Source organism: Rahnella sp. PD12R, from assembly GCF_019200965.1.
In the GTDB taxonomy this organism is placed as follows: Bacteria; Pseudomonadota; Gammaproteobacteria; order Enterobacterales; family Enterobacteriaceae; genus Rahnella; species Rahnella laticis.
In genome coordinates this window covers 56,235-113,531 of sequence record NZ_JAHTMS010000016.1, presented here as the reverse complement: position 1 = coordinate 113,531, position 57,297 = coordinate 56,235, and the positions used below count along the sequence as shown (strand labels likewise).

Sequence of the window (57,297 nt, the reverse complement as noted above, 5' to 3'; positions counted from 1 at the left end):
GGATACAGGAATACATAAAGCACCAACTGGAAGAGGATAAAATGGGTGAGCAGCTCTCGATCCCATATCCGGGCAGCCCGTTTACGGGCAGTAAGTAATCCATAGATGCAAATGTCAGATCGCGATGCGCCTGTTAGGGCGCGGCTGGTAACAGAGCCTTATAGGCGCATATGAAAAACCTCCGGCTATGCCGGAGGATATTTATTCGCCCTGAATTCGGGCTCTGTTCTGATTTTCGCGTGAAATGACGCAGGTCAAACCCTTTTGTGCCGCTCTCCGCTACACTCCTGCATTCTGAAACTGTTTCATTCCGTCAGTTTTTGCGAAAAATCACTGTCGAAAAGGTGATGAAAAAGTAAAATCACTGTGAACACACGGAATTTGCTGGTGTTTTTTTCAGCGATCGGCGAGATTAACGCGTCGAAATTCCGGGAATTATTCCTTTTGTTCATAGTTTGGTTTATTCTCAGCTGAACCGTTTCAGTCAGGCTATTTGAGCTTAACATCGTCACCAGGTTGTTAACGTGCCGCAAACTGAAATTTTTCTACTGCACTGAACGTGCGGGCAGATGACGATGGTGATTCACCGTAAACGCACGCTGCATTACTATAGGTGTTACTGATATTAAGTAACAACCGTGTAACAGGGAGATGTATGCCAATACGTATTGCAATTAATGGCTTTGGTCGCATTGGCCGTAGCGTATTGCGCGCGTTATACGAATCCGGGCGTCGGGCGGAAATTTCCGTCATTGCCATCAATGAAATCGCCAGCCCGGAAGGCATGGCTCATCTGCTCAAATACGACTCCAGCCACGGGCGCTTTGCCTGGGATGTCCGCCAGGAAGGTGAAAACCTTTACGTCGGCGATGACTCCATCCGTTTACTCCATCAGCCTGATGCCAGCCAGTTGCCCTGGGGCGAACTGAGCATTGACGTGGTGCTCGATTGCACCGGCGTTTACGGCAGCCGGGCAGACGGTGAAACGCAACTTGCGGCGGGAGCCAAAAAGATTCTGTTCGCGCATCCGGGCGGTCATGATTTAGACGCCACAGTGGTTTACGGTGTGAACCACGAGTTGCTCGAACGCCAGCACCGCATTGTGTCCAATGCGTCCTGCACCACCAACTGTATTATCCCTGTGATTAAGCTGCTCGACGATGCGTTTGGCATTGAGTCCGGCACGGTAACGACCATCCATTCTTCAATGAATGACCAGCCGGTCATCGACGCCTATCATGCGGATTTACGCCGCACGCGCGCCGCCAGCCAGTCCATTATTCCGGTCGATACCAAACTTGCCGCAGGGATCACGCGCATCATGCCGAAGTTCTGCGATCGCTTTGAAGCGATCTCCGTGCGGGTGCCAACCATCAATGTCACAGCCATTGATCTGAGCGTGTTTGTCGAGGGTTCTGTGACGGTAGACGAGGTGAACCAGCTGCTGCAAAAGGCCGCAACAGGCGCTTTTCGTGGTATAGTTGACTATACCGAACTACCATTAGTCTCGACAGATTTTAACCATGATCCCCACAGCGCCATCGTAGATGGAACGCAGACGCGGGTAAGTGGACAGCACCTGATAAAAACACTGGTCTGGTGCGATAACGAGTGGGGTTTTGCCAACCGAATGTTGGATACAACATTGGCAATGTCCGCGAGCGGTTTCTAGTACGGCTGTTCCGGCCTTCTGGCCGAAATTGCCTTCAAGCAACTTTAAAGAGAATCAACGAGAGGATTCACCATGTCTGTTATTAAGATGAGCGATCTGGATTTAGCGGGTAAACGCGTACTGATCCGTGCCGATCTGAACGTGCCAGTTAAAGATGGCAAAGTAACTTCAGATGCACGTATCCGCGCTTCTTTGCCAACCATCGAAATTGCCCTGAAACAAGGCGCACGCGTGATGGTTACCTCGCATCTGGGTCGTCCGACTGAAGGCGAATATAACGAAGAGTTTTCTCTGCTGCCAGTTGTTAACTACCTGAAAGACAAGCTGTCTTCTCCTGTTCGTCTGGCTAAAGACTATCTGGATGGCGTTGAAGTTGCCGAAGGCGAGCTGGTTGTTCTGGAAAACGTTCGCTTCAACAAAGGCGAAAAGAAAGACGACGAAGCCCTGTCCAAAAAATATGCTGCCCTGTGTGACATCTATGTGATGGACGCATTCGGTACTGCGCACCGCGCGCAAGCTTCTACCCACGGCGTAGGCAAATTTGCTCCTATCGCGTGTGCCGGTCCGCTGCTGTCAGCTGAACTGGAAGCACTGGGTAAAGCTCTGGGTAACCCGGCGCGTCCGATGGTTGCTATCGTGGGTGGTTCTAAAGTTTCTACCAAACTGACCGTTCTGGATTCCCTGTCCAAAATCGCTGACCAGCTGATTGTTGGCGGTGGTATTGCGAACACCTTCGTTGCAGCACAAGGCAACAACGTCGGTAAATCTCTGTACGAAGCAGACCTGGTCGGTACCGCAAGCAAACTGCTGGAAACCTGCGACATTCCTGTCCCAACTGACGTTCGCGTTGCTACCGAGTTCTCTGAAACTGCGGTTGCTACCGTGAAGTCTGTTAAAGACATCAAAGATGACGAACAAATTCTCGACATGGGCGATGAGTCTGCAAACCGTCTGGCTGAGATCATTAAAAACGCTAAAACCATTCTGTGGAATGGTCCTGTAGGCGTGTTCGAGTTCCCTAACTTCCGTAAAGGGACCGAAATTGTGGCGCAGGCCATTGCTGACAGCGAAGCATTCTCTATCGCAGGCGGCGGCGACACTCTGGCAGCTATCGACCTGTTCGGTATCGCTGACAAAATTTCCTATATCTCCACTGGCGGTGGCGCATTCCTGGAATTCGTTGAAGGGAAAGCACTGCCAGCGGTTGTGATGCTGGAAGAGCGTGCTAAGAAGTAATGAACCTTGAATGAGCAGCAGTAAGGCTGCTCGTTCTTCTTTGCCGCGCGAGGGGCTGCACAGTGGAACTCGCGCGACATAGCAAACCGATTCAATCCATCTACGGCCGACGAATACAGGACAAAGAACTATGTCTAAAATTTTTGATTTCGTAAAACCAGGCGTTATCACTGGTGATGATGTACAGAAAGTTTTCGCTATCGCTAAAGAAAACAAATTTGCACTGCCAGCGGTTAACTGCGTAGGCACCGACTCAATCAACGCCGTTCTCGAAGCTGCTGCGAAAGTCCGTTCACCGGTTATCGTTCAGTTCTCTAACGGCGGCGCTGCGTTCATCGCAGGTAAAGGCCTGAAAACTGACGTGCCACAAGGCGCGGCAATCCTGGGTGCAATCTCTGGCGCACACCACGTACATCAGATGGCAGAACATTACGGCGTGCCAGTCATCCTGCACACCGACCACTGCGCGAAAAAACTGCTGCCATGGATCGACGGTCTGCTGGACGCGGGTGAAGCTCACTTCGCGAAAACCGGTAAACCACTGTTCTCTTCTCACATGATCGACCTGTCTGAAGAATCTCTGGAAGAAAACATCGAAATTTGCAGCAAGTATTTAGCTCGCATGGCAAAACTCGATATGACTCTGGAAATCGAACTGGGTTGTACTGGTGGTGAAGAAGATGGCGTGGACAACAGCCATATGGACGCATCTGCACTGTACACTCAGCCACAAGACGTTGATTACGCATACGAAAAACTGAACGCAATCAGCCCGCGTTTCACTATCGCTGCGTCATTCGGTAACGTACACGGCGTGTACAAACCAGGTAACGTTAAACTGACTCCAACGATTCTGCGCGATTCTCAGGAATACGTTTGCAAGAAACACAACCTGCCACACAACAGCCTGAACTTCGTATTCCACGGCGGTTCCGGTTCTACTGCAGCAGAAATCAAAGAATCTGTAGGCTACGGTGTTATCAAAATGAACATCGATACCGACACCCAATGGGCAAACTGGGACGGTATTCTGCAGTTCTACAAGAAAAACGAAGCTTACCTGCAAGGTCAGTTGGGTAACCCGGAAGGCGCGGATAAACCTAACAAGAAATTCTATGACCCGCGCGTATGGCTGCGTTCTGCTCAGTCTTCCATGGTGACTCGCCTGGAACTGGCATTCAAAGAACTGAACGCAATCGACGTACTGTAATTCTTACCCTTCCGGTGCTTGACCACCGGAATGTGAGGATAATCGTCAAAGGGGCTTCGGCCCCTTTTTTATTGCCCGTTTTACCTTCACAATCGTCCTGTCTCATTCTCTGCTATCTTATTGAAAACTATCTCTGCCGGAGAAAAATATGCGTCTTGTCTTGCTTACGTTACTCGCCCTGACATCTTTCGCCCAGGCCGCAGAGGTCGACTGTAAAAATGCCTCTACGCAAATGGAGCTGAACATTTGCGCCGGGCAGGATTTCCAGCGCAGCGATGCGTTACTTAATCAGGCTTACAAACAGAAGATGGCGCAACTTTCGCCGGAACAGCAAACCAAATTCAAAGCCGCGCAGCGCAGCTGGATTGCGTATCGTGACAAAGACTGTGATTTTATGTCTTCGGGCGTGGAGGGCGGTTCCGTCCAGCCGATGATCTATTCAGGTTGTCTGCAACAAAAAACCGAACAACGCACGAAAGAAATTAATGCCATCCTGCATTGTGAAGAAGGCGATCTGAGTTGCCCGTAATTGCATTGTTTTTGCATGAAGCCTGAAGGTAGAGCCATGAAGCCAAAATCTGTCACCCTCGATGACGTCGCGCGTCAGGCGGGCGTTTCTTATCAGACCGTATCGCGTGTGCTGAATCAGGCGGCGCACGTCTCGGCAAAGACGCGGGATAAAGTCGAGCAGGCCATGGCGGCGCTGAACTACGTGCCGAATCGCGTTGCCCAGCAACTGGCCGGGAAACAAAGTTATACGCTGGGGCTGGCGACCACCGAACTCGCGCTTCATGCGCCGTCACAAATTGCTTCCGCAATGAAAACCCGCGCCAATCAGTTAGGTTTTAACGTCGTTATTTCGATGATTGATAACCTGAGCCTTCCGGCCTGCCGCACGGCGGTGAATGAGCTGATGTCGCAGCGCGTTGATGGCGTGCTGATTAACGTGCCGCTGTCGAACGATGATGCGGGCGCCATTGCGCAGCTGTGTGGTGATTTACCGGTGCTGTTCCTGGATGTCGATCCGCAGGCAGAAGTCTTTAAAATTCTGTTCGATCCGCATTGCGGGGCAGAGCAGGGCGTTGAACATATTCTGGCGCTGGGGCATCAGAAAATTGCGGTGCTGACCGGCCCGCTGGAATCCATCTCCGCGCGGCTGCGCTACGAAGGCTGGCTGAGTACGCTGGCAAAACACCAGATTACGCCCTGTGCCGTACAACACGGCGACTGGAGCGCGGCGTCCGGCTATCAGCAGGCATTAATGCTGCTCAACCAGCCGGTGCGGCCTACGGCGATCCTGATTGCCAATGATCAGATGGCGCTCGGTGTGCTGCGTGCGGTGCATGAATTTGGCCTGCGCGTACCGGAACAGATTTCGGTGATCGGCTATGACGATACCGAAGACAGCGCGTTTTTCTTCCCGCCGCTGACCACCATAAAGCAGGATTTCCGCCTGCTCGGGCATGAAAGCGTCAACCGGCTGGTTGATCATCTGCATCATCATGGCGATAAGCAGCAGTCGTCGCTCTTATTGCCGACCTCTTTGGTGGAACGCCACACCACGTCGAAACCCGGCGAATCTGCTGTTTCTCAGGAAGCACTGTCGCAGGAGCTTCTCCGCATCGCACGTCAGCTCAGCCCGCGCTGATTCACTTTTTTTGCTTCTCCGGCGCGGGATCTGTGATCCGCGTCCCTTTCCCGTACTCCCTTGCTTTACTTGATGGCTCCCATTACGCATGTTTATATTATTGTGAGCGCATAACAATTTTGCATGGGGATTATTATGACATTATCAGCGGATGAAAAACTGTCGTCACTGGCTAACGTTCTGGGGCGCCGTGACTGGGAAAAACCATCATTAACGCAATATAACCGTCTTGCGGCGCACCCGCCTTTTAACAGCTGGCGGGAAAGTGAAGAAGCCAGACGAAATCAAGGTTCCCCTAATATTCGTTCCCTGAACGGGGAATGGATATTCAGCTATTTTAGCCGGCCAGAAGCCGTGCCCGAACAATGGCTGGAAGGTGACCTCGCGGATGCAGACAAGGTTCAGGTGCCATCAAACTGGCAGCTTGCGGGCTATGACGCGCCGATTTACACCAACGTTCAGTATCCGATCCCGGTTAATCCGCCGTTTGTGCCGGAAGAAAACCCTACGGGTTGTTACTCGCTCACAGTATGTGTGGATAAAGACTGGCTGGACAGCGGCCAGACGCGCATTGTGTTCAATGGCGTAAATTCCGCCTTCTATTTATGGTGCAACGGCAAATGGATCGGTTATTCCCAGGACAGCCGTTTACCGGCGGAATTCGATCTCAGCGACGTGCTGCATGTCGGTGAAAACCGGCTCGCGGTGATGGTGCTACGCTGGAGCGACGGCAGCTATCTGGAAGATCAGGACATGTGGCGTATGAGCGGGATTTTCCGCGACGTCACTTTGCTGCACAAGCCGGTGGAGCAGATCACGGATTATCAGGTTCGCACGCATCTGTTCCACGGTTTCACGCAGGCTGAACTGGAAGTGCAGGTCAGCGCCGCCGTACCGCAGGAAAGTGCCGCAGATTATCAGGTTCGCGTGCAGCTCTGGCAGGGTGACAAGCCGGTTGCAGAACACCAGCAGCCGCTGGGCAGTGAAATCATTGATGAACGCGGCAATGCGTTTGATAAAACCACGCTGCGGTTACCGGTCAGCCAGCCGGAATTGTGGAGCGCCGAACAGCCTGCGCTCTACCGCGCGGTCATTTCCCTGATTTCTCCGCAAGGCCGGGTGATTGAAGCCGAAGCCTGCGACGTCGGGTTCCGTCAGGTGGAAATCAGCAACGGGCTGCTGAAAGTTAACGGTCAGCCGGTGTTGATCCGCGGGACCAACCGTCACGAACATCACCCTGAAAACGGTCAGGTGATGGACGAAGCGACGATGCGCCGCGACATCGTGCTGATGAAACAACACAACTTCAATGCAGTGCGGTGCTCGCATTATCCGAACCATCCGCTCTGGTACACACTTTGCGATCAGTATGGTTTGTACGTGGTCGATGAAGCCAATATTGAAACCCACGGCATGCAGCCGATGAACCGGTTATCGGACGATCAGGTCTGGTTCAATGCGTTCAGCGAACGCGTCACCCGCATGGTTCAGCGAGACCGCAACCATCCGTGCATCATCATCTGGTCTCTGGGCAATGAATCCGGCCACGGTGCGAATCACGACGCGATGTACCGCTGGATCAAATCCGTCGATCCGACGCGTCCGGTGCAGTACGAAGGCGGCGGCGCCAACAGCGCGGCGACCGACATTATCTGCCCGATGTATTCCCGCGTGGAGCAGGATCAGCCATTCCCGGCGGTGCCAAAATGGTCCATCAAAAAATGGATCAGCATGCCGGACGAAACGCGTCCGCTGATCCTCTGCGAATATGCCCACGCGATGGGCAACAGCTTTGGTGGTTTCGACAAATACTGGAAAGCCTTCCGTCAGTTCCCGCGCTTGCAGGGCGGTTTTGTCTGGGACTGGGTTGACCAGAGCCTGCTGAAAACGGGCGAAAACGGCGAGCGCCATATGGCGTACGGTGGTGATTTTGGCGATACCCCGAATGACCGTCAGTTCTGCATGAACGGCCTGGTCTTTGCCGACCGCACGCCGCATCCGTCACTGTTTGAAGCGCAGCGCGCCCAGCAGTTCTTCCAGTTTTCACTGGTCAGCACATCGCCTCTCACGCTGGAAATCCAAAGCGAATACCTGTTCCGCCGCAGCGACAACGAACAGCTGGTCTGGCGCATTGAGCGCGATGGCGAAGTGATTGCGCAGGGCGAAGCGGCGCTGAATATTGCACCGAATGGCGTGCAGAAACTTGAGCTGGGGCCGGTCCCGAAAGCCGACGGCGATTTGTGGCTGAACGTTTCCGTTCATCAGCCGCAGGCGACGGCATGGTCGCAAGCCGGTCACCGCAGCGCATGGGATCAGTGGCAGTTACCGCAGGCGCTGAGCCTGCCGGAGCCGGAACAAGCTTCTGCCGCCGCGCCGGTTCTGGAAATTCAGAACGGAAATATTTCCGTGGCTCATGGCACACAACGCTGGCAGTTCTGCCAGAAGAGCGGCCTGCTGGAACAGTGGTTTGATGGCAAAACGCCGCGCCTGCTTTCGGCGCTTCGCGACCAGTTTGTCCGTGCGCCGGTTGATAACGATATCGGCGTCAGTGAAGTCACGCGCATTGATCCGAATGCGTGGGTGGAGCGCTGGAAAGCCGCCGGAATGTATCAGCTTGAATCGCAGTTAATCAGCATCAGCGCTGGGCAGATTCAGGACGGCGTAATCATCAACACCTCGCACGCGTATCTGGCTGGCGGAGAAACCCGGTTGCTGAGCCGCAAAACTTACCGTATCGACAATCAGGGCGAACTGCATATCAGCGCGGATGTTCGCGTAGCGTCAAACGTGCCGTCGCCGGGGCGCATCGGTATGACCTGCCAGCTGGCAGACACCGCTGAGAACGTCCGCTGGCTGGGGCTGGGGCCGCATGAAAACTATCCGGATCGCCGCCTGGCTGCGCAGCACGGGCGCTGGACATTGCCGCTCGGTGATTTGTATACGCCGTACGTTTTTCCGACCGAAAATGGTTTGCGCGGTGAGACGCGTGAACTGGAATACGCCGGATGGACGTTGCGGGGTAATTTCCACTTTGGCCTGAGCCGTTACAGCCTGCAACAGCTGACGGACACCAGCCACCGCCATTTATTGCGTGAAGAAGAGGGGACATGGCTGAACATCGACGGCTTCCATATGGGCGTCGGCGGGGATGACTCCTGGAGCCCGAGCGTCAGTCCGGATTTCCTGCTGACTGCCGGTCAGTATCATTATTCGTTCACCTGGAAACGTGCCTGACATCCCGCGCCGTGGCGTAACCCGCTGCGGCGCAGCGTTCAGTCGTAAGGAAACTGATTATGTATTACCTGAAAAATACTAACTTTTGGATGTTCGGGCTGTTCTTCTTTTTCTATTTTTTCATCATGGGGGCGTATTTTCCGTTCTTCCCGATCTGGCTGCACGACATCAATCAGATCAGTAAAAGCGACACCGGCATAATATTTGCCAGCATTTCGCTGTTCTCCCTGCTCTTCCAGCCGGTCTTTGGGTTGCTGGCCGATAAGCTGGGGCTGAAAAAGCATTTGCTCTGGGTGATCACCGGCATGCTGGTTCTCTTCGCGCCGTTCTTTATTTACGTGTTCGGCCCGCTGCTGAAAATTAATATTTATCTCGGTTCGGTGGTCGGCGGGATTTATCTCGGGCTGATTTACAACGCCGGTGCGCCTGCGATTGAAGCTTATATCGAAAAAGTCAGTCGCCGCAGCAGCTTTGAATTTGGCCGTGCGCGGATGTTCGGTTGTGTCGGCTGGGCGCTTTGCGCGTCGGTAGTCGGCATCATGTTCACCATCAACAACGAATTTGTTTTCTGGCTCGGTTCAGGCTGTGCGGTCATTCTGGCCATCCTTCTGCTCATTGCCAAACCGGAAGTCACGCCTACCGCGCGCGTAGTGAATGAACTGGGCGCGAACACCAAACCGTTTAGCCTGAAGATTGCCCTTGAGCTGCTCAAAGACCGCAAACTGTGGTTCCTGGCGCTTTACGTAATCGGCGTGTCCTGCACCTACGACGTCTTCGACCAGCAGTTCGCCAACTTCTTTACCTCGTTCTTTGATTCGTCGTCCGAAGGCACGCGCGTGTTCGGTTACGTCACCACCATGGGCGAGCTGCTGAACGCCTGCATCATGTTCTTCGCACCGCTTATCGTGAACCGTATTGGCGGGAAAAATGCGCTGCTGCTGGCCGGGACGATTATGTCGATCCGTATTATCGGCTCGTCGTTTGCCTCATCGCCGCTGGAAGTCGTGGTGCTCAAAACGCTGCACATGTTTGAGGTGCCGTTCCTGATTGTCGGCTGCTTCAAATACATCACTTCAGTGTTTGAGGTGCGCTTCTCCGCGACGATTTATCTGGTGACGTTCTGCTTCTTCAAACAGGTGGCGATCATGTTTATGTCCGTCTTTGCCGGGAATATGTATGACCGTATCGGTTTCCACGGTACATACCTCATTCTCGGATTAGTGGCGCTGACGTTCACGGTGATCTCAGCTTTCACGCTGAGCGGAAGAGGGCCGTTGCAGGCTTTCAAAACGCCCCAAACGCTTAAGAACAGCCGCGTAAATTCCTAATCTGATCGCCTTTCTCATCGGGCGGTTGGCGCTTCATCACATTGTTAGTTAACCTTAAAGAGCACTTGCTGCCCGTTATATCGGGCAGCTTTGGTTTCTTTCAGCCCGACAGGGTTTTATTTTGGGGTACGCTAAATGGATGATTTGAACGTTGTGGACGGCATTAACAATGCCAGCAACTGGTTGGTGAGAAACCAGGCTTTACTGCTTCATTACGCCGTGAACATTGTGGCGGCTATCTTTATTCTGATTGTGGGGATGATCATCGCCCGCGTTGTGTCAGGCGCCGTCAGCCGGGTTCTAAAAGTTCGTGGTATCGATATTACGGTTTCCGATTTCCTTTCCGCTATGGTGCGTTACGCGATTATCGCGTTTACGCTGATTGCGGTTCTGGGGCGAATCGGCGTGCAAACCACGTCGGTGATTGCTGTTATCGGTGCCGCCGGTTTAGCCGTCGGCCTGGCATTGCAGGGCTCGCTGTCCAACTTTGCCGCGGGCGTTCTGCTGGTGATCTTCCGTCCGTTCCGTGCGGGCGAGTATGTGGATCTGGGGGGCGTGGCCGGTACTGTCACGCAGGTGCAGATTTTCTCCACCACGCTGCGCACGCCGGACAACAAAATTATTGTGGTGCCCAACGGCAAGATCATCGCCGGTAATATCATCAACAACTCACGCGAACCGACGAGCCGTATCGATCTGACTATTGGTGTCGGTTACAACTCTGATATCGATCTGGTCAAAAGGCTCCTGACCGACATCGTCACCGCCGATGGACGTGTTCTGAAAGATAAAGATGTCGTGGTTCGCCTGAACGAAATGGCCGCGTCTACTTTGAATTTCATCGTGTACGCGTGGACCAGTAACGGTGATGCGCAGAACGTGAAATGGGATCTGCTGGAAGCGTTCAAACGCGCGCTGGATGAGAACAATATCAACATCGCGTATCCGCAAATGGATGTTCATTTGTACCCAGCGGCTCCGGTCGTTGTGGATAAAAACGCACAGCCTGCGGAATAACATCGCGGCTTCTCAAAGGGCGCCTGCGGGCGCCTTTTTTGTGTCTGAAAATCGGATCCCTCACAAATAAGCCAGGCTAATGACCGATTAGAAATATCCATTTCCTCTAATGACACCAAAGCCCTTACACTGCGCGCAATCTCTGTTATTAACTCTTTAAGGATATTCACGTGCTGGCTATTTTCCTGCAAGGACTGGCGATGAGCGCCGCAATGATTTTACCCCTGGGGCCGCAGAATGCGTTTGTGATGAATCAGGGCATTCGCCGCCAGTATCATCTGATGATTGCGTCTTTATGCGCGCTGAGCGATATCGTGCTGATTTGCGGCGGGATATTTGGCGGCAGCGCGCTGCTGAGTAAATCGCCGTTGTTGCTGGCGCTGGTGAGCTGGGGCGGCGTGGCATTTTTGCTGTGGTATGGCTGGGGCGCATTCCGTACGGCGTTCAGCAAAAATCCTGAACTGGCGCAGGCCGAAGTGGCGAAGCAAAGCCGCTGGAAGATTGTCGTCAGCATGCTGGCGGTGACCTGGCTCAATCCGCACGTTTATCTCGATACATTTGTCGTATTGGGCAGCCTGGGCGGAAGCCTGAGCCACGATGAACGTTCGTGGTTTGCGCTCGGCGCGGTCAGCGCTTCTGTGCTGTGGTTCTTCGGGCTGGCCATTCTCGCGGCATTACTCGCGCCCTGGTTAAACACCGGGAAAGTGCAGCGCGTCATCAATTTTATCGTCGGCACCATCATGTGGGCGATCGCGATTCAACTCGCGCGTCAGACCGGCGTATTTTGAGTTTTTGCCCGGAAACAGGTTTTTGTCACTAATCTTAGTTTCAGTTGTAACGGTTTATGCTACGGTTTTGCGGATTGATTGAATTAACTATTGCCAGATCTTTGATGATTAATGGAGGCACTGTGAAACTGAAAGCATTGGCTGTAGCAGCGATGTTGGGATTAGGGACTTTACCTTTGGCGTTGCACGCGGCAGAAGTTCCTGCCGGGCCGCACGTGGTGACATCAGGTACGGCAAGCGTTGACGCCACACCGGATATCGCGACGCTGGCCATTGAAGTGAGCGTATCGGCAAAAGATTCCGCGAGCGCCAAGAAACAAGCCGACGATCGTGTGGCGGAATATTTTGGTTTCCTGCAGAAAAACGGAATTGAAAAGAAAGACATCAATGCCGCGAATCTCAGCACGCAGCCGGAATATAACTACCTGAAAGACGGCAGTTCAGAGCTGAAAGGCTACCGTGCGGTGCGTCAGGTTCAGGTGACATTGCGTCAGCTGGATAAACTGAACGATTTGCTGGATGGCGCGTTAAAATCCGGCCTGAATGAAATCCGTTCTATCGAACTGGGTGTGGCAAATCCTGATCGTTTCCGTGACGAAGCGCGTCAGAAAGCCATTGATAACGCCACACAGCAGGCAAAATCTTTGGCAGAAGGTTTCCACACCAAGCTGGGGCCGGTTTACAGCATTCGTTATCACGTCGCTAACTACCAGCCAATGCCGGTTGCGCGGATGTTTAAAGCCACCGCGGCACCAACGCAAAATGATGCCGCTGAAACTTACGAACAGCAAAGCATTCACTTTGATGATCAGGTGGATGTGGTGTTCGAACTCCAGCGTTAATATCTTTCATATTTCAGATATTCAGAGACAGACGTCCATGTAAAAACCCGCCTCGGCGGGTTTTTTGTTTTCTGCGGGGGTAAATCAGTCCTGACGCAATACCTGATGGCCGTGTGCCAGCAGGGCGTCGGTGACTTTACGCATCATGCGGCTTTCCGGCGCAAAGCGGTGCCAGTAGAGCATCCGGCGCTGGAACAGGCCGGGCGTCAGGTCGATAAGTTCGCCGCTTTCCAGTTCTTTCTCGATTTGCAGATGCGGGATCATACAACAGGTCGTGCCCTGACGGGCCAGCTGCACGAAGGCTTCCGACGAGTTAACGATATGACATGGCACGCTGCCCGGTGACAAATCGAAGTTTTGTTGCAGGAACGCCTGGTGCATATCGTCGAGATGGTCAAACGCAACCGCCGGCGCTTTCAGCAGCGCGGAACGGGTGACGCCGTTCGGGAAATACCGATCGGCAAAGGGTTTAGAAGCGACAAACAGGTAATCCAGTGCGCCAAGTTGATCGACCAGACAGCTCGGAAGCGGCTGCGGCTGAATACTCACCGCACCGACCACTTCACCGCGGCGCAGACGTTCCTGCGTCCGGGTTTCATCTTCAACCTGTAAATTCAGGCGGATAGGTGAGTCGACCAGCACAGATTTCAGCGCCGGTAACAGCCAGGTTGCCAGGCTGTCGGCGTTGACCGCCAGCGAAAGCAGCAGCGGCGTATCATTACTGTCGCTGTTGCTGTCACTGCCGAGCCACTCTTCTTCCAGCAATTCCACCTGATGTAACAGGGCCAGTAATTTCTGCCCCTGTTCCGTCGGACGAGGCGGCACGGTACGCACCAGCAGAGGCTGGCCGAACAAATTTTCCAGTTGTTTAATGCGCTGAGAGACCGCCGATTGGGTGATGCAAAGCTTTTGTGCGGCGCGCTCAAAACCGCGCTCACGGATCACCGCGTCCAGTGCCTGTAGCGTTCTATAGTCCGGGCGTTTCATCGGAGTTCTGTCCCTTGGATTTAATTTTATCCGAACACTATGCCACAGATTGTCAGGTTTTGTGGTGAGGAAAATCGGGGCGTTTACAACCCAATTGCACTTAATAAGTGTGATCTGGTCACGCTCTTGTCTGCCCAATCTGCCGGCACATGCTTTATAATCACCGACACTTTTCCGTATTCACGCCACTTACGTTATCAGACAGAGAAGCCATTATGACGCAGGAAGAATTGAAAAAAGCAGTCGGCTGGGCCGCACTGGATTACGTGACCCCGGGCACCATCGTCGGTGTAGGAACCGGATCCACCGCCGCCCATTTCATCGATGCACTGGGTTCCATCAAAGGTCAGATTGAAGGTGCCGTTTCCAGTTCTGACGCTTCAACGGCAAAACTGAAAAGCTTAGGCATTCACGTTTTCGACAGCAACGAAGTGGACTCGCTGGACGTTTACGTTGACGGCGCGGATGAAATCAACGGTTTCATGCAGATGATCAAAGGCGGCGGCGCTGCGCTGACCCGCGAAAAAATCATTGCCGCGATCGCCAAAAAATTCGTCTGTATTGTGGACGCGTCCAAGCAAGTCGATGTGCTGGGTAAATTCCCGCTGCCGGTAGAAGTCATCCCGATGGCGCGTTCTTACGTTGCGCGTGAACTGGTGAAACTTGGTGGCCTGCCGGAATACCGCCAGAACGTTCTGACTGACAACGGCAATATCATTCTCGACGTCCATAATCTGAGCATTCTGGATGCCGTCGCGATGGAAAATAAGATCAACGGAATTGCGGGCGTGGTGACGGTAGGGCTGTTCGCCAACCGTGGCGCCGACGTTGCGCTGGTAGGCACTTCTGAAGGCGTAAAAACTGTCACGCTGAAGTAACCCATCAATAAGCAGAAGATCTGGCTGCTTTTGCTGAAAGCAGCCAGTCATCCCCCTGTCATAACACAATGTTATGAAGATGATAATTTTCTGACTGAATCATCTTTTCTTCAAAAGCCTTAATTTGGTGACTTATGTCACATTTCTCACTAACGCCTCCTGAACGTCTTGCTCTGCAAAATCTAACCAGCAGGAAATGCTGAAAACCAACAGGCGCGGTGAGCCTTCTGCTGTCTGGCAGGCAATCGTTTGTATTGATGATGGCGTATTTTTTGTTATGTTGACTGTGAGCAGTCACCTAGCAGTTCGAATTCAGCCAGAAAAAATATAGGGTCGGGAAATGGCAAAAGTATCACTTGAGAAAGACAAGATTAAATTTTTGTTAGTGGAAGGCGTCCACCAAAGTGCGGTTGATACACTCCGTGCCGCGGGTTACACCAATATTGAATTTCACAAAGGTGCTTTAGATACGGAATCGCTGAAAGAATCGATCCGTGATGCGCACTTTGTTGGACTCCGATCGCGTACTCAGCTGACCGAAGAAGTGTTCCAGGCAGCAGAAAAACTGGTGGCTGTAGGGTGTTTCTGTATCGGTACCAATCAGGTTGACTTGAAAGCGGCAACCCGTCGCGGTATTCCGGTCTTTAACGCACCGTTCTCCAATACCCGTTCCGTCGCCGAAATGGTGTTGGGCGAAATGTTGCTGATGATGCGCGGTATTCCTGAGGCCAACGCCAAAGCGCACCGCGGGATCTGGAACAAACTGGCCGTCGGCTCTTTTGAAGCGCGCGGAAAACGTCTGGGTATTGTCGGCTACGGCCACATCGGTACACAGCTGGGTATTCTGGCGGAAAGCCTGGGGATGCGCGTCTTCTATTACGACATCGAAAGCAAATTGCCGCTGGGTAATGCGCAGCCGATTGCGACTCTGGAAGAACTGCTCAGCACCAGCGACGTCGTAACCCTGCACGTTCCTGAAACGCCAGGCACCAAAAACATGATTTCCGAAGTGCAGCTGGCACAAATCAAGCCGGGCGCATTGCTGATCAACGCCTCACGCGGCACGGTGATCGACATTCCTGCCCTGTGCAATGCGCTGCGCAGTAAACATCTGTCCGGTGCGGCTATCGACGTCTTCCCGGAAGAACCGGCGACCAACAGCGATCCGTTCAATTCTCCGCTGTGTGAATTCGACAACGTTCTGCTGACGCCACACATCGGCGGTTCTACCATGGAAGCGCAGGAAGGCATTGGCCTGGAAGTGGCAGGTAAACTGGCGAAATACTCTGACAACGGTTCAACGTTGTCTGCGGTTAACTTCCCGGAAGCCTCTTTGCCAGCGCATACCGAGAAAGCCAGCCGTTTGCTGCATATCCACGAAAACCGTCCGGGCGTGCTGACCAGCATCAACCAGATTTTCGCGGAGCAGGGCATCAACATTGCGGCGCAGTATCTGCAAACCAGCCCGGAAGTCGGTTATGTGGTTATCGATGCTGAAACGGATGTCACCACGCTGAACACCGCGCTGCAACTGATGAAAGCAATACCGGGCACGATCCGTGCTCGCTTGCTTTACTGACGATCTGCGCAGTAACAGAACATAAACCGCCGAAAGGCGGTTTTTTTATGCCATTTCCCGCAGACGGGAAGATCATACCGATGAGTCGTTTGCCAGATTGCTCAAGGTGTTGAGCCGATGACGGGCGCCATCTCAGGGCATTTCACGAAAATGTCAGAAGTAAAAGAACAGGCTGACAAGACCACAGAGGATCAGTGAAGACAGGGTGATTTCGAACTGGAAGCGGCGCAGCATCATCCACAGTACCTCAGGATAAAAACTGGAGAAAAAAACACCCGGCGAACCGGGTGTAAATTTAGCAGTCCTGGTTATTGCGAGTTAACACCTCACAAAGACTTCTTGGTGACTTCTTATGCTGCTGGTGTTGCTTTTGCAGCTGGTGCAGCTTTCTTAGCATGTTTCACGTGTTTCTTAGCAGCCTGCGCTTTCTGAGCTACCGGAGCAGCTTTCTTAGCATGTTTCACGTGTTTCTTAGCAGCCTGCGCTTTCTGAGCTACCGGAGCCGCTTTCTTAGCGTGTTTTACGTGTTTCTTAGCAGCCTGCGCTTTCTGGGCTACCGGAGCCGCTTTCTTAGTGGCTTTTTTGTGTTTTTTAGCAGCCTGAGCTTTCTGAGCGACTTTCTTATGAGTCTTGTGTTTGGTTACGTGCTTGGCAGCAGGTGCAGCGGTTGTTGCTGCAGCAGCAGGTGCTGGCGTTGCGGTTGTTTCAGCAGCGAAAGCGACAGAAGACAGACCCATTGCAGCGGCTACAACCAGAGCTAATACTTTTTTCATGTTTAATTCCTCAGAGATATCGGTTTATGTGTCTGCCCCACTGCGGGGCCGTTGAGAAGATAATAGACATGACGGATTTTATTGTCCGTGAGGGATTGGTTTCGGCGTGTAACGGTATGTATAAGGGGAATTTTCTGAGGGGGAGTATTATCGGAGAGAAGCATTAACAGTCAGCCGGTCTTTACCATGTCCATACTTTGCCCGGCGTGATCACTTGCGGCAAAGGCACATCCCAGTGTTCCACGGGCAAGGCATCCACTTGCTGGCAATCATGCGCTAAGCCTATCGGATACGGCCCGCCATCCTGCCAGTGCTCCAGCGCGCGGTCGTAGAATCCGCCGCCCATACCCAGACGTTGTCCGTGGCTGTCAAACGCGACCAGCGGCGTCAGGATGATATCCAGCTGAGATAAAGGCAGAACCTTTGTGACATCGAGTTGTGGTTCGAGGATTTTAAGACGATTGCGCACCAGCGGTGTTTCAGGCGTATAGCGCAGGAACAACAGATGGTGAGGAGAAAACGGATGCAGCACAGGCAGACAAAGCTCTTTTCCTTCCTGCCACAGGCGCTGAATCAACGGTGTGGTATCAAGCTCTCCGTCGAAGGACAGAAAAACTGAAATCGTGCTGGCAGACTGAATTTTAGGGTGTGCGGCAACGCGATCAGCGGCCTGAAGGGCAAACTGTGTTTGCTGACCGGCAGTCAGATTTTTTCTACGCTGGCGAATTTCAGTACGGATATTTTGTCGGGCAGAAGCAAAAAGAGGAGTGTGCGACATAGATACAAACACCAGAAAGGGATGTACCGAAAAGAAAGGGGAATCTCCGAGATGCCGTCGCAGGCTGTAACCCTTGAACCCATGGTTCAAGGTGAACGTGCTGTCGCAATCTTTAGGCTTCTCGGACGGACCGAGCATGCGCACCGATTACGGATCATCACATTCTGTTGGTACTAATTATCGGCTCAGGGGACGGGCCCGCTGGCGAACATCTCAGAGAAATTTTTTACCGCTTCTGACTGGCCTGTGACGAGCCACATCAGCAACGTGTGTTATTCGAAAGGCGCCCCTTCACGTTCAGAGATCCGGCCTTGTTCGAGCAATGCCTGCTCGATGGTTTGCTGCAGCATCCGGATACGTTGTTCCATATTGGATGCGTAATCGCGCGTTTTCAACCTTTCCTGAGCAAGTTCGTGACATACGTTCAATGCCGCGATGAAAACCAGTTGCTCTGTATTGGTGACTCTAGTGCGAACTTTAAGATCTTGCAACCGCTGATTAAGATCTTCAGCTGCCAGATTCAGTGCTTCCTGTTGTTCTGGCGGACAATTCACCCGTAACGAGCGACCAAAAATTTGAATATCTACCGGTTGTGCAGACATGCCACCTTCCTGCTGATTTATTCGTCCGCCCCAACGTGACCACTACGACCTGGCGCAGGATGTTGGAAGCGGGCGCCACTATAACTATCTCAATACCAGGTTACAACCCCATGACCGGCTGACTGCTGCCCGATTGTTCAGGGCGTGCCATTCAGGCCAAAGTGAGCCTGATTGCGGGCTGCTAATCTGGTACTACGACAGACCTTGGTGGTAGCATAACACGAACTTAACCTGCCAACGATGGCGAATGCGCATGTCTATTGAGAATACTTACCCTACTTACGATTCGTTGGATCAAAACCTGAAACAACAATCGGTTGCTTTGACCGCAGCAGAAATGCACGGTCTGATCAGTGGCTTACTGTGTGGCGGCAACCGCGACGGCAGCTGGCTGACGATGGTGCATGATCTGACCAATGAAGGCATGGCCTTCCCGCATACGCTGGCGGATTTGCTGCAACAGCTACGTAAAGTCACCTCCGATACGCTCGAAGATGACAGCTTCGAATTTAAAATGATGATGCCCGATGACGACAAAAGCGTCTTCGAACGTGCCGACGCGCTCGCCGGTTGGGTCAATCATTTCCTGCTCGGCCTTGGCATGATGCAGCCTAAACTCGCGAAAGTGAAAGGCGAAGTCGGCGAAGCCATCGATGATTTGCGTAGCATCGCGCAACTTGGTTACGACGAAGATGAAGATCAGGAACAACTGGCGCAATCTTTAGAGGAAGTGGTGGAGTACGTCCGCGTGGCGGCCATTTTGTGCTTTGGCGAATTTGGCCACAGCCTGCCGTCTGCACCGGAAAATACCCGCACGTTGCACTGATTATTTGAGAACACATTTAATAACAACGAACTAAAACGATTTCAGGAGAAAGTGATGACTCAGCAAGAGATCGAGAACCGTCGCCAGGCGCTGTTAGCGAAAATGGTACCGGGAAGCGCTGCGATAATTTTTGCGGCACCCGAAGCCCCGCGCAGCGCCGACAGTGAATACCCGTATCGTCAGAACAGTGACTTCTGGTATTTCACCGGTTTCAACGAACCGGAAGCCGTGCTGATTCTGGTCAAAAGTGATGAAAATCATAACCACAGCGTGCTGTTTAACCGCGTGCGTGATCTCACCGCTGAAATCTGGTTCGGGCGTCGTCTGGGGCAGGAAGCTGCACCGGCTAAGCTGGGCGTGACCAAAGCCTTGCCTTTCGGCGACATCAACGACCAGCTTCATTTACTGCTCAACGGCCTTGACGTGGTCTATCACGCGCAGGGCGAATATGCCTATGCCGATGAAATCGTTAACCGTGCGATGGAAAAACTGCGTAAAGGTTTTCGTCAGAACTTCGCCGCGCCCGCGACCGTCACTGACTGGCGCCCGTGGGTTCACGATATGCGTCTGTTCAAATCCGCCGAAGAAATCGCGGTTATGCGCCGTGCCGGGCAAATCACCGCGCTGGCACACACCCGCGCCATGGAAAAATGCCGTCCGGGGATGTTCGAATATCAGCTCGAAGGCGAAATTCATCACGAATTCAACCGCCACGGCGCACGTTATCCTTCCTACAACACCATTGTCGGCAGCGGTGAAAATGGCTGCATTCTGCATTACACCGAAAACGAATGTGAAATGCGTGACGGCGACTTAGTGCTGATCGACGCCGGTTGCGAATATAAAGGCTATGCGGGTGACATCACCCGCACCTTCCCGGTGAACGGTAAATTCAGCAAAGCACAGCGCGAAATCTACGACATCGTGCTGGCGTCAGAATACAAAGCGCTGGAGATTTTAAAGCCGGGCAGCAGCATTCAGGCGGCGACCGAAGCGGCCGTGCGCGTGATGATTGAAGGTCTGGTGAAACTGGGCGTGATGAAAGGCGATGTCGACACGCTGTATGCCGAACAGGCGCACCGTCAGTTCTTCATGCACGGCCTGTCTCACTGGCTGGGCCTGGACGTTCATGACGTCGGCCATTATGGCTCGGCAGATCGCAGCCGTACGCTGGAACCGGGCATGGTGCTGACCGTTGAACCGGGTCTGTACATCGCGCCGGACGCCGACGTTCCGGAAGCGTATCGCGGCATCGGTATTCGCATCGAAGACGACATTCTGATCACCGCGACCGGCATCGAAATTCTGACCGGCGACGTGGTGAAAGAAGCCGATGATATCGAAGCCTTAATGGCGGCGGCACGTAAATAATATGAGCATTGTTTCTCTATGAGCATAGTGATTGTTGGCGGCGGAATGACCGGTGCCACGCTGGCGCTGGCGATTTCCTCGCTGACGCAGGGGCGTCTGCCGGTGCATCTGGTGGAAGCGACCGCGCCGCAAGAACACGGGCATCCGGGTTTTGATGCCCGTTCGATTGCGCTCGCGCAGGGAACCTGCCAGCAACTGGCGCGCGTCGGGATCTGGCCGGCACTGGCAAAAATCGCGACGCCTATCCGTGACATTCACGTCAGCGATCGCGGTCATGCGGCTTTTGTGAATCTCACTGCGGCGCATTACGGTGTCGAAGCGCTCGGTCACGTTGTTGAGCTGCATGAAGTTGGCAACCGTTTGTTTGCCATGCTCAGCAAGGCGCCCGGCGTGACGGTGCATTGCCCGGCAAAAGTGGTTGATGTTCAAAGACAAACCGACAACGCGAGTGTCACGCTCGACAGTGGCGAAACGCTCACCGCGCAGTTGCTGGTCGCTGCTGACGGTTCTCATTCGTCGCTGGCGAAAGCCTGCAATATCAGCTGGCAACGCGAGGATTACGGGCAGATTGCCGTCATCGCCAACATCGCCACCAGCGAACCGCATAACGGCCGTGCGTTCGAACGCTTCACCCAAAACGGACCGCTGGCTTTATTGCCGATGTCCGACGGGCGCAGTTCGCTGGTCTGGTGCCACCCGCGCGAAGCCCGTGAAGAAATTGATCACTGGAGCGAGGTGAAGTTCCTCAGCGAACTGCAAAAGGCCTTTGGCTGGCGTCTGGGTACCCTGAAACAGGCCGGTAAACGCTTCAGTTATCCGCTGCAATTACAAAAAGCCAACAGCCATATCAGCCATCGTCTGGCGCTGGTGGGTAACGCGGCGCAAACGCTGCATCCGATTGCCGGTCAGGGTTTTAACCTCGGCCTGCGCGATGTGATGACGCTGGCGGAAACGCTGGCAGGCGCCGCAAAGCAGGGCAACGACGTCGGCAGTTATCGCGTACTTTGCGATTATCAGAACCGCCGTCAGCCCGATCAGCAGGCGACCGTCGGCGTTACCGACGGCCTGATCCACCTCTTTGCCAACCGTTATCTGCCATTAATGGTCGGCCGCAATCTGGGTTTACTGGCGATGGAAGGCATCACGCCGTTGCGCGATGCGTTTACAAGGCGGACGCTCGGCTGGGTTGACCGTTAATTCCGTTCCGGGCCTTACAGGAAAAATTATGCAATCTTTTGATGTGGTTATCGCCGGTGGCGGAATGGTCGGTCTGGCGCTGGCATGCGGATTACAGGGCAGCGGTCTGCGCGTTGCCGTGCTGGAAAACCAGCTGCCGGATCTCGATTCACCTTTGCCGGAACAGCCGGGCATGCGCGTTTCTGCCATCAACGCCGCCAGCGAGCGCCTGCTCAAATATATCGGCGTCTGGGACAACATCATCGCTCAGCGCGCGAATGCGTATCAGGGAATGGAAGTCTGGGATCGTGACAGCTTCGGTAAAATTGCATTTCGTGGCGAAGAATACGGTTTCAGCCACCTTGGTCATATCATCGAAAATCAGGTCATTCACCGCGCCCTGTGGCAGCGGGCAGAAAATTCTTCTGACATCACGCTGCTCGCACCTGCGACGCTGAAAAATGTCGCGTGGGGCGAAAACGATGCGTTCGTGACTCTCAGCGATGACCGCCAGCTCAGCGCGCGTTTAGTGGTCGGCGCTGACGGCGCGCAGTCGTGGCTGCGTCAGCATGCCGATATCCCGCTGACGTTCTGGGACTACCGCCATCATGCACTGGTTGCGACCATTCGCACCGAAGAGCCGCACCAGTCTGTCGCACGGCAGGTTTTCCACGGTGACGGTATTCTGGCGTTCCTGCCGCTGGCGGATGCTCATTTGTCTTCTATCGTCTGGTCGGTTTCGCCGGATGAAGCGCAGCGTCTGAGCGCCCTGGCACCGGAAGAGTTTAATAAAATTCTCGCCAGCACCTTTGACCTGCGTCTGGGCGTTTGTGCTGTCGAAAGCGAGCGTCTGACCTTCCCGCTGACCGGCCGTTATGCCCGCAGTTTTGCAGCGCCACGTCTGGCGCTGGTCGGCGATGCGGCGCACACCGTGCATCCGCTGGCCGGGCAGGGCGTTAACTTAGGCTTTATGGACGCCGCCGAGCTGGCTTCTGAAATCAAACGTCTGCAAAAAGAAGGCAAAGATTTCGGTCAGCACATGTATTTACGCCGTTACGAGCGCCGCCGTAAACACAGCGCGGCGCTGATGCTGGCGGGAATGCAGGGCTTCCGCGAACTGTTTGCCGGGGATAATCCTGCGAAGAAATTATTGCGTGATATCGGCCTGACGCTGGCGGATTCCTTACCGGGTGTGAAACCGCAACTGGTCCGTCAGGCGATGGGGCTCAACGATCTTCCTGAATGGTTACAGGACGATTCACTTCGATTGAAATAATCTAATTTCAGCTCGGTTTTACCATTACTTTTTCTAATTCGAGGCCGGATTCCCCATTCTGAAAAGGGTGAGAAATCCGGCCTCGCCGTTATATAACATCGATACTTTTGGTGTTTATTTGTAGATTTTGCGCCACAAACCCCAGTTTACCAGTCAAAAACTCTGCACAATGCCCCTGAGAAATTACTGACATTCGTTCTGCTCTACATATTTTATCTTATGGTTAGCAGGGGAATTCAGTGGTAAGTTCAAATAAAGGGTATCGTTTGCGCTCCCTGTCATTTTTACATTTTCAGGCAGCCTTTTCGTCATGAGGAATAAGATGGTTAAGCAGACTCAGCTTTATGAACAACACGTGGCGTGCGGTGCGCGTATGGTCGATTTCCACGGCTGGATGATGCCTTTGCATTACGGCTCGCAGCTGGATGAGCACCACATTGTGCGTCAGGACGCCGGTATGTTTGACGTCTCGCACATGACCATCGTTGACCTTCACGGCGCACGGACCCGCGAATTCCTCCGTTACCTTCTGGCGAATGACGTCGCCAAACTCACCGTCCCGGGCAAAGCCCTTTACACCGGCATGCTCAATGCGTCCGGCGGCGTGATCGACGACCTGATTGTTTACTTCCTCACTGAAGATTATTTCCGCCTGGTGGTGAATTCCGCCACCCGTGAAAAGGATCTGGCATGGATTTCGCAGCATGCAGAACCGTACGGCATCGAACTGACCGTGCGTGATGACTTAGCGCTGGTTGCCGTTCAGGGGCCGCAGGCGAAAGAAAAAGCCGAAACGCTGTTCACCGCTGAACAAAAACAAGCCGTCGCTGGCATGAAACCGTTCTTCGGCGTGCAGGCGGGCGACCTCTTTATTGCCACGACCGGCTACACCGGTGAAGCCGGTTATGAAATCGCACTGCCGCAGGAGCAGGTGGCTGATTTCTGGCAAAAATTACTGGCCGCAGGCGTTAAACCTGCCGGGCTCGGCGCGCGTGACACGCTGCGTCTGGAAGCTGGCATGAACCTCTACGGTCAGGAAATGGATGAAGGCGTTTCACCGCTGGCGGCCAATATGGGCTGGACCATCGCGTGGGCACCGGAAGACCGCAACTTTATTGGCCGTGACGCACTGGAAAGACAGCGCGAGCAGGGCACCGAACAGCTTGTTGGCTTAGTGATGACAGAGAAAGGCGTGCTGCGTAACGAACTGCCGGTGCGATTTACCGACGGCGCGGGCAATACGCAGGAAGGCGTGATCACCAGCGGCTCATTCTCCCCGACTCTCGGCTACAGTATTGCTCTGGCACGCGTTCCGGCGGGCATTGGCGAAAACGCTATTGTTCAAATCCGTAACCGCGAAATGCCGGTAAAAGTCACCAAACCAGGCTTTGTCCGTAACGGCAAACCGCTGGCGCAGTAACCCATTCGATTAGCTGATTTATAAAAATTTAAAACGTTTTCAGGAGATTAAAGATGAGCAATGTGCCAGCAGATTTGAAATACGCGTCTTCCCACGAGTGGGTGCGTTCAGAAGGCAACGGCGTTTACACCGTAGGGATCACCGAACACGCACAGGAATTACTGGGCGACATGGTCTTTGTAGACCTGCCAGAAGTGGGCCGTGAAGTTGCCGCAGGCGAAGACTGCGCGGTCGCGGAATCCGTTAAAGCGGCGTCCGATATTTACTCCCCAATCAGCGGCGAAATCGTGGCTGTGAACGGCGAGCTGGAAGGTTCTCCGGAGCTGGTCAACAGCGAGCCGTACGGCGCAGGTTTCCTGTTCCAGATTAAAGCCTCAGACGAAGCCGAACTGGCTAATCTTCTGGATGCAGAAGCCTACTCAGCTTCAATCGAAGAGTAATCAAGACTGCAATGCCCGCCCCGCAACCCGTTTGCGGGGCGAATTCAAGACCCGTAGCTTTTGTCAGTATCCCAAGACACCTCCAGCAGATTTCAGGAATGCGTAGCAAATGACTCAGACTCTCAGCCAACTCGAAAACAGCGAAGCCTTTATCGGCCGTCACATTGGTCCGTCTTCTCAGCAGCAGCAACAGATGCTGGACACGGTCGGTGCAGACTCGTTAAACGCGCTGATCCAGCAGATCGTTCCGGTCGATATTCAGCTGCCGGGGCCACCGGCCGTCGGCGATGCCGTGACAGAACATCAGGCGCTGGCTGAGCTGAAAGCCATTGCCAGCCAGAATCAGCGTTATAAATCCTACATTGGTATGGGTTACAGCGCAGTGCTGACGCCGCCGGTGATCCTGCGCAACATGCTGGAAAATCCGGGCTGGTACACCGCGTACACGCCATATCAGCCGGAAGTGTCTCAGGGCCGCCTCGAAGCGCTGCTCAACTTCCAGCAACTGACGCTGGATCTGACCGGTCTGGATCTGGCTTCTGCGTCGTTGCTCGATGAAGCAACCGCTGCCGCCGAAGCTATGGCGCTGGCGAAACGCGCCAGCAAACTGAAAGATGCTAACCGTTTCTTCGTGGCGGATGACGTACATCCGCAAACGCTGGACGTTGTCCGCACCCGTGCGGAAACTTTCGGCTTTGACGTTATCGTTGATAAAGCAGAAAAAGTGCTCGATCTGGAAGGCGTCTTCGGCGTGCTTTTACAACAGGTCGGCACCACCGGTGAAGTTCACGATTACACCGCGCTGCTGGGCGAACTGAAATCCCGCAAAATTGTGACCAGCGTTGCCGCTGATATTATGGCGCTGGTTCTGCTGGCCGCGCCGGGCAAACAGGGCGCTGACGTGGTCTTCGGTTCCGCGCAACGCTTTGGCGTGCCGATGGGTTACGGCGGCCCGCACGCCGCGTTCTTCGCCTGCCGCGACGAGTTCAAACGCTCCATGCCGGGCCGCATTATTGGTGTTTCCCGTGACGCCGCCGGGAAAACCGCGCTGCGTATGGCGATGCAAACCCGCGAACAGCATATCCGCCGCGAAAAAGCCAACTCCAACATCTGTACCTCGCAGGTTTTACTGGCGAATATTGCCAGCCTGTATGCGGTATTCCACGGCCCTGAAGGCCTGAAACGCATTGCATCACGCATTCACCGTCTGACCGACATTCTGGCTTCTGGCCTGAAACAGGGCGGCCTGACCCTGCGTCACAACACCTGGTTTGACACGCTGACCGTTGAAGTCAAAGACAAAGCTGCCGTGCTGGAACGCGCGCTGAGCTTTGGTCTGAACCTGCGCACCGACATTCACGGTGCCGTAGGCGTGACGCTCGACGAAGCGACGTCCCGTGAAGATGTGCAGATCCTGTTCGCCGCCCTGCTGGGTGACGACAACGGTCTGGACATCGACAAACTGGATAAAGCCGCATCGACCGACAGCAACTCGATTCCTGCCGCGATGCTGCGTGTGGACCCGATTCTGACGCACCCGGTTTTCAATCAGTACCACAGCGAAACCGAGATGATGCGTTACATGCACCGTCTGGAAAAAAAGGATCTGGCGCTGAATCAGGCGATGATCCCGCTGGGTTCCTGCACCATGAAACTGAATGCTGCGGCCGAAATGATCCCGATCACCTGGCCGGAATTTGCTGAATTGCACCCGTTCTGCCCGACAGAACAGGCCGCCGGCTATCAGCAAATGATTGGTCAGTTGTCACAGTGGCTGGTGCAGCTGACCGGTTACGATGCGGTGTGTATGCAGCCAAACTCCGGTGCGCAGGGTGAATATGCGGGCCTGCTGGCGATCCGTCGTTACCACGAAAGCCGTAACGAAAGCAGCCGTCACATCTGCCTGATCCCAAGTTCAGCGCACGGCACTAACCCGGCTTCCGCCCAGATGGCGAGCATGACGGTGGTGGTGGTGGCCTGCGACAAACAGGGCAACATTGATTTGAGCGATTTGCGTGAGAAAGCGGCGAAAGCGGGCGATGAGCTGTCGTGCATTATGGTCACTTATCCTTCCACGCACGGCGTTTACGAAGAAACGATCCGCGAAGTTTGCCAGATTGTGCATCAGTACGGCGGTCAGGTTTACCTCGACGGCGCGAACATGAATGCCCAGGTCGGCATCACCACGCCGGGTTACATCGGCGCGGACGTTTCGCACCTTAACCTGCATAAAACCTTCTGCATCCCGCACGGCGGTGGCGGTCCGGGTATGGGACCGATCGGCGTGAAAGCGCATCTGGCACCGTTTGTTCCGGGCCACAGCGTCGTGCAGATTGACGGTGTCCTGACGCAAAACGGCGCAGTTTCTGCGGCACCGTTTGGCAGCGCGTCTATCCTGCCAATCAGCTGGATGTACATCCGCATGATGGGCGCGGAAGGTCTGAAACAAGCCAGTCAGGTTGCGATCCTGAATGCGAACTACATCGCTACCCGTCTGAAAGACGCGTATCCGGTGCTCTACACCGGCCGTGATGGTCGCGTGGCGCACGAATGTATTCTGGATATCCGTCCGCTGAAAGAGACCGTTGGTATCAGCGAAATGGACATCGCCAAGCGTCTGATCGACTACGGTTTCCACGCGCCAACCATGTCATTCCCGGTTGCGGGTACGCTGATGGTTGAACCGACCGAATCCGAAAGCAAAGTGGAGCTGGATCGCTTTATCGATGCGCTGCTGTCCATCCGCAAAGAAATTGATCGTGTAGCGAAAGGCGAATGGCCGCTGGCCGATAACCCGCTGGTGAACGCACCGCACGTACAAAATGAGCTGGTGAACGAGTGGAACCACCCGTACACCCGCGAAGTGGCCGTGTTCCCGGCAGGTGATGAGAATAAATACTGGCCGACGGTGAAACGTCTCGATGACGTTTACGGAGACAGGAACTTGTTCTGTTCATGCGTGCCGATGAGTGATTACAAGTAAGGCCTGAACCGGCCTCGAACGGCTCCCTCCCCTGCGAAGGGGAGGGTTGGGGTGGGGTATTACAGCAAAATGCCTATATTGAAGTTTCCCCAAATTATTGTTTTTGGTGCTAAACCCCCTCCCAACCTCCCCCTTCGCAGGGGGAGGAGCAAACCAACGTCGTATCCTTCCCTAATTTCCGGCATTTTCCCAAAGGAGCCCAGCAATGAATATTGCCCTCGTCACCGGCGGTAGCCGCGGTATCGGCCGTGCAACCGCGATCCTCCTCGCGCAGCAGGGTTACGCCGTCGGCGTCAACTATCTGAATAACGAAACCGCTGCACAATCCGTCGTCGATGAAATTCAACAGGCTGGTGGCAAAGCCATCGCGCTTCAGGCTGATATTGCCGACGAAACGCAGGTGGTCGCGATGTTTAAACGCCTGGGCGAAGAACTCGGGACAATCACCGCGCTGGTGAATAATGCCGGAATTCTGTTCCAGCAGACGACGATTGAAAACCTCTCGGCGGAGCGGATTAATAAAGTGCTGTCCACCAACGTGACGGGCTATTTCCTGTGCAGCCGCGAGGCGGTGAAAATCATGTCGCACCGGCACGGCGGAAAGGGCGGGACGATTGTGAATGTCTCCTCGGCGGCTGCCCGTCTGGGTGCGCCGGGCGAATATGTTGATTATGCCGCGTCGAAAGGGGCGGTGGATACCCTGACCACCGGTCTGGCACTGGAAGTGGCGGCGTACGGTATTCGCGTAAACTGCGTGCGGCCCGGTCTGATTTATACCGAAATGCACGCCAGCGGCGGTGAGCCGGGGCGCGTCGATCGCGTGAAGGCCAATCTGCCGATGCAGCGCGGTGGCCAGCCGGAAGAAGTGGCGCAGGCGATTTACTGGCTGCTCTCCGATTCCTCCTCCTACGTCACCGGCAGCTTTCTCGATCTGGCGGGTGGGAGATAATACTTTCTTCGGATGCAGAAGCGCCTTAAGGCGCTTTTTTTATGTCCAAACGGTCAACTCCACACAAACGGTCATAACAGGTCATGGGAAACCACGAGGAATTGTGACCGTTTGCAAAACTGTTGCTGTCTTGTTGCAACGCAAATGACGATTTAATGCCGTTCCCGCCACAGATCCAAACTTTAACATTTCATCTTTTCTCATCTTTTCGTGACAACTATCACATGACGGCGGTGGCAAAAAATGCACACAGCCGCGTTTGAGGCACTGCGCATTCCACAACCACCGGGCTGCGTATCCTGTTTGACATCGGGAAAGAGGAATCACCACATGCTGCCAGTAGAGCGACATCGTTTTATTACCGAAATTCTCACCCAGCGCGGACGCATTCTGGTACAGGAAGTGGCGCAGTTATGCCGTATCTCGCTGGAAACGGCGCGGCGGGATCTGGCGCTGCTGGAAAAGCGCGGCGTGCTGTTACGTAGCCACGGCGGCGCGGTCTTTACGGAACATTCGGCGGGCGAAAAAACCTATGTGCCGTCGCAGATTGAACAAGGCGAATCGTTTCGCGACCGCAGTAATCAGTCGCCTGACAGCAAAACGCGCATCGCCAAACGCGCATTGCAGCTGATTAATCCGGGTGATTGCCTGCTGCTCGACAGCAGTTCGACCAGCTGGTATCTGGCGCGCCAGTTGCCCGATATTCAGCTGGTGGTGCTGACCAACTCAGTGCAGATCATCCAGACGCTGTCGGTGAAAGCCAATGTGCGCACCATCGGTTTAGGCGGTGAATATTCGGCGAAATATGAAGATTTCGTCGGCGTGCTGGCCGAGCAAATGCTGAAAGAGTTCGTCATCAACAAACTGTTTTTCTCCTGTCACGGCATCAGCCATGAAGGCGGTATCCGTGAAAGCAACGAGCATCACGCGCGGCTGAAACAGCAAATGCTGCTTTCCTCCGAGCACAAAATTTTGCTGGCTGACTCCAGCAAATTCGGCCGCCGCTCTTTTGCGCGGATCTGCCACTACCGGGAAATCGACACACTGATAACAGACCATCTGGAGGATGAGGAATTCCGCCAGGAACTGGCCTGGAGCAACGTTAACGTGATTGAAGTTTCTCCGTCACCCCTACAGAAAAAAACTAAAAACAACCGCAACGGCCCGTTTGCTGCGGTAAATAACTGACCTCCCAGGAGAGTAAACATGATCAAGAAATCCGTTCTTGCCTGCCTGTTCGCCACAGCCATGTTGTCCCTGTCAGCACACGCCGCTGACAAAATTCGCATGGGCGTGGTGGTGAAAGTCGGCGGTAACGCCTGGTTCAACGCGATGGAAGCCGGGATCAAAAGCGAAGCGGCGAAACGCGGGATCGACGCATGGCAGGTCGGCCCGACCAGCGCCGATCCGGCGTTGCAGGTGCGTGCGATTGAAGATCTGATCGCCCAGAAAGTGGATGTGATCGGCGTGGTGCCCAACGATGCCCGCGTGCTGGAGCCGGTGCTGAAACGCGCACACGACGCCGGGATCAAAGTCATCGTGCATGAATCGCCGGATCAGAAATACGCCGACTGGGATTTCGAAATGGTCGACGCCACCCAGCACGGCATTAACCACATGATCGCCCTCGCACAATGTATGAAAGAAAAAGGCGATTACGCGGTGTACGTCGGCAGCCTGACCGTGCCTCTGCATCAGAAATGGGCCGACGCGGCCATCAATTATCAGAAAGAACATTATCCGAACATGCACCTGGTCGGTGACAAATTCGGTGTCGGCGAATCGCTTGATGACAGCATCCGAACCACCAACGACCTGATGTCTAAAGACGCCAACCTGAAAGGCATTCTGGCGATCGGTTCACAAGGCCCGATCGGCGCAGGCCGCGCGGTGCTTAACCGCGGCAAAACCGATGATGTCTGCGTCTTCGGGCCATTCAGTCCGGGTCAGGGCGCAAGCCTGGTGAAAGCCGGTGCCATCAAAGGCGGCTTTATCTGGAACCCGATGGTGGCCGGTGAAGTCTTCGTGCGCATCGCCGAGAAGCTGGAAAAAGGCGAAAAAATCACTGACGGCATGACCATCGAAGGCATGGGCAAAGTGAAAGTCGATGAAGCCACGCGCACCATTCTGGGCAACGAAACCGAAAGTCTGGATAAAGCGAACCTGCCGAAACTGGTCAAAATGGGGCTGTAATCATGGCAATCTCCGAGATCATTCAAACAGACAACACGCCGCTGATTGATGTACAGAATCTGTCGGTGACCTTTGGCGGACAGCGCGCGCTTAACGACATTTCCCTGCGGCTGATGCCGGGGGAAGTTCACTGCCTGGCGGGCACCAACGGCTGTGGTAAAAGTACGTTGATCAAAGTGATCTCGGGGGTTTATCAGCCGGATAACGGTTGCCGGATCACGCTGGGTTCTGCCACGCAGGGGCTTCAGACGTTCAGCAAACTCAGCCCGGATCAGGCGCGGCAGTTTGGCGTTCAGGTGATCTATCAGGATCTGTCGCTGTTTCCGAACCTGAGCGTGTTTGAAAACATCGCGTTCGACCACAACCTGCAAGGGCTGATGGGCTGGTATCGCCCGTCACGCCTGCGCAACACCGCGCAGCGCATTCTTACTGAACTCAATTACACCTTAGATCTCGACAGCAAAGTGTCGGCGCTGCCGATTGCCCAGCGCCAGCAGGTGGCAATTTGCCGCGCGCTGGTCGCCGATGCGCGGTTAGTCATTATGGATGAACCGACCGCCTCGCTGACCCGCACCGAAGTGAATCAGCTGCTGCGCACCGTGCATTACCTGAAAAACAAAGGCATCAGCGTGGTCTTCGTCAGCCATCGTCTCGACGAAGTGCTGGAGATTTCCGACAGCGTCACGGTCATTCGTGACGGCAAAAAAGTCGGCACTGTCCCGGCCTCTGAGGTCAGCAGCGAGCGCCTGACCGAGCTGATGACCGGCCTCAGACTCGATTACCGCCTGAAAGCCGCCAACATGAATGACGAACGCATCATGCTGGAAGCCGACAAACTCACCCGCGAAGGCCAGTACCACGACGTCAGTTTCAAACTGCACGCCGGCGAAGTGCTCGGCCTGTGCGGCCTGCTCGGTTCCGGACGCACCGAACTGGCGCTAAGCCTGTTTGGTATGACCAAACCGGACAGCGGCAAAATCTACCTCGACAGCAAACCGGTGCGTTTTCGCAGCCATGAAGACGCGATCAAATCCGGCATCGGCTATGTCTCTGAAGACAGGCTGACGCTGGGACTGATCCAGCAGCAATCGGTCGGTGACAACACCGTGCTGGCGATCATGGATCAGCTGCGCAGCCGTTTTCATCTTATCGACGAATACCGCAAAAACAAGATCATCCAGCAGTGGATCGAAAAACTCGGCGTCAAAGTCGCGAACCCGGATCAGGCGATTTCCACGCTGTCCGGCGGCAATCAGCAAAAAATCGTGCTGGCGAAATGGGTGCTGACGCAGCCGAAGATCCTGATCCTCGATTCACCGACCGTCGGCGTGGACGTCGGCGCGAAAGCCAGTATTTACCAGCTGGTGCACCAGCTGGCGGAAGAGGGCATTTCGATCCTGCTGATTTCCGACGAAGTGCCGGAAGTGTATTTCAACTGCGACCGCGTGCTGCATTTCTCCGAAGGCACAGTGAAGGGTGAATATCTTCCGGGCGCGATTACTCAGCAACAGCTTGCGGAGGCGGTCAATGCTTAAGCTCAGCCGGTTACGCCCGTCCAGCAACGAAGGTTATTTAGCCTGGGTTTTGCTGGTGGTTATCGTCACGTTTTCCCTGCTCACCAATCAGTTTCTGACGCTTCAGAACCTGCTCGATCTGACCGAAAGTTATGCCGTCAGCGGCATTTTTGCCCTCGGCTTATTTGTGGTGCTGGTCACCGGCGGCATTGATATTTCCTTCGCGGCGGTCGCTTCCGTCGTGCAGTACCTCATCGCCACGCTGGCCATTCATTATGGCCTGAGCAGCCCGACAGGCAGCATTTTACTGGCGATCGCGATCGGCACCGTCCTCGGGATGATCAACGCCATCCTGATCTACTGCCTGCGCATTGTCTCGATCATCGTCACCATCAGCATGCAGTCACTGCTGTTCGGCATGCTGATGTGGCTGACCAACGGCACCAGCCTCTACGACCTGCCGGACTGGCTGACCACGCCGATCCGCGTCCTGCCGTTCAGCGTCGGCGAGCAGCATTACCAGATTGGCCTGCCGGTTGTCGTGATGCTGGCGGTGGCAGCGCTGAGCTGGATTTTACTCAACAAAACGCATCTGGGCCGTCAGCTGTTTGCGGTCGGTGGTGATCAGGAATCCGCGCGCCGCATTGGCATCCGCGTCGGTCTGCTGCACCTGTTTGCGTACGGCTATCTCGGCGCGATGGCGGCGATTGGCGGGCTGGTTCAGGTCTACCGCGTCGGCGAAGTCGTGCCGAATGCGCTGGTCGGCGGCGAGCTGGATGTTCTGGCTGCCGCGGTGCTCGGCGGCGCCAGCCTTAACGGCGGCAAAGGCAGCGTGGTCGGCACACTGATGGGCGTGTTCCTGATTGGCGTGCTGAAAAACGGCCTCAACCTGGTTGGCGTCTCCAGCTACTTCATGAATATCGTCATCGGCGTGGTGATTGTCGCGGCCATCACCGTCACCCATTACAAGAAACGCAAAGAAACCGAAGTCGGCTTCGCCTGAGGAAAACCGCTATGTTCGCGAAAAGCAGAAATGTGAATCTTAAAGACCGGCCACGGCTGAAAATGGCTTCCCTGAAAATAGCTTCCCTGAAAATAGACAACACCACACTGGGATTATCGCTGTTGCTGCTGGTGGTCATTATCGGTTTCAGCCTGGCGATGCCGGGGCGATTCTTCAGTGACGCCACCTTTATGAGCGTCGCGTTTCAGCTGCCTGAACTCGGTTTGCTGACGCTGGCGATGTTTATCCCGATCCTCAGCGGCGGCCTGAACCTGTGCATTATTGCCACCGCTAACCTGACCAGCCTGCTGATGGCGTGGGTGTTTCTGACCTGGCTGCCGCCCGATGCCAGCATGGCGATGCAGGCGGTCTGGCTGACCGTGGCGCTGGTTGGCGCAATGATTCTGGCGTTGGTCATCGGCATGCTGACCGGTGCGCTGGTGGCCTACGTCGGGGCGCATCCGATTCTGGTCACGCTCGCCACCATGACGATGGTGAACGGCGTCGGCATCTATCTCTCACGCGGAGCGGCCATCAGCGGCATGCCGGACATCGTGCGCTTTATCGGCGCGGAAACGCTGCTCGGCGTACCGGTTCCGCTGATTATCTTCCTGCTGACGGCGGTGCTCATCGCAGTATTCCTCGAACGCACGCGCCTGGGCAAATACATCTACATGAGCGGCAGCAACATCAACGCCACCCATTTCAGCGGCGTCAACACGCACCGTGTCCTCATCGCCATTTACGTGATTTCCAGCATGTTATGCGTGATTGCCGGGCTGGTGATGATGGCGCGCTTCAACTCTGCGCGTATGGGCTACGGCGATTCTTACCTGCTGCTGACCGTGCTGGCGATCATTTTAGGCGGCACCGATCCGAACGGCGGATTCGGCAAAGTAGCGGGCGTGGTGCTCTCGCTGATTGTCCTCCAGGTAATTTCTACCGGCCTGAATCTGTTGAACGTCAGCCCGCATTTCAGCCTGGCGATGTGGGGCGCGGTACTGATTGTGGTGCTGGCGCTGAAATTCTTCCGTGCCCGTTTCCTGCAAAAACGCGCAGGACGCATGAGCGCCGCCAAAGCGCGGGCTGCACAACCTTAACCCTTATTTTTAAAGCTTATTTTAATAGCCTCTGACCTTAGGAAAACATCATGGAATACAAAATTTCTCCGTCGCTGATGTGCATGAGCCTGATAGACATCAGACAGCAACTTGAGGTGCTTAACCGCCGCGCTGACATGCTGCACATCGACATCATGGACGGCCATTACGTCAAAAACATCACGCTGTCGCCGTTCTTCATCGAACAGATCCGCCCGCATACGTCGCTGGTTCTGGACGTGCATATGATGGTGGAAAATCCGTCCGACTTTATCGAACCGATAGCCAGAGCCGGTGCTGATTTTATTTGCCCGCACGCCGAAACCATCAACCGCGACGCGTTCCGCATCATCAACCAGATCCGTTCTCTGGGTAAAAAGGTCGGCGTGGTACTTAACCCTGCGACGCCGGTGGAATACATCCAGCACTACATTCATCTGCTGGATAAAATTACCGTCATGACTGTCGATCCGGGCTACGCCGGGCAGCCGTTCATCCCGGAAATGCTGGGCAAAATTGCCCAGCTGCGCGATCTCAAACAGCAAAAAGGCTACCGCTATCTGATCGAAATCGACGGATCCTGCAACCTGCGGACGTATCAGGATCTGATGTCTGCGGGCGCGGAAGTGTTGATCGTCGGCAGTTCCGGCCTGTTCACGCTCGACAGCGATCTGGATATTGCCTGGGACAAAATGCTCGATCAGATGCGTCAGGCGCGTCACGCAGCCTGAGGGCAGGAGAGCCGTATGCCGCATTTTCTTGGAGTGGACGTCGGGGGCACCAATACCCGTTTAATGCTGATGGACAGCCAGCAAAATTTTCGCGGCTACCACAAAACCCCGACACAAAGTTGGGCAGGGCAAAGTGACCCGCTGAGCGGGCTGGAAGCACTGATCCGCGGGTATCTGGATGCGCAGGATCCGCATCATCAGGTGGCACAGGTGATGCTCGGTTTGCCGGGGATCTTATCCCGCGACCGGCAAACCGTGTTATCGCTGCCGTTTATTTCCGCGCTGGATAATCAGCCGGTCGCGGAGCAGCTTGCGCAGCGGCTGCATCTGCCGGTGACGATGGATAAAGACGTTAACCATCTGATGTGGTGGGATTTACTTCAGCACGACGCGCTGCCGGACGTCGCCGTCGGCCTGTATCTGGGCACCGGTCTGGGCAACAGTTTGTGGATTAACGGCGATTTTTATCATGGTGCACATGGCGGTGCGGGCGAGCTAGGGCACATTCCGCTGGCAGGCAATCCGCTGTTGTGTCCTTGCGGCAAAACCGGGTGCGTAGAAACGCTGACGTCCGGCAACTGGCTGACCGGCTGGGCGCGGCAGCACGCACCGCAAACGCCGTTCGCCGAACTGTTTGTGCGTCACGCAGAACATGTGGATTTAACCGAATTTGTAGCGCGTCTGGCGCGGACGGTCGCCAGTGAAATGAACATTCTGGACCCGGAATATCTGGTGCTCGGCGGCGGTGTGCTGGCGATGGAGAATTTCCCGCTGGCGCAGCTTGAACAGCAGTTGCGCAGCCATCTGCGCAGCCCGTATCCGGCGAACGGACTGAAGATCCACTTCAGCGCCGTCACCGATGAGACCGGCTGCCGCGGCGCCTGTCTGGCCGCACAACGCGTTTTTCAGTCGCAGTCACGACCGTTTTCTTTCAGGAGAGAGGCATGAAAAAAGGCAAGGTATGCGTATTTGGTTCTTTCAACCTCGACATCGTCGCTGGCATGGCGCGTTTCCCCAAACCGGGAGAATCCCTGATTGCACGCAACAGCATGATGGGCGCGGGTGGAAAGGGCGCGAATCAGGCGGTTGCCGCACTGCGCGCCGGTGCGCGGGTGCATTACATCGGAAAAGTCGGGCGTGATGATTTCGGTATGTTCGCCCGCCGCCACCTCGACAACGCCGGTTTCGACGCCGTCACGCTGTTTTCCACCAGCGAATGCCCGACCGGTAATGCGCTGATTTACGTCGCCGGTGCGGACGCGGAAAACATGATAGCGGTCGATCCGGGCGCGAACCTGACGGTCACCGACGAAGAAGTCGAACAATGCCGCCCGGCGGTAGCCGCCGCCGATATCCTGCTGACGCAGCTGGAAAATAATCTTCCGGCTATCGAAAAGCTGATCAACATCGCCAGGGAAAACGGGACGTACATTATCCTCAACCCCGCGCCGTTCCAGCCGGTTTCCGACCACCTGCTGGCGCAGGTCGATTTGCTCACGCCCAACGCCACTGAATGCACATTGCTGACCGGCATTGAGGTTCACGATATTCCATCCGCTAAGCGCGCCGCCCACGCGCTGCACGCCAAAGGCATTCAGGCACTGATCGTCACGCTCGGCACGCAGGGCGCGCTGCTCTCCGTGAATGGCGAAACGCAGATCATCGCCGCCTGCCCGGCCACACCGGTCGATACCACCGGCGCAGGCGATGCCTTCAACGGCGCATTAGCCTCGCAACTCGCCGCCGGTTCCACGCTCTCCGAAGCCGCACAATTTGCCTCCGCGTACGCATCTGTTTGTGTGGAAAGAGCAGGGGCTGCGGCATCGATGCCGACCTATGAAGAAGCACGGGAAAGGATGGGTGTTGGTGTGGTTTGATATTTCACTGAATGATCAGCCCGCACAAAGCTCAATTTTCGAATTCGCCATTAATACCCCACCCCAGCCCTCCCCTTCGCAGGGGAGGGAACAGGAGTCATTCCTGCGAGACGCCTTCCAAATACCAAAGTAACTTCCTGTAAATCCATACAGTCTGTTTCATTGGCAAAATCATCGGAATATAGTCACCTCGCTGCGGCAAAATCCGTAGCCGGACTTGGAACTCCGATTATCTGGAACTGAAAAAACTTGTTTTTTTTCAGCGGCTACGTGCACACTTCAATTCGTGGCTCAGGCAGGGCAATCTTTATGATTGGCCGGTCGCTAGATCCGGAGTTCCAAACCTGTCTGAGTCACTCCTTTAGTTTGGAACCTGAAGGCGTGATGAAACTTAAATCTAGTAATGGAATGATCATCATGACAACAACCGAAACCCAATACCCTGAAAACTCCATCACCGCTTTTCGCACTTTGATTTCCGATATGGATCTCAGCAACTTCACCGAACCCCAGCTTTATGATCTTGGCGCGGTCGCCTCTGAATCTGCCGAAGGCCTTTGCCATGGTTTGCTCTGTCTGAGCGAGGGCCTGGAAAGCGGAGAGCTTTTGCCGCCGGAAGGTGTGGCGCAGGTGAGCGCGTACATCAAAGCCACGGCGCATGTTTTGCCTGCTTTGTTTGAGTTGTCGGAAAAAGCCGGGAACGCGCTGGCGAGGTCGTGAGTTCAGGGTTAATGATTTTAAGGCCGGCAATACGCCGGTCTTTTCCTCCTATTTGCTCAGTAACATTCGCTCATTTTTCATTCAAATAACCATCACATAACCGCCATGTAACTGACACACATTCCCGACAGGATAGGCACCTTATTTGGCTGACCGGTATCCTGTAATGCGCCGTTTGTTGTTCCCTTATCTTGTTTTGCTGCCGACGCTGATTTTTCTGTTTCTGTTCACCTATTACCCTTTATTCCAGTCAGCGATGGACAGCCTCTTTGACAGCCGTCTGTCGTCGGACGCGCCGCCGTTTGCGGGTCTGCAAAACTATCTGCGTCTGGTTCAGGACTCCGTTTTCTGGCGTGCGCTGCTCAATAATCTGGCTTACATCCTGATGACCGTGATCCCCGGCATCGTGCTGGCGCTGCTGCTGGCCGTTGCGCTGTGGGAAAATACCTCGCTGAACCGCTGGCTGCGTACCGCGTTTTTCTTCCCGATGATCATTCCTCTCGTCAGCGCCGCCACCCTATGGCTGTTCATTTTTATGCCCGGCATGGGGCTGCTTGATTACTACCTGGCGAAAATGTTCGGGCCGATGAACAACAACTATCTCGGCATGAGCAACAGCGCGCTGATTGCCCTGAGCGTTATAGGTGTATGGAAATTTGCCGGGTATTACATGCTGTTTTTCCTCGCCGGATTGCAGTCGATTCCCGCTTCTGCCCGTGAAGCGGCGCTGATGGAAGGGGCGTCGCGCCCGCAGGTTTTCTTCTATGTCACGTTGCCCCTGCTGCGCCCGACCATCAGTTTTGTGGTCACGATTGCGCTGATTTACTCGATTACCCAGATTGATCACGTCGCCGTGATGACGCAGGGCGGGCCGAATAACGCTACTACGGTGTTGCTGTATTACATCCAGAGCCTCGCCAACGACACGCACGATTTAGGCAAAGCGTCAGCGGCGACTTTCCTGACGCTGGTGCTGTTGTTTGGTTTTTCGATGCTGAATCTGCGCGTACTGGAAAGAGGGGCTCACTATGAGCGTTGAAACATTGATGACTCAAAAATCGCGCGCCGTGCCGCGATCTTCCGGGCTGCTGCTGCGCGGTGCCCGCCGTTCGACATTGCCGGTTCTGCTGCTCTGCGCCGCGTTTTTATGGATGGCACCTTTCCTGTGGATGCTGTCGTCGGCGTTCAGCGAAAGCAGCTTCGGGCCGGATATGGCCTCGCTGTTGCCCCGTTTCCCGCTGACGCTGCAAAACTTCCGTGATGCCTGGGACAGCGCAGACTGGCTGCGGCTTTACGCCAACACCATTTTCTTCTCGTTCGGCACGTTTCTGGTTCAGCTGGTGACGATTACCACCGCCGGTTACGTCTTCGCGTATCACGAATTTCGCGGCAAACAGACGCTGTTCTACCTGCTGCTCATCCAACTGATGATCATGCCGGTCATCATGATGGTGCCGAACATGATGATCCTCAAACAGTTCGGGCTGCTCAACACATTGACCGGCGTGATGATGCCGTACTTCGCGTCGGCGTTTGGCGTGTTCCTGATGCGTCAGGCGTTTCTCAGTATCCCGCGTGAAATTGAAGAAGCCGCGCTGATGGAAGGCTGCCGCTGGTGGCAGGTGGTATTCCGCGTGCTGATCCCGATGTCATGGCCCGCCATTCTCGCTTTCGCGACCGTCAGTATTACTTATCACTGGAACGAATATCTCTGGCCGCTGATGGTGCTGAACGACCCGGACAAACAGGTGCTCACCGTCGGGCTGGTGTCCTTCGCGATGGGGGCAGAATCGGGCGGTCAGTGGGGATTAATTACTGCGGGGACGCTGATGGTGTGCCTTCCGCTGATGCTGGCGTTCATTATTTTTCAGAAACAGTTCCTGAAGAGCTTCGGTTTTTCGGGGATTAAATAAAGGAGTCTTCCATGTTTTTAGCTCAGATCTCTGATATGCACTTTCGCAGCCACGGCCGCAAACTGTATGACTTTATCGACGTGAACGGCTGTAACGCCGAAGTGGTCAGCCAGCTGAATGCGCTGGAAGAACAACCGGATGCGGTGGTGATCACCGGCGATATCGTTAACTGCGGTCTGCCGCAGGAATACGAGGTGGCGCGCCGCACGCTGGGCAATCTGCGTTATCCGCTGTTTATTATTCCGGGCAATCACGATGACAAAGCGCAGTTTCTGGAAGCGCTGCATCCGCTGTGCCCGCAGCTCGGAAACGACCCGCAAAACATGCGTTATGCCATCGACGATTTCCCGATGCGTTTGCTGTTTGTGGATTCCAGCCTTGCCGGTGAATCGAAAGGTTTTCTGACGCTGGAAACGCTGGCGTGGCTGGAAGGCCAGCTGGAGCAGGGCGGTGATAAACCGACGGCGGTGTTTATGCACCATCCGCCGGTCAAAGTCGGTTCCGCGCAGATGGACGCGATTTCCTGTGAAAATGGCGACCAGTTGCTGGCGCTGATTGACCGTTTCCCGTCGCTGGTTCGCGTGTTCTGCGGCCACACGCACCGCCTGATTTTCACCCAGTACAAACAGGCGATCATCACCACCATTCCCGGCACCGTGCATCAGGTTCCGTACTATTACCACAATCCGGCGCCGTTCTATAACCTCGAACCGGCGGCCTGCGTGATGCACCGTCTGGTGGATAAAACCGGGCTGGTCAGTTATCTGCATCCGCTGTCGCAATATCCGGGACCGTATCTTTACGACGCGCAAATCAGTTGCCCGGTGGATGATCAATGATGTCTGGCATTCGTCTGGAAAATATTACCAAGCAGTTTGAAGGCAGTACGGCGGTGAATCAGCTTTCGCTGGAGATTGCCGACGGCGAATTTCTGGTGCTGGTCGGGCCGTCGGGATGTGGCAAAAGCACCTTGCTGCGTCTGCTGGCGGGTCTGGAAGACGTCAGCGAAGGACGTATTTTGCTCGACGGAACTGACATCACCGCGCAGGCACCGCGTGAACGAAATTTCTCGATGATCTTCCAGAACTACGCGCTGTTCCCGCACATGACCGTTGAACAAAACATCACGTTCGGCATGCGGATGCGCAATGAGCCAAAAGATCAGCATCAGGCGCGGGTCGATCGCGTGGCCGGATTATTGCAACTGGAACCGTTGCTTAAACGCAAGCCGGGCAAATTGTCCGGCGGTCAGCGTCAGCGCGTGGCGATGGCACGCGCGATAGTGCGCGATCCGAAGTTATTTCTGATGGATGAACCGCTGTCGAACCTCGATGCGCGCCTGCGTACCGAAGTGCGCGATGGGATTATGCAGCTGCATCAGCAACTGAAAACCAGCACCGTTTACGTTACGCACGATCAGATGGAAGCCATGACCATGGCCGACCGGATAGCGGTGCTCGATAAAGGCCATCTGCAACAAATCGGCGCGCCGGAAATGCTTTACGCGCACCCGGCCAACCTGTTTGTCGCCGGTTTTATCGGCACGCCGTCGATGAATCTGTTTTTACTGCCGTGTGCCGGTGGCGTGCTGAGCGTCGAAAATCAGCCGGTGCATTTGCCGCAAACTGACCACGCGCAGGCGCTTACTGACGTGTATCTGGGTATCAGACCCGAACACATCAGCGACCGCCCGGTCGACGGCGAAAGCCTGCAATTGCAGGCCACGCTGACCTATCGCGAACTGCTCGGCGCGGAGTATCTCTGCCACGCCGACACCGCGCTCGGCAAGATCCGTTATGTCCGTAAAAACCAGCTGCGGGAAAATACCGGGGATATTCCACAACCCGGCGACCGCATCACTTTGCATTTCTCTTTGCACGACCTTCATCTTTTTTCAGGCCAAAACCAGCAAAACCTGCACCGGGAGAATTTTTTATGAGTAAACGCATGAATGCAACAATGCGTAAAATAAGTGCGCTGACGCTCGCCATCGGCTTCATTGCCGCAGGCACGGCGTCTGCTAAAGAAAACATCGATTTCATGTTCCCTGCGCCGGTTGACGGCAAGCTGACCATGGAAATGACCCGCGTTATCAAAGAGTTCAACCAGTCACAGAATGATGTCGAAGTGCGCGGGATTTTCACCGGCAACTACGACACCACTAAAGTGAAAGCCGAAGCCGCCGCGAAATCCGGGCAGCCCCCGGCGCTGGTGATCATGTCGGCCAACTTTACGGCGGATCTGGCAATCAAAAATGAAATCCTGCCGATGGACGAACTGTTCAAATTCGGCGACCAGAAAGCGACGCCATTTTTGACGCAAAATTTCTGGCCCGCCATGCGTCAGAACGCCCAGCTGAACGGCGTGACTTACGCCATTCCGTTCCATAACTCGACGCCCATTCTCTATTACAACAAAGACATGTTCGCCAAGGCCGGGATCACCGCGCCGCCGAAAGACTGGGACGAACTGCTGGAAGATTCGAAAAAGCTGACCGATTTGGCAAAAGGCCAGTGGGGCATCATGTTGCCATCGACTAACGATGATTACGGCGGCTGGATTTTATCCGCGCTGGTGCGCGCCAACGGCGGCCAGTATTACAATGCGGATTATCCGGGCGAAGTGTATTACGACAAACCGTCCACGCTGGGCGCACTGCACTTCTGGCAGAACCTGGTTTATCGCGACAAAGTGATGCCTTCCGGCGTGCTGAATTCCAAACAAATCAGCGCAGCGTTCTTCTCCGGAAAACTGGGGATGGCGATGCTGAGCACCGGCGCGCTGGGCTTTATGCGTGAAAACACCAAAGATTTCGAGCTGGGTGTGGCGATGATGCCTGCCAAAGTCCGCAACGGCGTGACCATCGGCGGCGCGAGTCTGGTGAGCTTTAAAGGGATTTCCGACGACCAGAAAAAAGCGGCGTACCAGTTCCTGCAATATCTGGTCAGCCCGAAAGTGAACGGTGCCTGGAGCCGCTTTACCGGTTATTTTTCACCGCGTATGGCGTCTTATGACACACCGGAAATGAAAGATTATCTGGCAAAAGATCCGCGAGCTGCGATTGCGCTGGAACAGCTGAAATATGCGTATCCGTGGTATTCCACCTACGAAACCGTTGCGGTTCGACAGGCAATGGAAAACCAGCTGGCAGCGTTGGTGAACGACGAAAAAGTCACCCCGGAAACCGCCGCCGCACAGGCGCAGAAAGATGCCGACACCATCATGAAACCGTACGTTGATTCGACGGCGCTGAAAGTGCCTTAAACTCCCTCCCCTGCGAAGGGGAGGGTTGGGGTGGGGTATTAAGGTCAAATTAAAACGTTAAAGTTTGCTTTGACAAGGAGTTAGCCTGCAATACCCCCTCCCAACCTCCCCCTTCGCAGGGGGAGGAGCAAGTCCATAGCAATAAATAATCTCCCTGATGTAATTTCCCTTTAAACAATAAATTTCATGATTATTCTCATGACGCGGGGACTTTTGTTCAATTATAAATACACGGCATTAGGATTTTTCTTAGTGGCGTTGTTTTTATTTTTATACATAAGGATCTGTTTTAATGAATACTAAAAAAATACTCGTTTCAGTTTCTCTGTTGGGCGCTCTGTTACTGAGCGGCTGCGCCAGTGTTCCTCTGGCAACGCAACAGGAATCTGCCCAGGCAAAAAGTTTTCCTGTACCTGAACAAAATATGTCTGGCTTATATATTTATCGTGACAGTTTTGTTGGCAAGGCACTTAAAAAAGATATCTATGTTGACGGGAAATGTATTGGCGAAACTGCCGACAAAGTATTTTTCTACACCCAGGTCTCTGGCGGCCAGAATCATAAAATTTCCACTGAGTCAGAATTCTCACCCAATGATTTAACGATTTTCACTGAACCAGGCCGGAATTACTTCGTCAGACAATATGTAAAAATGGGCGTATTCGTTGGCGGCGCGGGTTTGAGTGAATCTGCCGAGAGCGAAGGTAAGAGGGTGGTTTCAAAACCCTCAGTGCGTCTGGCAAAAACCGGGCACTGCGATAATTAATTTGCTAATAATTCAGGGTTTATTACCAGATTTACAAAAAGCATAACTCCTCCCCCTTCGCAGGGGGAGGAGCCAGGAAAATTACTTCAACCACCCCTGCTGGTGGGCGTTATCAAGATGGCTGCGGATATGCAGCCAAAGTTCCGGGTGGATTTCGGCGATAAAGGAATTACGCGCCAGAACCTGTTCCAGACGAATGTTATTTTCTACCCAGCTCTGACCCTGATTATTCAGGTTCATGACCATCGGCATGACGCGGTCAATCACCAGCGCAAAGCGCGCTTCCGGCGTTTCTCCGGCTTCGTATTCGTTCCACAAATCCAGAAATTGTGTGCTCAGCGGCGCAGGCAGCAGGCCGAACAGGCGTTTGGCGGCGATCACTTCCTGATCGTGAACGGCAGCGCGGGCGGCGAGGTCATAAACGATGACGTCACCGGCGTCGATTTCCACGATGTCGTGGATTAGCGCGATGCGGATGACTTTATTGATATCCACGCCTTCCGGTGCAAAAGGTGCCAGAGACATGGCTGCAACGGCGAAATGCCAGCTGTGTTCCGCAGAGTTTTCCTGACGTTCGGTGCCCAGCACTTTTGTGCGACGTTGCACGCTTTTCAGCTTGTCGATTTCCATCAGAAACTGAAAAACTTCGGTCATTGCGCCAAAATTCAGCGGGGAAGTTGCTACGGACATAGTCAAACCTTAGTCAAATTGACGGCATTATGAAGAGCATTATCAGAGATTTCCGGTACACCTTAATCGGTTGATGTAAAAAAATCATGTTTTTGGGTGCGGTAAATGGCGCTGTCTTCAGAATGTCATACGGGTAAATTATAAACAAAGTGAATGAATTGAAGGGATTCCAGTCATTCGTGTAATGAAATGATGATCCGGCTAAGGGACTGTTACATCAGGAAATACTCAATTTAAGCGTACAGGTGTACACTGGAATCGTTCTCAGTTAATCTGCCTGTCGGCGTAATTTATAAACAGCGCCGGATTAACGTTATTTTATTGTTTTGCCTCGAGGGTTCTCATCGTATGGGTAAGTCATCACCACAGGGATATCCGTGGGCTGAAGAAATTGCCAACAGCCTGAGTCACGGCGTCGGGCTGGTGTTTGGGATTGTCGGCCTGGTCTTGTTACTGGTGCAGGCGGTCAGCGTAAACGCCAGCGCAATGGCGATCACCAGTTATAGTTTGTATGGCGGCAGCATGATTTTGCTGTATCTGGCCTCCACGTTGTATCACGCCATTCCGCATCAGAAAGCCAAATACTGGCTGAAAAAACTCGATCACTGCGCGATTTATCTGCTGATTGCCGGAACCTACACGCCGTTCCTGTTGATCGGGCTGAATTCTCCCCTGGCGAAAGGGCTGATGGCGGTCATCTGGGGTCTGGCGTTGTTTGGCGTGATTTTCAAACTGGCGTTTGCACACCGTTTTGAAGTGCTTTCGCTGATCACCTACCTGACCATGGGCTGGCTGTCGCTGATTGTGATTTATCAGCTGGCGACCAAATTGTCTTTGGGCGGTGTGACGTTGCTGGCGGTGGGCGGCGTGGTGTACACGCTGGGCGTTATTTTCTATGCATCGAAACGCTTCCGTTTTGGTCACGCCATCTGGCACGGTTTTGTGCTGGGCGGCAGCGCCTGCCACTTTCTGGCGATCTACTTCTACGTGTAAATAAAACGATGAGTTGAAAATGAAAGCGGAGCCATGTGCTCCGCTTTTTTATGCCTGCTATTCGCCGGACCACCATTGCACCAGCGACGGCACCGGGCGTAAATCATAATGCGGTTCGCCCAGCAGATGGTTCAGGATCCTAGCCGAACGCCACGCGGTCAGCGTCAGCTGGCCTTCGGCGCTGCCGTGGCTGTGGATACCGGCATTCACCGCGTAAATCCGGTTCTGCTCCGGGCCGTCCCAGCGCAGGTTGAAGTTGGGCAGCAACGGTAAATGCTGTTCGCGATCGTACGGAATTCTGTCGAGCATTGGCGCGAGATAATCCGGCAAACCGGGGCGATAACCGGTGGCGAGAATGACGATATCGCCGCTGAAATGTTCCTCGCATTTCTCCAGCCCGTGTTTCGCCTGCAAACTGAAATCCCCGGAAGCGTTGCGAACGATATGATCCAGCGCGCGGTGCGGCAGTAAACGCACGTTGCGCGGCTGATGCAACACGTCAAACCGGTGATACAGCTGCTTATAAATATCTTCCAGCGTGTGATAACTGATACCGTCGGAAGGCAGTTTCTGCGTTCTGATCTCCTGCTCGCGCACGTCTTCGGGCAGGGTGTAAAAGTAATTCACATACTCTGGCGTGAAATATTCATTAGTGAAAATCGACTCATCCAGCGGCTGAAAATTCGGGCGTCGCGACAACCAGCTCAGTTCCGCGAATTCTCCCCAGTGGCCGCCCAGCGCATTGAGAATAATGTCTGCGCCGCTCTGGCCACCGCCGACCACAATGACGCGCTTGCCGGTGAAATCCGGTTCACGCAATTCAATTTCAGCTGCGTGGAAACAGTTTTCGCCCAGCGCCGCGCGTGCCGGTTTGGGGATCCACGGCGCATGGCCGGTTCCGAGGCAAATATTGCGCGCGCGGTGCTCGCCTTTATCGCCCTGCACCACAAATTCCTGCTTTTTATCATCGAAATCAATACGCTCAATCGGCTCGGAAAAATGCAGACCGGGAATGCGGTCACACGCCCAGTGCAGATAATCTGAGAATTCATCGCGGCTGATGATCAGCTGTTCCGTCGCCAGAAAACGGTAAATTTTCTTCTGTTCAACCAGATAGTTGATAAAGGAGAATTCGCTGCGCGGAGCGACCGTCGTCACCAGATCCTGCAAAACGTAGGTCTGCATGGTGGCTGTCGGCAATAACATGCCGGGATGCCAGCTGAATTCCGGGTTGGCATCAAAAAAAGCCGTGTTAAGTTTCGCGGTATCCTTCGCCATGGCGGCCAGACTCAGATTAAACGGGCCGATGCCAATACCAATCAAATCCTTCGCGGGCATCTTTCTGTTCCTTATGTGTTTTAGAAAAGACAGTGAAGTGCTTTAAGCATAGGTCAGCCGCCGCAAGCTGACATTTTTCTCGAAAACAGAAAGAAAACTTCATAGACTCAGACACTTCGCCCGTTTCCAAAAGATGAACAAAAGGATCCGTTATGACCCGCCTGCGCCGTTTTAAACAAGTTGATGTGTTTACCGCTGAGCCGCTGAAAGGCAATGCACTGGCCGTAATCCTGGATGCCGAGGGGCTGACCGACGCCGAAATGTTCGCCATGGCGCGCTGGACCAATCTTGCGGAAACCGCTTTTGTGCTTAAACCGGCTTCGCCGAAAGCCGATTACCGCGTACGTATTTTTACCACCGACAAAGAGCTGCCGTTTGCCGGACATCCGACGCTGGGCACGGCGTATGCGCTGTTGCAAAGCGGGCTGAAGCCTAAAAATCCGGGCCATCTGATACAGGAATGCGGCGTCGGGCTGGTTCAGGTTAATCAGCTGGCCGAAGGCGGGCAGGCGTTTTCTGCACCTCCGGCGGTGATGAAACCGCTGGCGGCTGAGCACAATGCATTGCTGGCGACCGCGCTGCGCGGTGGCAAAATTCAGGCAGACGTCACGCCGGTGGCGGCGGACATGGGCATTATCTGGCTGGTGGTGCGTATGGAAAGTGCGCAGGATTGCCTGAATATTACGGCTGACGCAGCGGCTATCAGCGAGCTGCAAACGCGCCTCGGCGTGAACGGCATTGCGGTTTACGGTTTGCACGATAAAAACGGCCCGGCGGATTATGAAGTGCGGGCACTGATCGACGAAGACGGCGTGCTGAAAGAAGATCCGGTCACGGGCAGCGCGAATGCCTGCCTGGCGCGGGTGCTGAAAGCGGCGGGATTCCCGGACGGCGCTCATATGGCCGAAAGTTACCGCGTCCGTCAGGGCACAAAACTTCAGCGCGATGGCCGTGTGACGGTCACTTTCGTGGATGGCGAGCCGTGGATCGGCGGCGATACCTGTACGCTGATCGACGGCACGTTAGATCTCTGATCAGCGCGGCGTCAGCCCTTGTTGCGCCGTCTGTAGCAGATGAATAAACGCCTGCATATACGGCGTGGCATTCGGGTTATGGCGGTGCAGCAGCCAGGTGCGGTTCTTCACCGTCGTGCCATCGACGCTGACGGGCCGCCGGTAAAAATGCTCCGGCAGCGGTAAATATGTGGCGACAATCGCGTAGCCCAGCCCGTGCTCCACCATCGCCATACACACTTCGAGTTTATCGACTTCCATCGTGATGTTTGGCGCGTGCGAGAAATTGGCATTCCACCAGCGTTCAATCAGCTGCGTGACGTGCGCGCCGTGATGGATTTTTATCTGCGGCATGTGGGGCAGCAGCGCAAAATCAAAATCCTGACTGTTCACCAGCACATAATCATCTTCTTCAATCAGATGCTTACCTTCCTTCCAGTTAAAATCATCTTTCACCAGCGCCATATCAATCTCGCCGCGTAGCAGTTTTTGAATAATATCCTCGCTGAATCCGCTCATCAGGCTGACGCGGATCCCCGGATGCGTCTGGCGAAACTGGCTCAGCAAAGGCGGCAGGCGATACGCCGCATAATTGCTGGAAACGCCCAGAGAGATTTCCCCTTGTTGCGCCTGATCCAGACTGTGCAGATTGAGTTTCAGTTGCTGTAAATCGCTGAGCACGGTCACCGCGTGCTGCGCGAGGTATTCCCCCTGCGCGCTGAAAACCAGCCCCTTTTGTCCTTCTTCAAATAAACGGATAGCCAGTTTGCGTTCGATCTGACGCAGGCGATAACTCAGGGCGGGCTGCGAGGTGTAAAGCTGCTCCGCCGCGCGGGTAATATTTTTATGCTGATATACGGCGCGCAAAATCAGCCAGTCTTTTTCGTTCATGGATTTCCCCGGATTATTGCCCGCAAAGCCGAACACCATAAAATAATTTTTGCGTAAAAAGGGCAACAGATAAAAAGGCTCAATTTGACCAGAATCCTTAAAAGCCATATTTCTGGAAGGCATAGAGGCAAAACAACGCAACGGCCAATTCACGCTGTCAGAAAATAATTTTTGGCTTTGCACCATCGCAGGGAATAAAACATGTCGGTTTGCACTACAGAAGAACAAAAGGCGCAGATTATCGCTGCCGTCGATTTACTGGCGGCTCAGGCGACGGAACTGGCGCTGAACATTCATGCCAATCCGGAGCTCAGTTTTGAAGAAGTGAATTCTGCGGCGGCGCTGATTGCGCCCCTGCGTGCGGCAGGTTTTGAGATTGAAGAAGAACTCGGCGGCTTGCCGACGGCATTCCGTGCCACTTATAACAGCGGTAAACCGGGGCCGGTGATTGCGTTACTGGCCGAATATGACGCGCTGGTCAATCTGGGCCATGCCTGCGGACATAACCTGATCGGCACGGCTTCCGTGACGGCAGCGCTGGCGCTGAAACAGGTTTCGCAGTTTCTGACGGGCAGGCTGGAAGTGATCGGCACACCGGCGGAAGAGGAAGGCGGCGGCAAAATTATCCTCAGCGACAAAGGCATTTTTGACGATGCCGATGCGGTGATGATGTTCCATCCGCGCGATAAAACTATGGTGGTGCGCGGCGGGCTGGCGTGTGTTGATGCCGTCTTTAAATTTTATGGCAAAGCAGCGCATGCGGCGTCCGCGCCGCAAAACGGCATCAGCGCGCTGGATGCCGTCATCCACACTTTCAATGGGATCAACGCGTTACGTCAGCTTTTCACCGATGATGTGCGCGTTCACGGCATCATCACCGACGGCGGCAGCGCCACCAATATCGTTCCGGCCTACAGCGAAGCAAAATTCCTGATGCGCGCCGACACCGTGAAAGGGCTGGCCGCCGTGAAGCAAAAAGTCTTCGATGCGGCACGCGGCGCAGCGCTGATGACCGGCGCACGGCTGGAAATCGAAGAGGGGCAGATCTACGCCGAACGCAACAACAACCTCACGCTGGCCGGATTCTTCCAGCAAAACCTGGAAGCCATCGGCGTTGAAGTCGTTCCGCCTCCGCTGAAAGGCGGCATCGGTTCCTCCGATATCGGCAACGTCAGCCAGATTACGGCGGCAATCCACCCGTATATCCGTATCGGCGATGTCCTTCCTCACACGCCGGAATTCGCCGTTGCCGCCGGTTCAGAAGCCGGGTTGCAGGGCATGTTACAGGCCGCCAAAGCGCTGGCGATGACGGCTCTCGATTTATGTCAGGACGACACAAAGCTCCGCGCAGTCAGAGAAGAATTTTCAAACTGGCAGTCAAAACAATAACTTTGGGAAGAGAGGACAGAATAATGATGAAAAAAACACTGGCGGCTGCCGTTCTGGCACTGACCTTTGGCAGCGCGATGGCTCACGCAGACGGTGAAACCCTGCGCGTCGCCGCCGACATGGGCTATCCGCCATTCCAGTACCGTGATGCCAGCGGGACGCCGACCGGTTTTGAAATTGATATCACCAACGCCATCTGCGATGTGATGAAAGTGAAATGCGAGTTCGTGGTCAGCAGTTTTGACGCCGAAATTCCTTCCCTGCTCGCCAAGAAAGTCGATTTTATTTCGCCACAGGGCGCGACGGAAAAACGCCGTAAAGTGATTGATTTCAGTGATTTCGTCTTCCATATCCCGACCAAGCTGGTGGTGCAAAAAGGCAGCCCGCTGTTGCCGACGCCGGAGTCTTTGCAGGGTAAACGCATTGCGGTTCAGCAGGGATCGATTCAGGAAATGTACGCCAATACCTTCTGGCAGCCGAAAGGCGTCGATGTGGTGGCTTACGCCGATCAGGATACGATTTATCAGGATCTGGTCGCCGGGCGTTTAGACGGCGCGCTGAGCCCGGCGGTGGCCGTGACCTTCGGATTCCTCAATAAGCCGGAAGGGAAAAACTTTGAGCTGACCGGCCCGGAAGTGCGTGACGACAAAATATTCAGCATCGGCTCTTCCTACGGCGTGCGCAAAGACGACGCCAGAATCAAAGCGTTGCTCAACGACGGGCTGGCAAAAATTAAGGCCGACGGCACCTGGGAGAAGATCAAAGTGAAATATTTCGGCCCGCTGGACATGTCCGTTCATCAGCAGGAGAAAGCCCAATAATGCCACTGCGTCCGCCGGTTCGTGAACATTTACTGCCGCTGATGGACGGACTGTTGCACGAGTTTTCCTCGCTGCACCGGCTTTCCGGTTGTGATGATGCTGAACTGGCGGCGCAGCGCATGGTGTCTTTATTGCAGGAACAGGGGCTGGATGCGCGCCTGATGCATTGCCCGTTGTATCTCAGCGATCCGCTGTGCGGCAGCCTGGAATTGCCCGGCAAACCCGGCTGGCGCTGTGAAGCGAAAACCCGTTCATTTTCCGCGCATTGCCCGCAGGGCGTGGAAGGGCGGGCTTTTTATGACGCAGAGGCCTGCGCGCCACGTACCGATCTGCAGTGGAAAGCGTGGGCGCAGAACGTAAAAGGCAAAATCGTGATCGCCGGTCAGGGCTTTGAAGATTACGTGCAACGGCTGTGTGCCGCCGGTGCGCTCGGGCTGATCCATATCTGGGGTTCTGCGGAATCCGCACTGCATGAAGAAACGGTCGGGCCGGTCTGGGGCACGCCGGAACCGGATGATTTTTTACGTTATCCGCGCCTGCCGGTGATTTCGGTCAACCGGCAGGACGGCCAGCGGTTGTTAGCGGAGCTTCAGATCACCCCGCTGATGGCGTTGAAAATGGCCACACAGCTGAATTATCACGTCGCCGAATGCAGCATGCCGGTGGTGGATATTCCCGGCAGCAGCCCGGAGTTTGTGCTGTTGTCCTCCCACTACGATTCCTGGCATGAGGGCGTGACCGATAATGCGACCGGCAATGCGCTGTGCCTGGCGATGGCGATCCATTTTTATCAGCAGCGAGAGACGCTGTTGCGCGGGCTGCGGATTATCTGGTGGCCGGGGCATTCCAATGCCCGTTATGGCGGCTCTACGTGGTACGCCGACCGTTACCGCCAGCAGCTGAAACAACATTGTGTGGCGCATATCAACGTGGATTCGCCGGGGTGTCTCGACGCCGTCAATGTGGTGCTGAATGTCAGCGGTTCTGAATCCCACGCGTTCTTAAACACCGCCGTTGAAGCCGTGACCGGTGAACCGGCGCTGCGCATTACCGCGCTGGGAAAAGGCGGCGACCAGTCATTCTGGGGCTGCGGTTTACCGCTGCATTTTGCCTTCCGCGAAGTGCCTCAGGAAAAAACGACGCAGTCACCGGGCAGCGGTGGCGGCTGGTGGTGGCACACGGAAGCGGACACTTACGATAAGGTGGATCTGAATATTCTCTGGCGCGATACGCAAATCCACGCGCACTGGCTGGAAAGTTTACTGACGCAGCCCGTGCTGCCGCTGGATCCGCTGGCGTATCTTGAAAGTTTGCAGCACTCCCTCACACAGCTTATCGCGGCTATTTCACCGGAATTCGACCTCGCGCCGGTGGCTGAAAAACTCAGACAATTGCAGCCTGAACTGGAGAAACTGACGACACGCTGGATGGCGGATCCACTCGTCTGGCAGCCGCAATTAAAGCGGGTTATCGCAGATTTACATCGCCTGCGTTACAGCTCGGTTGATGATTTTCACTATGACCTGAGTTATCGCGGCGGCGCGTTTCCCGGCTTTCAGGAGCTGGCGTCAGCCCGCGAAAATACGTCGCCCGAGATGTGGCTGATGATGACCACACGCTTCTGGCGCCAGCGGGATCGCGCACTGGCGCTGCTCGAAAACGCAGACGCTATTTGTCGCTCATAACGAGCAAATAGCGACAAGGCTGCGAACCCGGATTACTGAATGTGACAGGCAAATCGACGCCAAACGTCAGCGCGTCACCGGCGGCCAGCGCGTAGTTTTCATCGCCATAACGGATCTCCAGCGATCCTTCTACCATCCACAGACGCTGCTTGTAAGCCTGCTGACGCCAGCCGGGATAGCTGACGCGCGCTCCGGCGGGAAGGGTAATTTCCACCAGTTCGGGCGCACCATTCTCTTCATGCGCGGTCACCTGGCGGCGCATATAACCAATATCCGGATCCTGCCAGACTTCCTGATTTGCCCGCGGACGCAGCGGGGCGGGCTGCGGGTTTTCTTCTGACAGCAGCTGTGCCAGCGACACGCCGAGGCTGGCCGCCAGACGCCCCAGAAGACTGGCGCTCGGGCTGCTGTCCTGCCGTTCAATTTTCGAAATCATCGCTTTACTGACCCCGGAATTGCTGGCCAGCTGTTCGAGGCTCAGCCCCTGAGTTTTTCGTAATGATTGCAGGCGTGTGGCGATCAACTGGTCGATTGACATATTAGGTGTTCCGTTGTTTACTTTTGTGGAATTAAATCCACTATAGTGGAAATTAAACTATAACGGAAGCGAAGGGGGAAATCTGATGAAACTGATTGCCTGTAATGAACATCAGCACGCGGTGCCGATTTTGGATATTTTTAATGATGCCATTATAACTTCAACGGCCTTGTATGATTATAAACCGCGCCATATCGACAGTATGACCTCATGGTTTGCCACTAAACTGATCAATAATTTCCCGGTTATCGGCCTCGAGGATGAAGAAGGGACGCTGCTGGGATTCGCCAGTTATGGCACGTTTCGCGCGTGGCCAGCGTATAAATATTCTGTCGAGCACTCTATTTATATTCATAAAGATCATCGTGGAAAAGGGCTGGGAAAAGTGTTGCTCAATGCACTCATTGACGCGGCACGCGAGCGCGATGTCCATACACTGATTGGTGCGATCGACGCGGCAAACGGCGGCAGCATTGCGTTGCATGAGAAGAACGGATTTACCCACACCGGAACGATTAAACAGGCCGCCTGGAAATTTGACCGCTGGCTGGATCTGGCCTTTTATCAGTTGATCCTTGATACGCCTTCAGCGCCTTTTGGAGGCTGAAAACGGGAGGGGAATGAGAAAGCAAGCGCCGGAGGGCGAAAGGTGATTTCACGGCATAAGCTGTGAGTCATCCAGTCGGGAAATGTGAGGCAGACCATGTCAGGTAAAGCGCAAGTTCGTCACGAAGCGGTATCGGGAAGTGCGGAAAGTCATCAGGCGCAGGATCCGCGCTGGCAGGCGGTTATCAGTTGCGATGAGAAGGCTGACGGCCAGTTTGTATATGCGGTAAAAACCACCGGTATTTACTGCGCGCCTTCGTGTCCGTCACGCCAGCCAAACCCGCAGAATATTGAATTCTACGACAATGCCGAAGCCGCCGAACAGGCCGGTTTTCGCCCGTGCAAACGCTGCCGTCAGGGGCTTATTTCACTGGCGCAGTTTCACGCTCAGCGCGTGGCGCTGGCCTGCCGGCTGCTTGAACAGTCAACCGAAATGCTCACGCTGAACCAGTTGTCGGCAGAAGTCGGCATCAGCGCTTATCATTTTCATCGTATATTCAAAGCCCAAACCGGTGTGACGCCAAAAGAATATCAGCAGGCGCAGCGCACGCGCCGCGTTCGTGAAAAGCTGGCCGATGCGGCGACAGTGACCGAAGCGGTTCACTCCGCCGGGTATTCATCCGATGGCCGGTTTTATGAAACGTCGGGTAAGGTGCTGGGCATGACGCCGCAGTCATTCCGCGCCGGTGGCCGTGATGTTCGCGTATGGTTTGCCATCGGGCACTCTGCGCTCGGCGAGATTTTAGTCGCTGAAAGTCAGCGCGGAATTTGCGCCATTTTGCTGGGCGATGAACCGGAAAAGCTGATCGCTGAATTACAAAACAGTTTCCCGCAAGCTGAACTGGTCGGCGGCGATCCTGATTTTGAGCAGCGTATTGCCGTGATCGTCGGCTTTGTCGAACAGCCGCAAATCGGGCTGGATTTGCCACTGGATATTCGCGGTACGGCTTTTCAGCAGCGCGTCTGGCAGGCATTGCGCGATATTCCAGCCGGAACGACCGCCAGCTATGCCGATATTGCCCGCAAAATCGGCTCGCCAAAATCCGTTCGCGCCGTGGCCGGTGCCTGTGCGGCGAACCTGCTGGCCGTTGCCATTCCCTGCCATCGCGTCGTGAAAACAGACGGGAATATTTCCGGCTACCGCTGGGGCGTGGAAAGAAAGCGTTCATTGTTAGCGCGGGAAGAAAAAGCCTGACTATACTCAGCTGACTTTTCTGCCACCGGATTTTTTGATGACGAGGGACGCCGTGCCTGCTTTTTCTTTGCGCGAAGCTGCGCCAGAAGATATTGATGAACTCGCCGGATTGCACGTCGCTATCTGGCGTGAAACCTACCGCGAGCTCGCCCCGGCGGAAGCCTTCGCTGCGCTGGATGTGCCACGCCGTAAAGTTTTCTGGCAGGATAAATTTGATCATCCCGCAGCCGGGCAGGGTATTTTTCTGGCTGAAGTTAACGGAAGACTGGCCGGATTTTGCCTGACCTCGGCATCATCTAACCCTGATTTTGGCGAGATGGCCGAAATTAAATTCCTGTATGTTTCCGGTGATTTTAAGCGTCAGGGCATCGGGAAACGGTTAATCAGTAAAGCGGCTCAGCATCTTATTGCTGCGGGATATCGCAGCGCCGGACTTGGCGTAGTGGAAGGCAACGAACCGGCAATCCGGTTTTACAGTGCGCTGGGTGGCCGCGAAGCAGGGCGATATACTGACGCCGGGCCGCTCTGGCGTTCGCGAAATATCATTTATGCGTGGCCGGATATTACGTTGCTGTCTGCCGTTTAAATCTGCCGTGTAAATTCGCTGTTTACATCTGCTATGCAAAGAAAGTGCCCGCGTCAGTGAATTCCGCGGGCTATTTTTTTATTTACGCAGTTCTTCCAGACGCTGCTTCTGCTGACCTTCCGCAGAGAAGTTATCGGCGCTCAGCCAGCGGTCAAATGCCGTTTTCGATTCCGGCCATTCGCTGTCGATGACGGAATACCAGCAGGTATCACGGTTATGGCTGCGCAGGACGATAGCCTGACGGAATGTGCCTTCGTATTGAAAACCGAAGCGTAAAGCGGCCTGTTTAGACGGTTCATTCAGGCTGTGGCATTTCCATTCGCAGCGGCGGTATTTCAGCGTATCGAACAGATAACGTTGCAGCAGATAAATCGCTTCGGTGCCGAAACGCGTGCGCTTCATCAGTGGTGACCAGTTTACCCAACCAATTTCCGCAACGCCGTTCACCGGGTCGATACGCATCAGCGATACGCTGCCGACGGCGCGGCCTGTGGCGTTATCCACCACGGCGAAAAACAACGGATCTTCACTTTTGACCTGCTGCGAAATAAACAGATCGCATTCAGCCTGCGTCGCCGGACGGTCAACGGAAAGGTAGGTCCAGTCACTGCCGCTATCAATGCTGTGCCAGGCGTTAAACAGATCCTGACTGTGGCGTTCGCAACTCAGTGGCTCCAGGCGACACCAGATGCCATTAAGCTGAACGCGTGACGGACGTTCGCGAGGCTGCCAGTCGGGAAGGGCGTCGCCCACGGGCTGACCAAAGTGGTTGAGGGTTGTCATCATCTTTTCCATTTCACTATCAGAGAGCTTTCCATAAAATCAGAATGGCGATTGGGCTGCAACCGGTGAGATGCCAAAGAGCTGAAAAGCGGAGAAAAAACCTCCGCTTTTAATCCATGAAGGCGGTAAATCTCATGCTGGTTATAAACGACCAGCACTGCCACAGACTTTTATCTTTTCCTCCACTACTTTTTGCATAGCCAGCTTTCCGGGAACGATGTATTTGCGCGGATCGTTCGCGTCAGGATGCGCTGTAAAATAGTCTTTTACTGCATCGGCAAAGGCAATTTTCAACTCAGTTGCCACATTGACTTTGCAGATCCCAAGCGCAATCGCCTCATGGATCATGTCATCCGGGATACCGGACGCGCCGTGCAGCACCAGAGGAATATCGACCAGTTGACGAATTTGCTCCAGACGGCGGAAATCCAGTTTGGGCGTGCCCAGATATAAGCCATGCGCTGAACCAATGGCGACTGCCAGCGAATCGATACGGGTGGATTCCACAAAGTGCCTGGCGACAACCGGATCAGTAAAGAAGCTGTCGCCTTCCTCAACGACCAGATCGTCCTCCTGCCCGCCAAGCCGCCCGAGTTCGGCCTCTACGCTCGCGTCAAAGGCATGGCACAAACGCACCGCATCGCGCACCTTTTCAATGTTTTCTGCCAGCGGGAA

General features: G+C 54.6%; 53 protein-coding genes, 1 other RNA gene and 1 pseudogene (1 of these 55 cut by a window edge). 44 read left to right on the top strand and 11 right to left on the bottom strand.

What is annotated here, in order from left to right; genetic code table 11:
• From KWG64_RS23515 to KWG64_RS23465, 11 genes and pseudogenes are all read left to right on the top strand, one after another.
• Positions 1 to 98 (top strand): annotated as a pseudogene (locus KWG64_RS23515) (IS200/IS605 family transposase); the annotation flags it as partial.
• A gap of 557 nt (positions 99 to 655) precedes the next feature.
• A complete protein-coding gene (epd, locus tag KWG64_RS23510; RefSeq protein ID WP_195823741.1) occupies positions 656 to 1,672 on the top strand; it encodes an erythrose-4-phosphate dehydrogenase in 1,017 nt (338 codons plus the stop codon).
• A 72-nt stretch (positions 1,673 to 1,744) separates the two neighbouring features.
• Positions 1,745 to 2,908 carry a phosphoglycerate kinase gene (pgk, locus tag KWG64_RS23505; RefSeq protein ID WP_101075336.1) on the top strand — a complete coding sequence of 388 codons (1,164 nt, stop codon included), beginning with the start codon at positions 1,745 to 1,747 and terminating at the stop codon, positions 2,906 to 2,908.
• A gap of 130 nt (positions 2,909 to 3,038) precedes the next feature.
• A complete protein-coding gene (gene fbaA / locus KWG64_RS23500) occupies positions 3,039 to 4,118 on the top strand; it encodes a class II fructose-bisphosphate aldolase (protein WP_056773197.1) in 1,080 nt (359 codons plus the stop codon).
• Positions 4,119 to 4,266: 148 nt separating this feature from the next.
• The gene (locus tag KWG64_RS23495) at positions 4,267 to 4,647 is read left to right on the top strand and encodes a lysozyme inhibitor LprI family protein (protein WP_218523291.1); all 381 of its coding nucleotides are present in this window, start codon (positions 4,267 to 4,269) and stop codon (positions 4,645 to 4,647) included.
• A gap of 36 nt (positions 4,648 to 4,683) precedes the next feature.
• Positions 4,684 to 5,766, top strand: a complete 1,083-nt coding sequence (locus KWG64_RS23490) for a LacI family DNA-binding transcriptional regulator (RefSeq protein ID WP_218523290.1) — start codon at positions 4,684 to 4,686, stop codon at positions 5,764 to 5,766.
• A 135-nt stretch (positions 5,767 to 5,901) separates the two neighbouring features.
• A complete protein-coding gene (locus tag KWG64_RS23485; RefSeq protein WP_218523289.1) occupies positions 5,902 to 9,000 on the top strand; it encodes a beta-galactosidase in 3,099 nt (1,032 codons plus the stop codon).
• Positions 9,001 to 9,059: 59 nt separating this feature from the next.
• Complete coding sequence (locus tag KWG64_RS23480; protein WP_218523288.1) at positions 9,060 to 10,328, top strand: MFS transporter; 1,269 nt, start codon at positions 9,060 to 9,062, stop codon at positions 10,326 to 10,328.
• A 135-nt stretch (positions 10,329 to 10,463) separates the two neighbouring features.
• Positions 10,464 to 11,345, top strand: coding sequence for a small-conductance mechanosensitive channel MscS (mscS, locus tag KWG64_RS23475; RefSeq protein ID WP_195823737.1), 882 nt, complete (start codon positions 10,464 to 10,466; stop codon positions 11,343 to 11,345).
• Positions 11,346 to 11,515: 170 nt separating this feature from the next.
• On the top strand, positions 11,516 to 12,133 hold the full coding sequence (gene argO, locus KWG64_RS23470) for an arginine exporter ArgO (protein WP_218523287.1): 618 nt from the start codon (positions 11,516 to 11,518) through the stop codon (positions 12,131 to 12,133).
• 122 nt (positions 12,134 to 12,255) lie between these two features.
• Complete coding sequence (locus KWG64_RS23465; RefSeq protein WP_218523286.1) at positions 12,256 to 12,975, top strand: oxidative stress defense protein; 720 nt, start codon at positions 12,256 to 12,258, stop codon at positions 12,973 to 12,975.
• Positions 12,976 to 13,059: 84 nt separating this feature from the next.
• Here the strand turns inward: KWG64_RS23465 and KWG64_RS23460 are convergent, their stop codons facing one another.
• Positions 13,060 to 13,962, bottom strand: a complete 903-nt coding sequence (locus KWG64_RS23460; protein ID WP_101075345.1) for a LysR family transcriptional regulator ArgP — start codon at positions 13,960 to 13,962, stop codon at positions 13,060 to 13,062.
• Between the two features lie 215 nt (positions 13,963 to 14,177).
• On the opposite strand from KWG64_RS23460, the gene rpiA reads away from it, so the two are divergent.
• Positions 14,178 to 14,840 (top strand): ribose-5-phosphate isomerase RpiA, encoded by a 663-nt coding sequence (gene rpiA / locus KWG64_RS23455; protein WP_152327761.1) that lies wholly within the window; start codon positions 14,178 to 14,180, stop codon positions 14,838 to 14,840.
• Between the two features lie 340 nt (positions 14,841 to 15,180).
• Positions 15,181 to 16,419 carry a phosphoglycerate dehydrogenase gene (gene serA / locus KWG64_RS23450; RefSeq protein WP_195813877.1) on the top strand — a complete coding sequence of 413 codons (1,239 nt, stop codon included), beginning with the start codon at positions 15,181 to 15,183 and terminating at the stop codon, positions 16,417 to 16,419.
• A gap of 350 nt (positions 16,420 to 16,769) precedes the next feature.
• Here serA and asr read toward each other — a convergent pair whose 3' ends face one another.
• From asr to zapA, 4 genes are all read right to left on the bottom strand, one after another.
• Positions 16,770 to 17,192: an acid resistance repetitive basic protein Asr gene (gene asr / locus KWG64_RS23445; RefSeq protein ID WP_218523285.1), complete on the bottom strand. Its 423-nt coding sequence runs from the start codon at positions 17,190 to 17,192 to the stop codon at positions 16,770 to 16,772.
• Between the two features lie 181 nt (positions 17,193 to 17,373).
• The gene (locus KWG64_RS23440) at positions 17,374 to 17,970 is read right to left on the bottom strand and encodes a 5-formyltetrahydrofolate cyclo-ligase (RefSeq protein ID WP_218523284.1); all 597 of its coding nucleotides are present in this window, start codon (positions 17,968 to 17,970) and stop codon (positions 17,374 to 17,376) included.
• A 39-nt stretch (positions 17,971 to 18,009) separates the two neighbouring features.
• A non-coding RNA gene (gene ssrS, locus KWG64_RS23435) (6S RNA) lies at positions 18,010 to 18,193 on the bottom strand.
• Between the two features lie 49 nt (positions 18,194 to 18,242).
• Positions 18,243 to 18,572: a cell division protein ZapA gene (gene zapA / locus KWG64_RS23430; RefSeq protein WP_013576788.1), complete on the bottom strand. Its 330-nt coding sequence runs from the start codon at positions 18,570 to 18,572 to the stop codon at positions 18,243 to 18,245.
• A gap of 253 nt (positions 18,573 to 18,825) precedes the next feature.
• On the opposite strand from zapA, the gene KWG64_RS23425 reads away from it, so the two are divergent.
• From KWG64_RS23425 to KWG64_RS23315, 23 genes are all read left to right on the top strand, one after another.
• Positions 18,826 to 19,398 (top strand): YecA family protein, encoded by a 573-nt coding sequence (locus KWG64_RS23425; RefSeq protein ID WP_195823733.1) that lies wholly within the window; start codon positions 18,826 to 18,828, stop codon positions 19,396 to 19,398.
• Positions 19,399 to 19,452: 54 nt separating this feature from the next.
• On the top strand, positions 19,453 to 20,769 hold the full coding sequence (gene pepP, locus KWG64_RS23420) for a Xaa-Pro aminopeptidase (RefSeq protein ID WP_101075351.1): 1,317 nt from the start codon (positions 19,453 to 19,455) through the stop codon (positions 20,767 to 20,769).
• 18 nt (positions 20,770 to 20,787) lie between these two features.
• Positions 20,788 to 21,966 carry a 2-octaprenyl-6-methoxyphenyl hydroxylase gene (gene ubiH / locus KWG64_RS23415; RefSeq protein ID WP_218523283.1) on the top strand — a complete coding sequence of 393 codons (1,179 nt, stop codon included), beginning with the start codon at positions 20,788 to 20,790 and terminating at the stop codon, positions 21,964 to 21,966.
• A 28-nt stretch (positions 21,967 to 21,994) separates the two neighbouring features.
• A complete protein-coding gene (gene ubiI, locus KWG64_RS23410) occupies positions 21,995 to 23,221 on the top strand; it encodes an FAD-dependent 2-octaprenylphenol hydroxylase (RefSeq protein ID WP_218523282.1) in 1,227 nt (408 codons plus the stop codon).
• Between the two features lie 322 nt (positions 23,222 to 23,543).
• Complete coding sequence (gene gcvT, locus KWG64_RS23405) at positions 23,544 to 24,641, top strand: glycine cleavage system aminomethyltransferase GcvT (protein WP_218523281.1); 1,098 nt, start codon at positions 23,544 to 23,546, stop codon at positions 24,639 to 24,641.
• A 53-nt stretch (positions 24,642 to 24,694) separates the two neighbouring features.
• Positions 24,695 to 25,081: a glycine cleavage system protein GcvH gene (gene gcvH, locus KWG64_RS23400; RefSeq protein WP_195823729.1), complete on the top strand. Its 387-nt coding sequence runs from the start codon at positions 24,695 to 24,697 to the stop codon at positions 25,079 to 25,081.
• Positions 25,082 to 25,190: 109 nt separating this feature from the next.
• Complete coding sequence (gene gcvP / locus KWG64_RS23395; protein ID WP_218523280.1) at positions 25,191 to 28,064, top strand: aminomethyl-transferring glycine dehydrogenase; 2,874 nt, start codon at positions 25,191 to 25,193, stop codon at positions 28,062 to 28,064.
• Positions 28,065 to 28,269: 205 nt separating this feature from the next.
• A complete protein-coding gene (locus KWG64_RS23390) occupies positions 28,270 to 29,013 on the top strand; it encodes an SDR family oxidoreductase (RefSeq protein WP_218523279.1) in 744 nt (247 codons plus the stop codon).
• 330 nt (positions 29,014 to 29,343) lie between these two features.
• The gene (locus KWG64_RS23385) at positions 29,344 to 30,201 is read left to right on the top strand and encodes a DeoR/GlpR family DNA-binding transcription regulator (protein ID WP_101075362.1); all 858 of its coding nucleotides are present in this window, start codon (positions 29,344 to 29,346) and stop codon (positions 30,199 to 30,201) included.
• A gap of 18 nt (positions 30,202 to 30,219) precedes the next feature.
• Positions 30,220 to 31,206, top strand: coding sequence for a substrate-binding domain-containing protein (locus KWG64_RS23380; protein WP_206738862.1), 987 nt, complete (start codon positions 30,220 to 30,222; stop codon positions 31,204 to 31,206).
• 2 nt (positions 31,207 to 31,208) lie between these two features.
• Positions 31,209 to 32,741 carry a sugar ABC transporter ATP-binding protein gene (locus KWG64_RS23375; RefSeq protein ID WP_218523278.1) on the top strand — a complete coding sequence of 511 codons (1,533 nt, stop codon included), beginning with the start codon at positions 31,209 to 31,211 and terminating at the stop codon, positions 32,739 to 32,741.
• Positions 32,734 to 33,723, top strand: a complete 990-nt coding sequence (locus KWG64_RS23370) for an ABC transporter permease (RefSeq protein WP_195823725.1) — start codon at positions 32,734 to 32,736, stop codon at positions 33,721 to 33,723. The genes KWG64_RS23375 and KWG64_RS23370 overlap by 8 nt, the downstream gene beginning before the upstream one ends.
• A 62-nt stretch (positions 33,724 to 33,785) precedes the next feature.
• The gene (locus tag KWG64_RS23365) at positions 33,786 to 34,823 is read left to right on the top strand and encodes an ABC transporter permease (protein WP_218523298.1); all 1,038 of its coding nucleotides are present in this window, start codon (positions 33,786 to 33,788) and stop codon (positions 34,821 to 34,823) included.
• A 50-nt stretch (positions 34,824 to 34,873) separates the two neighbouring features.
• A complete protein-coding gene (gene alsE / locus KWG64_RS23360) occupies positions 34,874 to 35,554 on the top strand; it encodes a D-allulose 6-phosphate 3-epimerase (protein WP_218523277.1) in 681 nt (226 codons plus the stop codon).
• Between the two features lie 15 nt (positions 35,555 to 35,569).
• Positions 35,570 to 36,502, top strand: coding sequence for an allose kinase (gene alsK, locus KWG64_RS23355; RefSeq protein WP_195823723.1), 933 nt, complete (start codon positions 35,570 to 35,572; stop codon positions 36,500 to 36,502).
• Positions 36,499 to 37,431, top strand: a complete 933-nt coding sequence (gene rbsK / locus KWG64_RS23350) for a ribokinase (protein ID WP_101075368.1) — start codon at positions 36,499 to 36,501, stop codon at positions 37,429 to 37,431. Before alsK ends, rbsK begins: the two co-directional genes overlap by 4 nt.
• Before the next feature lie 417 nt (positions 37,432 to 37,848).
• On the top strand, positions 37,849 to 38,151 hold the full coding sequence (locus KWG64_RS23345) for a hypothetical protein (protein WP_217154009.1): 303 nt from the start codon (positions 37,849 to 37,851) through the stop codon (positions 38,149 to 38,151).
• 166 nt (positions 38,152 to 38,317) lie between these two features.
• Positions 38,318 to 39,190: a carbohydrate ABC transporter permease gene (locus KWG64_RS23340; protein WP_195823722.1), complete on the top strand. Its 873-nt coding sequence runs from the start codon at positions 38,318 to 38,320 to the stop codon at positions 39,188 to 39,190.
• The gene (locus KWG64_RS23335) at positions 39,180 to 40,064 is read left to right on the top strand and encodes a carbohydrate ABC transporter permease (RefSeq protein ID WP_101075372.1); all 885 of its coding nucleotides are present in this window, start codon (positions 39,180 to 39,182) and stop codon (positions 40,062 to 40,064) included. Before KWG64_RS23340 ends, KWG64_RS23335 begins: the two co-directional genes overlap by 11 nt.
• 11 nt (positions 40,065 to 40,075) lie before the next feature.
• On the top strand, positions 40,076 to 40,903 hold the full coding sequence (locus KWG64_RS23330) for a phosphodiesterase (protein WP_218523276.1): 828 nt from the start codon (positions 40,076 to 40,078) through the stop codon (positions 40,901 to 40,903).
• Positions 40,903 to 42,003: an ABC transporter ATP-binding protein gene (locus KWG64_RS23325; protein WP_195823995.1), complete on the top strand. Its 1,101-nt coding sequence runs from the start codon at positions 40,903 to 40,905 to the stop codon at positions 42,001 to 42,003. Before KWG64_RS23330 ends, KWG64_RS23325 begins: the two co-directional genes overlap by 1 nt.
• A gap of 20 nt (positions 42,004 to 42,023) precedes the next feature.
• A complete protein-coding gene (locus tag KWG64_RS23320) occupies positions 42,024 to 43,328 on the top strand; it encodes an ABC transporter substrate-binding protein (RefSeq protein ID WP_218523297.1) in 1,305 nt (434 codons plus the stop codon).
• Positions 43,329 to 43,620: 292 nt separating this feature from the next.
• Positions 43,621 to 44,094, top strand: a complete 474-nt coding sequence (locus KWG64_RS23315) for a DUF2846 domain-containing protein (protein WP_218523275.1) — start codon at positions 43,621 to 43,623, stop codon at positions 44,092 to 44,094.
• A gap of 81 nt (positions 44,095 to 44,175) precedes the next feature.
• On the opposite strand, the gene KWG64_RS23310 is transcribed toward KWG64_RS23315, so the two are convergent.
• Positions 44,176 to 44,784 carry an HD family hydrolase gene (locus KWG64_RS23310; protein WP_195813896.1) on the bottom strand — a complete coding sequence of 203 codons (609 nt, stop codon included), beginning with the start codon at positions 44,782 to 44,784 and terminating at the stop codon, positions 44,176 to 44,178.
• Positions 44,785 to 45,132: 348 nt separating this feature from the next.
• On the opposite strand from KWG64_RS23310, the gene KWG64_RS23305 reads away from it, so the two are divergent.
• Complete coding sequence (locus KWG64_RS23305) at positions 45,133 to 45,777, top strand: hemolysin III family protein (RefSeq protein WP_195813897.1); 645 nt, start codon at positions 45,133 to 45,135, stop codon at positions 45,775 to 45,777.
• Between the two features lie 57 nt (positions 45,778 to 45,834).
• Here KWG64_RS23305 and KWG64_RS23300 read toward each other — a convergent pair whose 3' ends face one another.
• Positions 45,835 to 47,115, bottom strand: a complete 1,281-nt coding sequence (locus KWG64_RS23300) for a lysine N(6)-hydroxylase/L-ornithine N(5)-oxygenase family protein (RefSeq protein ID WP_218523274.1) — start codon at positions 47,113 to 47,115, stop codon at positions 45,835 to 45,837.
• Positions 47,116 to 47,267: 152 nt separating this feature from the next.
• On the opposite strand from KWG64_RS23300, the gene KWG64_RS23295 reads away from it, so the two are divergent.
• The gene (locus tag KWG64_RS23295; RefSeq protein ID WP_218523273.1) at positions 47,268 to 48,149 is read left to right on the top strand and encodes a PhzF family phenazine biosynthesis protein; all 882 of its coding nucleotides are present in this window, start codon (positions 47,268 to 47,270) and stop codon (positions 48,147 to 48,149) included.
• Here the strand turns inward: KWG64_RS23295 and KWG64_RS23290 are convergent, their stop codons facing one another.
• Entirely contained in the window at positions 48,150 to 49,019 is an 870-nt protein-coding gene (locus tag KWG64_RS23290) for a LysR family transcriptional regulator (protein WP_218523272.1), read from the bottom strand.
• Positions 49,020 to 49,220: 201 nt separating this feature from the next.
• Here KWG64_RS23290 and KWG64_RS23285 point away from each other — a divergent pair, with 201 nt between their 5' ends.
• The 3 genes from KWG64_RS23285 to KWG64_RS23275 are packed head-to-tail and all read left to right on the top strand — an operon-like array spanning position 49,221 to position 52,914.
• Entirely contained in the window at positions 49,221 to 50,408 is a 1,188-nt protein-coding gene (locus KWG64_RS23285; RefSeq protein ID WP_218523271.1) for a M20 family metallopeptidase, read from the top strand.
• A gap of 23 nt (positions 50,409 to 50,431) precedes the next feature.
• Positions 50,432 to 51,229: a transporter substrate-binding domain-containing protein gene (locus KWG64_RS23280; protein WP_218523270.1), complete on the top strand. Its 798-nt coding sequence runs from the start codon at positions 50,432 to 50,434 to the stop codon at positions 51,227 to 51,229.
• Positions 51,229 to 52,914 (top strand): M28 family peptidase, encoded by a 1,686-nt coding sequence (locus KWG64_RS23275; RefSeq protein ID WP_218523269.1) that lies wholly within the window; start codon positions 51,229 to 51,231, stop codon positions 52,912 to 52,914. Before KWG64_RS23280 ends, KWG64_RS23275 begins: the two co-directional genes overlap by 1 nt.
• Here the strand turns inward: KWG64_RS23275 and KWG64_RS23270 are convergent.
• Positions 52,898 to 53,452 carry a helix-turn-helix domain-containing protein gene (locus tag KWG64_RS23270; protein WP_218523268.1) on the bottom strand — a complete coding sequence of 185 codons (555 nt, stop codon included), beginning with the start codon at positions 53,450 to 53,452 and terminating at the stop codon, positions 52,898 to 52,900. The two genes, KWG64_RS23275 and KWG64_RS23270, sit on opposite strands and share 17 nt — an antisense overlap.
• An 85-nt stretch (positions 53,453 to 53,537) precedes the next feature.
• On the opposite strand from KWG64_RS23270, the gene KWG64_RS23265 reads away from it, so the two are divergent.
• The 3 genes from KWG64_RS23265 (at position 53,538) to KWG64_RS23255 (ending at position 55,839) form a co-directional block, all read left to right on the top strand.
• Positions 53,538 to 54,059: a GNAT family N-acetyltransferase gene (locus KWG64_RS23265; RefSeq protein ID WP_218523267.1), complete on the top strand. Its 522-nt coding sequence runs from the start codon at positions 53,538 to 53,540 to the stop codon at positions 54,057 to 54,059.
• Positions 54,060 to 54,155: 96 nt separating this feature from the next.
• A complete protein-coding gene (gene ada / locus KWG64_RS23260; protein ID WP_218523266.1) occupies positions 54,156 to 55,253 on the top strand; it encodes a bifunctional DNA-binding transcriptional regulator/O6-methylguanine-DNA methyltransferase Ada in 1,098 nt (365 codons plus the stop codon).
• A 37-nt stretch (positions 55,254 to 55,290) separates the two neighbouring features.
• Positions 55,291 to 55,839, top strand: a complete 549-nt coding sequence (locus tag KWG64_RS23255; protein ID WP_255562279.1) for a GNAT family N-acetyltransferase — start codon at positions 55,291 to 55,293, stop codon at positions 55,837 to 55,839.
• A 78-nt stretch (positions 55,840 to 55,917) separates the two neighbouring features.
• Here the strand turns inward: KWG64_RS23255 and KWG64_RS23250 are convergent, their stop codons facing one another.
• Together KWG64_RS23250 and KWG64_RS23245 are read right to left on the bottom strand one after the other, a co-directional pair.
• Positions 55,918 to 56,622, bottom strand: coding sequence for a GNAT family N-acetyltransferase (locus KWG64_RS23250; protein ID WP_195823992.1), 705 nt, complete (start codon positions 56,620 to 56,622; stop codon positions 55,918 to 55,920).
• A gap of 141 nt (positions 56,623 to 56,763) precedes the next feature.
• Positions 56,764 to 57,297, bottom strand: partial view of a tagatose bisphosphate family class II aldolase gene (locus KWG64_RS23245; protein WP_195823712.1) — the 3' portion only. The gene runs 321 nt beyond the window's last position; the window shows 534 of its 855 coding nt (coding positions 322-855); its start codon lies off the right edge, out of view; its stop codon occupies positions 56,764 to 56,766.

Excerpts from the sequence above, each read along its gene's own strand:
- epd (WP_195823741.1), top strand. The coding sequence starts at position 656 with ATGCCAATACGTATTGCAATTAATGGCTTTGGTCGCATTGGCCGTAGC.
- pgk (WP_101075336.1), top strand. The coding sequence starts at position 1,745 with ATGTCTGTTATTAAGATGAGCGATCTGGATTTAGCGGGTAAACGCGTA.
- fbaA (WP_056773197.1), top strand. The coding sequence starts at position 3,039 with ATGTCTAAAATTTTTGATTTCGTAAAACCAGGCGTTATCACTGGTGAT.
- KWG64_RS23495 (WP_218523291.1), top strand. The coding sequence starts at position 4,267 with ATGCGTCTTGTCTTGCTTACGTTACTCGCCCTGACATCTTTCGCCCAG.
- KWG64_RS23490 (WP_218523290.1), top strand. The coding sequence starts at position 4,684 with ATGAAGCCAAAATCTGTCACCCTCGATGACGTCGCGCGTCAGGCGGGC.
- KWG64_RS23485 (WP_218523289.1), top strand. The coding sequence starts at position 5,902 with ATGACATTATCAGCGGATGAAAAACTGTCGTCACTGGCTAACGTTCTG.
- KWG64_RS23480 (WP_218523288.1), top strand. The coding sequence starts at position 9,060 with ATGTATTACCTGAAAAATACTAACTTTTGGATGTTCGGGCTGTTCTTC.
- mscS (WP_195823737.1), top strand. The coding sequence starts at position 10,464 with ATGGATGATTTGAACGTTGTGGACGGCATTAACAATGCCAGCAACTGG.
- KWG64_RS23460 (WP_101075345.1), bottom strand. The coding sequence starts at position 13,962 with ATGAAACGCCCGGACTATAGAACGCTACAGGCACTGGACGCGGTGATC.
- rpiA (WP_152327761.1), top strand. The coding sequence starts at position 14,178 with ATGACGCAGGAAGAATTGAAAAAAGCAGTCGGCTGGGCCGCACTGGAT.
- serA (WP_195813877.1), top strand. The coding sequence starts at position 15,181 with ATGGCAAAAGTATCACTTGAGAAAGACAAGATTAAATTTTTGTTAGTG.
- asr (WP_218523285.1), bottom strand. The coding sequence starts at position 17,192 with ATGAAAAAAGTATTAGCTCTGGTTGTAGCCGCTGCAATGGGTCTGTCT.
- KWG64_RS23440 (WP_218523284.1), bottom strand. The coding sequence starts at position 17,970 with ATGTCGCACACTCCTCTTTTTGCTTCTGCCCGACAAAATATCCGTACT.
- zapA (WP_013576788.1), bottom strand. The coding sequence starts at position 18,572 with ATGTCTGCACAACCGGTAGATATTCAAATTTTTGGTCGCTCGTTACGG.
- KWG64_RS23425 (WP_195823733.1), top strand. The coding sequence starts at position 18,826 with ATGTCTATTGAGAATACTTACCCTACTTACGATTCGTTGGATCAAAAC.
- pepP (WP_101075351.1), top strand. The coding sequence starts at position 19,453 with ATGACTCAGCAAGAGATCGAGAACCGTCGCCAGGCGCTGTTAGCGAAA.
- ubiH (WP_218523283.1), top strand. The coding sequence starts at position 20,788 with ATGAGCATAGTGATTGTTGGCGGCGGAATGACCGGTGCCACGCTGGCG.
- ubiI (WP_218523282.1), top strand. The coding sequence starts at position 21,995 with ATGCAATCTTTTGATGTGGTTATCGCCGGTGGCGGAATGGTCGGTCTG.
- gcvT (WP_218523281.1), top strand. The coding sequence starts at position 23,544 with ATGGTTAAGCAGACTCAGCTTTATGAACAACACGTGGCGTGCGGTGCG.
- gcvH (WP_195823729.1), top strand. The coding sequence starts at position 24,695 with ATGAGCAATGTGCCAGCAGATTTGAAATACGCGTCTTCCCACGAGTGG.
- gcvP (WP_218523280.1), top strand. The coding sequence starts at position 25,191 with ATGACTCAGACTCTCAGCCAACTCGAAAACAGCGAAGCCTTTATCGGC.
- KWG64_RS23390 (WP_218523279.1), top strand. The coding sequence starts at position 28,270 with ATGAATATTGCCCTCGTCACCGGCGGTAGCCGCGGTATCGGCCGTGCA.
- KWG64_RS23385 (WP_101075362.1), top strand. The coding sequence starts at position 29,344 with ATGCTGCCAGTAGAGCGACATCGTTTTATTACCGAAATTCTCACCCAG.
- KWG64_RS23380 (WP_206738862.1), top strand. The coding sequence starts at position 30,220 with ATGATCAAGAAATCCGTTCTTGCCTGCCTGTTCGCCACAGCCATGTTG.
- KWG64_RS23375 (WP_218523278.1), top strand. The coding sequence starts at position 31,209 with ATGGCAATCTCCGAGATCATTCAAACAGACAACACGCCGCTGATTGAT.
- KWG64_RS23370 (WP_195823725.1), top strand. The coding sequence starts at position 32,734 with ATGCTTAAGCTCAGCCGGTTACGCCCGTCCAGCAACGAAGGTTATTTA.
- KWG64_RS23365 (WP_218523298.1), top strand. The coding sequence starts at position 33,786 with ATGGCTTCCCTGAAAATAGCTTCCCTGAAAATAGACAACACCACACTG.
- alsE (WP_218523277.1), top strand. The coding sequence starts at position 34,874 with ATGGAATACAAAATTTCTCCGTCGCTGATGTGCATGAGCCTGATAGAC.
- alsK (WP_195823723.1), top strand. The coding sequence starts at position 35,570 with ATGCCGCATTTTCTTGGAGTGGACGTCGGGGGCACCAATACCCGTTTA.
- rbsK (WP_101075368.1), top strand. The coding sequence starts at position 36,499 with ATGAAAAAAGGCAAGGTATGCGTATTTGGTTCTTTCAACCTCGACATC.
- KWG64_RS23345 (WP_217154009.1), top strand. The coding sequence starts at position 37,849 with ATGACAACAACCGAAACCCAATACCCTGAAAACTCCATCACCGCTTTT.
- KWG64_RS23340 (WP_195823722.1), top strand. The coding sequence starts at position 38,318 with ATGCGCCGTTTGTTGTTCCCTTATCTTGTTTTGCTGCCGACGCTGATT.
- KWG64_RS23335 (WP_101075372.1), top strand. The coding sequence starts at position 39,180 with ATGAGCGTTGAAACATTGATGACTCAAAAATCGCGCGCCGTGCCGCGA.
- KWG64_RS23330 (WP_218523276.1), top strand. The coding sequence starts at position 40,076 with ATGTTTTTAGCTCAGATCTCTGATATGCACTTTCGCAGCCACGGCCGC.
- KWG64_RS23325 (WP_195823995.1), top strand. The coding sequence starts at position 40,903 with ATGTCTGGCATTCGTCTGGAAAATATTACCAAGCAGTTTGAAGGCAGT.
- KWG64_RS23320 (WP_218523297.1), top strand. The coding sequence starts at position 42,024 with ATGCGTAAAATAAGTGCGCTGACGCTCGCCATCGGCTTCATTGCCGCA.
- KWG64_RS23315 (WP_218523275.1), top strand. The coding sequence starts at position 43,621 with ATGAATACTAAAAAAATACTCGTTTCAGTTTCTCTGTTGGGCGCTCTG.
- KWG64_RS23310 (WP_195813896.1), bottom strand. The coding sequence starts at position 44,784 with ATGTCCGTAGCAACTTCCCCGCTGAATTTTGGCGCAATGACCGAAGTT.
- KWG64_RS23305 (WP_195813897.1), top strand. The coding sequence starts at position 45,133 with ATGGGTAAGTCATCACCACAGGGATATCCGTGGGCTGAAGAAATTGCC.
- KWG64_RS23300 (WP_218523274.1), bottom strand. The coding sequence starts at position 47,115 with ATGCCCGCGAAGGATTTGATTGGTATTGGCATCGGCCCGTTTAATCTG.
- KWG64_RS23295 (WP_218523273.1), top strand. The coding sequence starts at position 47,268 with ATGACCCGCCTGCGCCGTTTTAAACAAGTTGATGTGTTTACCGCTGAG.
- KWG64_RS23290 (WP_218523272.1), bottom strand. The coding sequence starts at position 49,019 with ATGAACGAAAAAGACTGGCTGATTTTGCGCGCCGTATATCAGCATAAA.
- KWG64_RS23285 (WP_218523271.1), top strand. The coding sequence starts at position 49,221 with ATGTCGGTTTGCACTACAGAAGAACAAAAGGCGCAGATTATCGCTGCC.
- KWG64_RS23280 (WP_218523270.1), top strand. The coding sequence starts at position 50,432 with ATGATGAAAAAAACACTGGCGGCTGCCGTTCTGGCACTGACCTTTGGC.
- KWG64_RS23275 (WP_218523269.1), top strand. The coding sequence starts at position 51,229 with ATGCCACTGCGTCCGCCGGTTCGTGAACATTTACTGCCGCTGATGGAC.
- KWG64_RS23270 (WP_218523268.1), bottom strand. The coding sequence starts at position 53,452 with ATGTCAATCGACCAGTTGATCGCCACACGCCTGCAATCATTACGAAAA.
- KWG64_RS23265 (WP_218523267.1), top strand. The coding sequence starts at position 53,538 with ATGAAACTGATTGCCTGTAATGAACATCAGCACGCGGTGCCGATTTTG.
- ada (WP_218523266.1), top strand. The coding sequence starts at position 54,156 with ATGTCAGGTAAAGCGCAAGTTCGTCACGAAGCGGTATCGGGAAGTGCG.
- KWG64_RS23255 (WP_255562279.1), top strand. The coding sequence starts at position 55,291 with ATGACGAGGGACGCCGTGCCTGCTTTTTCTTTGCGCGAAGCTGCGCCA.
- KWG64_RS23250 (WP_195823992.1), bottom strand. The coding sequence starts at position 56,622 with ATGACAACCCTCAACCACTTTGGTCAGCCCGTGGGCGACGCCCTTCCC.